The 57671-nt window shown below is 43.8% G+C and carries 47 protein-coding genes (1 of these 47 running past the window's edge); 40 read left to right on the forward strand and 7 right to left on the reverse strand.

Annotation, left to right across the window (positions count from 1 at the left end):
- Together ABHV44_RS10990 and ABHV44_RS10995 are read left to right on the forward strand one after the other, a co-directional pair.
- A partial coding sequence (locus ABHV44_RS10990) for a putative metal-binding motif-containing protein (RefSeq protein ID WP_459074740.1) occupies positions 1-1682 on the forward strand: 1682 nt, incomplete at its 5' end.
- 162 nt (positions 1683-1844) lie between these two features.
- Positions 1845-7412 carry an alpha-2-macroglobulin family protein gene (locus tag ABHV44_RS10995; RefSeq protein WP_459074741.1) on the forward strand — a complete coding sequence of 1856 codons (5568 nt, stop codon included), beginning with the start codon at positions 1845-1847 and terminating at the stop codon, positions 7410-7412.
- Positions 7413-7414: 2 nt separating this feature from the next.
- Here ABHV44_RS10995 and ABHV44_RS11000 read toward each other — a convergent pair whose 3' ends face one another.
- Positions 7415-8950, reverse strand: coding sequence for a SulP family inorganic anion transporter (locus ABHV44_RS11000; protein ID WP_459074742.1), 1536 nt, complete (start codon positions 8948-8950; stop codon positions 7415-7417).
- A gap of 152 nt (positions 8951-9102) precedes the next feature.
- Entirely contained in the window at positions 9103-9786 is a 684-nt protein-coding gene (locus ABHV44_RS11005) for a hypothetical protein (RefSeq protein WP_459074743.1), read from the reverse strand.
- Positions 9787-9962: 176 nt separating this feature from the next.
- Between ABHV44_RS11005 and ABHV44_RS11010 the strand changes: the two genes are divergently transcribed.
- Together ABHV44_RS11010 and ABHV44_RS11015 are read left to right on the forward strand one after the other, a co-directional pair.
- The gene (locus ABHV44_RS11010; RefSeq protein ID WP_459074744.1) at positions 9963-12179 is read left to right on the forward strand and encodes an HYR domain-containing protein; all 2217 of its coding nucleotides are present in this window, start codon (positions 9963-9965) and stop codon (positions 12177-12179) included.
- Positions 12180-12349: 170 nt separating this feature from the next.
- Complete coding sequence (locus tag ABHV44_RS11015; protein ID WP_459074745.1) at positions 12350-14911, forward strand: TonB-dependent receptor; 2562 nt, start codon at positions 12350-12352, stop codon at positions 14909-14911.
- Positions 14912-14915: 4 nt separating this feature from the next.
- Here the strand turns inward: ABHV44_RS11015 and ABHV44_RS11020 are convergent, their stop codons facing one another.
- Complete coding sequence (locus ABHV44_RS11020) at positions 14916-15965, reverse strand: AI-2E family transporter (RefSeq protein WP_459074746.1); 1050 nt, start codon at positions 15963-15965, stop codon at positions 14916-14918.
- 144 nt (positions 15966-16109) lie between these two features.
- On the reverse strand, positions 16110-17759 hold the full coding sequence (locus ABHV44_RS11025; protein ID WP_459074747.1) for a T9SS type A sorting domain-containing protein: 1650 nt from the start codon (positions 17757-17759) through the stop codon (positions 16110-16112).
- Positions 17760-17999: 240 nt separating this feature from the next.
- Here ABHV44_RS11025 and pbpC point away from each other — a divergent pair, with 240 nt between their 5' ends.
- From pbpC to ABHV44_RS11040, 3 genes are all read left to right on the forward strand, one after another.
- Positions 18000-20366: a penicillin-binding protein 1C gene (gene pbpC / locus ABHV44_RS11030; protein WP_459074748.1), complete on the forward strand. Its 2367-nt coding sequence runs from the start codon at positions 18000-18002 to the stop codon at positions 20364-20366.
- A gap of 189 nt (positions 20367-20555) precedes the next feature.
- Positions 20556-22181 (forward strand): S41 family peptidase, encoded by a 1626-nt coding sequence (locus ABHV44_RS11035; RefSeq protein WP_459074749.1) that lies wholly within the window; start codon positions 20556-20558, stop codon positions 22179-22181.
- A gap of 45 nt (positions 22182-22226) precedes the next feature.
- Positions 22227-22760: a DUF1573 domain-containing protein gene (locus ABHV44_RS11040; protein WP_459074750.1), complete on the forward strand. Its 534-nt coding sequence runs from the start codon at positions 22227-22229 to the stop codon at positions 22758-22760.
- 240 nt (positions 22761-23000) lie between these two features.
- Here ABHV44_RS11040 and ABHV44_RS11045 read toward each other — a convergent pair whose 3' ends face one another.
- A complete protein-coding gene (locus ABHV44_RS11045; protein ID WP_459074751.1) occupies positions 23001-24143 on the reverse strand; it encodes a hypothetical protein in 1143 nt (380 codons plus the stop codon).
- A 95-nt stretch (positions 24144-24238) separates the two neighbouring features.
- Between ABHV44_RS11045 and ABHV44_RS11050 the strand changes: the two genes are divergently transcribed.
- The 28 genes from ABHV44_RS11050 to ABHV44_RS11185 all read left to right on the forward strand — a co-directional run bounded on the left by ABHV44_RS11050 (position 24239) and on the right by ABHV44_RS11185 (position 48863).
- Positions 24239-25501, forward strand: coding sequence for a M20/M25/M40 family metallo-hydrolase (locus tag ABHV44_RS11050; protein ID WP_459074752.1), 1263 nt, complete (start codon positions 24239-24241; stop codon positions 25499-25501).
- Positions 25502-26446: 945 nt separating this feature from the next.
- Positions 26447-26614, forward strand: coding sequence for a cbb3-type cytochrome oxidase assembly protein CcoS (gene ccoS / locus ABHV44_RS11055; RefSeq protein WP_459074753.1), 168 nt, complete (start codon positions 26447-26449; stop codon positions 26612-26614).
- Positions 26601-28790 carry a cytochrome-c oxidase, cbb3-type subunit I gene (gene ccoN / locus ABHV44_RS11060; protein WP_459074754.1) on the forward strand — a complete coding sequence of 730 codons (2190 nt, stop codon included), beginning with the start codon at positions 26601-26603 and terminating at the stop codon, positions 28788-28790. The genes ccoS and ccoN overlap by 14 nt, the downstream gene beginning before the upstream one ends.
- 3 nt (positions 28791-28793) lie before the next feature.
- Positions 28794-28988, forward strand: a complete 195-nt coding sequence (locus ABHV44_RS11065; RefSeq protein ID WP_459074755.1) for a CcoQ/FixQ family Cbb3-type cytochrome c oxidase assembly chaperone — start codon at positions 28794-28796, stop codon at positions 28986-28988.
- 3 nt (positions 28989-28991) lie between these two features.
- Positions 28992-30191: a cbb3-type cytochrome c oxidase N-terminal domain-containing protein gene (locus ABHV44_RS11070; RefSeq protein ID WP_459074756.1), complete on the forward strand. Its 1200-nt coding sequence runs from the start codon at positions 28992-28994 to the stop codon at positions 30189-30191.
- Positions 30192-30241: 50 nt separating this feature from the next.
- A complete protein-coding gene (gene ccoG, locus ABHV44_RS11075) occupies positions 30242-31672 on the forward strand; it encodes a cytochrome c oxidase accessory protein CcoG (RefSeq protein WP_459074757.1) in 1431 nt (476 codons plus the stop codon).
- A 1-nt stretch (position 31673) separates the two neighbouring features.
- Positions 31674-32111, forward strand: coding sequence for a FixH family protein (locus tag ABHV44_RS11080; RefSeq protein WP_459074758.1), 438 nt, complete (start codon positions 31674-31676; stop codon positions 32109-32111).
- 4 nt (positions 32112-32115) lie between these two features.
- Positions 32116-32814 (forward strand): sulfite exporter TauE/SafE family protein, encoded by a 699-nt coding sequence (locus ABHV44_RS11085; RefSeq protein ID WP_459074759.1) that lies wholly within the window; start codon positions 32116-32118, stop codon positions 32812-32814.
- Positions 32815-32992: 178 nt separating this feature from the next.
- Positions 32993-34759 (forward strand): DUF6119 family protein, encoded by a 1767-nt coding sequence (locus ABHV44_RS11090; RefSeq protein WP_459074760.1) that lies wholly within the window; start codon positions 32993-32995, stop codon positions 34757-34759.
- A 69-nt stretch (positions 34760-34828) separates the two neighbouring features.
- Positions 34829-36229 (forward strand): KAP family P-loop NTPase fold protein, encoded by a 1401-nt coding sequence (locus ABHV44_RS11095; RefSeq protein WP_459074761.1) that lies wholly within the window; start codon positions 34829-34831, stop codon positions 36227-36229.
- 61 nt (positions 36230-36290) lie between these two features.
- Positions 36291-38120, forward strand: coding sequence for a UvrD-helicase domain-containing protein (locus ABHV44_RS11100; protein WP_459074762.1), 1830 nt, complete (start codon positions 36291-36293; stop codon positions 38118-38120).
- A gap of 329 nt (positions 38121-38449) precedes the next feature.
- Positions 38450-39286, forward strand: a complete 837-nt coding sequence (locus ABHV44_RS11105; protein ID WP_459074763.1) for a protein NO VEIN domain-containing protein — start codon at positions 38450-38452, stop codon at positions 39284-39286.
- A 105-nt stretch (positions 39287-39391) separates the two neighbouring features.
- The gene (gene bamE, locus ABHV44_RS11110) at positions 39392-39754 is read left to right on the forward strand and encodes an outer membrane protein assembly factor BamE domain-containing protein (protein WP_459074764.1); all 363 of its coding nucleotides are present in this window, start codon (positions 39392-39394) and stop codon (positions 39752-39754) included.
- Positions 39755-40152: 398 nt separating this feature from the next.
- A complete protein-coding gene (locus ABHV44_RS11115) occupies positions 40153-40401 on the forward strand; it encodes a helix-turn-helix transcriptional regulator (RefSeq protein WP_459074765.1) in 249 nt (82 codons plus the stop codon).
- Positions 40388-40732, forward strand: a complete 345-nt coding sequence (locus ABHV44_RS11120) for a HipA N-terminal domain-containing protein (protein WP_459074766.1) — start codon at positions 40388-40390, stop codon at positions 40730-40732. Before ABHV44_RS11115 ends, ABHV44_RS11120 begins: the two co-directional genes overlap by 14 nt.
- 42 nt (positions 40733-40774) lie before the next feature.
- Positions 40775-41695, forward strand: coding sequence for a HipA domain-containing protein (locus ABHV44_RS11125; protein ID WP_459074767.1), 921 nt, complete (start codon positions 40775-40777; stop codon positions 41693-41695).
- A 173-nt stretch (positions 41696-41868) separates the two neighbouring features.
- Entirely contained in the window at positions 41869-42336 is a 468-nt protein-coding gene (locus ABHV44_RS11130; RefSeq protein ID WP_459074768.1) for a hypothetical protein, read from the forward strand.
- A gap of 30 nt (positions 42337-42366) precedes the next feature.
- Positions 42367-42555, forward strand: a complete 189-nt coding sequence (locus ABHV44_RS11135; protein WP_459074769.1) for a putative signal transducing protein — start codon at positions 42367-42369, stop codon at positions 42553-42555.
- Positions 42556-42848: 293 nt separating this feature from the next.
- Complete coding sequence (locus ABHV44_RS11140) at positions 42849-43355, forward strand: PEGA domain-containing protein (protein ID WP_459074770.1); 507 nt, start codon at positions 42849-42851, stop codon at positions 43353-43355.
- Positions 43356-43422: 67 nt separating this feature from the next.
- Positions 43423-43800 carry a DUF1428 domain-containing protein gene (locus ABHV44_RS11145; protein ID WP_459074771.1) on the forward strand — a complete coding sequence of 126 codons (378 nt, stop codon included), beginning with the start codon at positions 43423-43425 and terminating at the stop codon, positions 43798-43800.
- Positions 43801-43930: 130 nt separating this feature from the next.
- Entirely contained in the window at positions 43931-44170 is a 240-nt protein-coding gene (locus tag ABHV44_RS11150) for a DUF433 domain-containing protein (protein ID WP_459074772.1), read from the forward strand.
- A gap of 43 nt (positions 44171-44213) precedes the next feature.
- Positions 44214-44528, forward strand: coding sequence for a DUF5615 family PIN-like protein (locus tag ABHV44_RS11155; RefSeq protein WP_459074880.1), 315 nt, complete (start codon positions 44214-44216; stop codon positions 44526-44528).
- Positions 44529-44735: 207 nt separating this feature from the next.
- Positions 44736-45119, forward strand: coding sequence for a hypothetical protein (locus ABHV44_RS11160; RefSeq protein WP_459074773.1), 384 nt, complete (start codon positions 44736-44738; stop codon positions 45117-45119).
- A 274-nt stretch (positions 45120-45393) separates the two neighbouring features.
- Positions 45394-46017 carry a hypothetical protein gene (locus ABHV44_RS11165; RefSeq protein ID WP_459074774.1) on the forward strand — a complete coding sequence of 208 codons (624 nt, stop codon included), beginning with the start codon at positions 45394-45396 and terminating at the stop codon, positions 46015-46017.
- 37 nt (positions 46018-46054) lie between these two features.
- Positions 46055-47185, forward strand: a complete 1131-nt coding sequence (locus ABHV44_RS11170; RefSeq protein ID WP_459074775.1) for a hypothetical protein — start codon at positions 46055-46057, stop codon at positions 47183-47185.
- A gap of 12 nt (positions 47186-47197) precedes the next feature.
- The gene (locus ABHV44_RS11175; RefSeq protein ID WP_459074776.1) at positions 47198-47542 is read left to right on the forward strand and encodes a hypothetical protein; all 345 of its coding nucleotides are present in this window, start codon (positions 47198-47200) and stop codon (positions 47540-47542) included.
- Positions 47543-47653: 111 nt separating this feature from the next.
- Positions 47654-48268: a hypothetical protein gene (locus ABHV44_RS11180; protein ID WP_459074777.1), complete on the forward strand. Its 615-nt coding sequence runs from the start codon at positions 47654-47656 to the stop codon at positions 48266-48268.
- A 169-nt stretch (positions 48269-48437) separates the two neighbouring features.
- Positions 48438-48863 carry a hypothetical protein gene (locus ABHV44_RS11185; protein ID WP_459074778.1) on the forward strand — a complete coding sequence of 142 codons (426 nt, stop codon included), beginning with the start codon at positions 48438-48440 and terminating at the stop codon, positions 48861-48863.
- 75 nt (positions 48864-48938) lie between these two features.
- On the opposite strand, the gene ABHV44_RS11190 is transcribed toward ABHV44_RS11185, so the two are convergent.
- Together ABHV44_RS11190 and ABHV44_RS11195 are read right to left on the reverse strand one after the other, a co-directional pair.
- The gene (locus tag ABHV44_RS11190) at positions 48939-50537 is read right to left on the reverse strand and encodes a GMC family oxidoreductase (protein WP_459074779.1); all 1599 of its coding nucleotides are present in this window, start codon (positions 50535-50537) and stop codon (positions 48939-48941) included.
- 25 nt (positions 50538-50562) lie between these two features.
- Complete coding sequence (locus tag ABHV44_RS11195; protein WP_459074780.1) at positions 50563-51993, reverse strand: aldehyde dehydrogenase family protein; 1431 nt, start codon at positions 51991-51993, stop codon at positions 50563-50565.
- A gap of 122 nt (positions 51994-52115) precedes the next feature.
- On the opposite strand from ABHV44_RS11195, the gene ABHV44_RS11200 reads away from it, so the two are divergent.
- The 5 genes from ABHV44_RS11200 to ABHV44_RS11220 form a co-directional block, all read left to right on the forward strand.
- Positions 52116-52793 carry an outer membrane beta-barrel protein gene (locus ABHV44_RS11200; RefSeq protein WP_459074781.1) on the forward strand — a complete coding sequence of 226 codons (678 nt, stop codon included), beginning with the start codon at positions 52116-52118 and terminating at the stop codon, positions 52791-52793.
- Between the two features lie 116 nt (positions 52794-52909).
- Positions 52910-53317 carry a VOC family protein gene (locus ABHV44_RS11205; protein WP_459074782.1) on the forward strand — a complete coding sequence of 136 codons (408 nt, stop codon included), beginning with the start codon at positions 52910-52912 and terminating at the stop codon, positions 53315-53317.
- 170 nt (positions 53318-53487) lie between these two features.
- The gene (locus tag ABHV44_RS11210) at positions 53488-54696 is read left to right on the forward strand and encodes a kelch repeat-containing protein (protein WP_459074783.1); all 1209 of its coding nucleotides are present in this window, start codon (positions 53488-53490) and stop codon (positions 54694-54696) included.
- Positions 54697-55178: 482 nt separating this feature from the next.
- A complete protein-coding gene (locus tag ABHV44_RS11215) occupies positions 55179-56645 on the forward strand; it encodes a T9SS type A sorting domain-containing protein (protein ID WP_459074784.1) in 1467 nt (488 codons plus the stop codon).
- A 71-nt stretch (positions 56646-56716) separates the two neighbouring features.
- Positions 56717-57671 carry the 5' portion of a helix-turn-helix domain-containing protein gene (locus tag ABHV44_RS11220; RefSeq protein WP_459074785.1) on the forward strand. Its footprint extends 827 nt past the window's final position, so only the first 955 of its 1782 coding nucleotides appear in the window; the start codon lies at positions 56717-56719; its stop codon lies off the right edge, out of view.

Genomic DNA, 57671 nt, shown 5'->3' on the forward strand with positions numbered 1-57671 from the left:
GTGATCCTACAACGGTTGGAGACGAAATCAACTCAAACTGCGAGTGCCAGGGAGAAACAATTCCTGGCTGTATGAATGAAGCTGCTTGCAACTACGACCCGAATGCCACTGTAGATGATGGATCTTGTATCCTTATTGGTGACTCCTGCGATGATGGTGATCCTACAACAGTTGGAGACGAAATCAACGCAAACTGCGAGTGCGAAGGCGAAACCATTCCTGGCTGTATGAATGAAGCTGCTTGCAACTACGATCCGAACGTAACAGTTGACGATGGATCGTGTACCCTGATTGGAGACTCGTGTGATGATGGTGATCCTACAACGGTTGGAGACGAAATCAACGCAAACTGCGAGTGCGAAGGCGAAACCATTCCAGGCTGTACGAATGAAGCTGCCTGCAACTACGATCCGAACGCAACAGTTGACGATGGATCTTGTATCCTTATTGGTGACTCCTGCGATGATGGTGATCCTACAACAGTTGGAGACGAAATCAACGCAAACTGCGAGTGCCAGGGAGAAACAATTCCAGGTTGTACGAATGAAGCTGCTTGCAACTACGATCCGAATGCCACTGTAGATGATGGATCGTGTATCCTCATTGGTGACTCCTGCGATGATGGTGACCCTACAACAGTCGGAGACGAAATCAACGCAAACTGCGAGTGTGAAGGTGAAACAGTTCCAGGCTGTATGAATGAAGCTGCTTGCAACTACGATCCGAACGCAACAGTTGACGATGGATCGTGTATCCTGATTGGAGACTCGTGTGATGACGGTGATCCAGCTACTGTCAATGACGAGTTCAATTCGTCCTGCGTATGTGAAGGACAAACTGTACCCGGCTGTACAGATGCCAACGCCTGCAACTACGACCCAGGAGCCACGGTGGATGATGGTACCTGCCTCTACCCTAACGATAGCTGCGATGATGGCGATCCCGAAACAGGTAATGACATGTTCGATGAAAACTGCAATTGCTCTGGCGAAGTAATTCTCGGATGTGTAATTCCTATCGCATGCAATTACAACCCTGAGGCTACGGTAGATGATGGCTCTTGCCTCTTCCCTGGTGACTCTTGCGATGATGGGGATCCCACAACTGCCAATGACACTCTTGAAGACAACTGCGATTGCAATGGTGAAGTAATCCCGGGTTGTATGGATAACACCGCTTGCAACTACAATGCGGAAGCTACAGTTGACGATGGTTCCTGCGACTACTCGTGCTACGGCTGTACTGATGAAACTGCCTGCAACTTCGATCCTTCAGCAACTCTAGACGATGGCGAATGTGTTTTTGGAACGACTCTCTACCTCGACTCTGATGGCGATGGATTTGGAAATCCTGATCAATCCATTACTTCGTGCGGTGAGGAAGGCTACGTGGAGGATAACACAGATTGTGACGATACGAATCCAGATGTTTATCCGGGAGCTCCGGGAACAAACGAAGGCATCGACAACAACTGCGATGGCGAAGTTGGACCGGGTGAAGTCCCGACTTGTCTGGCAGACTTCAACAACAGCGGATACATCAACACAGCCGACCTTCTAATTTTCTTATCGCATTACGATTGTCAGGAAAACTGCGAGTGCGACCTCAATGGAGACGACACTGTGGAAACATCAGACTTACTCATTATGCTGAGTTTGATGGGAACGAATTGCACAGATTAAAACGAAATAAGGCCGATCAAAACAAAAGCTGTCCGAATTGGACGGCTTTTGTTTTTTTGTGAAAACTGATTTCTACTTTTCCAGAATAAAGTTGACAAAGCAAAGTTGATTTTAACATATGGAGGTCAACTCCATTATATTTACCCCTGCCAAAATCGCATTATGAAAAAAGTTGTTTCCTACTCCGTGGCCCTGTGCCTTATTCTGTTTTCAGTTGTTTCTTGCTCCGATAAAGAAGACACTCCTCCACCACCAATCGACCCAAAGTACAGCGAATACATTGCCGCCTTCACCTCTGGGGTGATCTCAAGGACAGAGCCGATCCGAATTCAGCTCACAAGAGCCATCGAAGATTCTACTCAGCGAAACAGTGTTCTCAACTCCGATCTTGCAGATTTCGATCCTGAAATTGATGGCGTGTGGACATTCGAAAACAACTACACTCTCCTGTTCACTCCTTCGCAGATGCTGCCAACGAGCACGATATACGATGTCAATTTTCATCTTGGAAAAGTGATGGACGTGCCAGCTGATATGAGTGAGTTTGTTTACCGGATAGAAACTATGCAACAGCATCTGTCTCTTGCTCAAGGACAGCTCAAACCCTACCAAAACACCGATCTCGAATGGTATTATCTTACAGGAAACATCCACACACGCGATGCGGCAAATCATGAAGATGTTCAAAACACACTCACAGCGTCACAAGAAGGTCGCAACCTAAATGTTTCATGGACTGGAAGCAGCGATATGAAAACGCATGGCTTTCGTGTTGATAGCATTAGCAGAAAAGAAGTGACAAGTCGTGTAGTGCTGTCATACGATGGGCAACCTGTTGATAGCGAAGAAGCAGGAGAAGTAGAGCGTGTGATTCCGGCACTTGGTGATTTTTCTCTTATGGAAGCGAACACTGGAGCTGCTGGTTCTAATGAAGTTACCCTTCAATTTTCTGACCCACTCGACCCCGAGCAGGATCTCAGTGGTTTGGTCACCCTATCGGGCGTTGCAAACCCTCAGATCGTGGTCGAAGACAATATCGTGAAACTCATGTTTGATGATGTCGCCAGCGGTGAAAAAACTGTGTTCGTGAGCCAGGGAATAGAAAACATTATGGGCTACAAACTCGGGAAAGATGTGACGGCTGAAGTTGTTTTCTTCTCACATAATCCTGAAGTGAAACTGGTTGACCAGAACAGAACCATTCTTCCATCTACTGATGGGCTCAGCCTTCCTTTCGAAGCAGTTAGCCTGAGCGCAATTAACGTGACGGTAGTTCAAATTTATGAGAAAAACGTACCTCAGTTTTTGCAATCCAATGAACTCGATGGTAACTACCACATGACTCGTGTGGGAAGAGTCATTCGCAAAAAACGAATTGCACTGGATCCTGAAAAAGAGCTCAACCTGAGCAAATGGAACAGATTTAATCTCGATCTCGAAGATTTGATCAAAACCGAACCGGGAGCCATTTATCGCATTGAAATTGACTTTGACAAAAGTCAGGCAATCTGCGACTGTCCCGAAGATGAAAACAACCAACTGGCAGAAGAACCTACCAGCGATTGGGAAAACCAAAACGGTGAGTACACCTATTGGGATTACAACGATTATTCAAATTACCACTACTATGGCTACGACTATTCCAAAAGAAACGACCCTTGCCACGAAGCTTACTACCGCAGTCGAAGAGGAAAAGACCAAAACATTCTCGCTTCAGACATCGGCATGATCGCTAAGTTGGGCAACGACAAATCCATGATGATCGCCCTTTCTGATTTGAAATCTACCGAGCCACTTTCGGGAGTCAAAGTCGATCTCATTGACTTTCAGCAGCAGCTAATTTCTAAATACACAACCAACAGCGAAGGGCTTATCGAAATCGACCTTCTCGACAGAAAGCCATTTTTGGCTATCGCCTCACACAAAGGGCAAAAAGGTTATTTAAAGCTAAACTCAAATGCTCTTTCGGTTTCCACCTTTGATGTTTCTGGAGAAAGCGTAAACGATGGATTAAAAGGATTTCTATACGGTGAAAGAGGCGTTTGGCGCCCCGGTGATACTCTCTTCCTAAACTTCATGCTTCAGGATGAAAAAAACACGCTTCCAAAAAATCACCCGGTAACTTTTGAACTGATCAATCCCCGAGGTCAACTTACCGAAAGGATCGTCAGAAGAGAATCAGTAGGGAATATTTACAATTTCACCACTAAAACCGGTCAGGACGACCCAACGGGTAATTGGACCGCTCGAGTGAAAGTTGGAGGAAACACTTTTTCCAGATTTTTGAGAATAGAAACGGTGAAGCCTAACCGATTAAAAATTGATCTAAAAGTGCCTGGCGACAAAATATCTGCCGGAACCAAAGAGGTAAAGGCCGACCTAAAAGTAGAATGGCTCACGGGAGCAACTGCCCGAAATTTAAAAGCTAAAGTAGACATGACGCTGAAGCCGGCCAATACCTACTTTGAGGACTTCAAAAACTACAATTTTGACGATCCTGTGCGCGACTACGAGCCAGAACAAACAACAGTTTTTGAAGGAAAAACAGATCAAAATGGAAAAGCCACTTTCGCTATCGAAGTGCCAGCTGGCAGTCGCGCACCGGGGATGTTGAATGCCAACTTTTCTACTAAAGCTTTTGAAAATGGTGGCGATTTCAGCGTAAACAGAATGAATATTCCTTACGCTCCTTTCATTTCATTTGCCGGGATAAAAATGCCCGAAGGCGGACGTTATGGAAGATTGGAGACAAACAAAAAGCAAACAGTTCAGATTGCCACGGTTGACAGTGACGGTAAGCCGGTGAAAAGAAGTCTGCTCAACATAAAAATCTACAAGGTTGAATGGCGCTGGTGGTGGCAGGGCAGGGAAAACAATCTTTCCAGGTTTGTCAGTGACGAGAGCGTGACTCCTGTCATCGAAGGTCAAACCTCAACAGGCACTGATGGTAAGGGCACCTTTGACTTTGAAATCGAAAACGATGGCTGGGGCAGATACCTCATTCGTGTTGAAGACCCAGTGAGTGGACACAAAACAGGAGAGATTTTTTATACAGACTGGTCTGGCTGGCGTTACTCGAGTCGCGGTAACAACTCTGAAGGTGCCACGATGCTCATCTTTTCAACAAACAAAGACGATTACACAGTTGGTGAAAATTGCACAGTCACTTTTCCATCAAGCGGTGTTGGGCGCGCTTTGGTTACCATAGAATCTGGCGATCGAGTGATTGACGCCAATTGGGTGAAAGCGGAAGAAAATGAAACTAGTTATACTTTTGAAGTAACGGAAGAAATGGCGCCAAACGTTTATGTGAACGTTACACTCGTTCAGCCACACCGACAAACGGCAAATGACCTTCCGATCAGGCTTTACGGTGTGATGCCCATCATGGTGGAATATCCTGAAACACACCTTTATCCAAAAATTAAAGCACCAAAGAGTGTTCGTCCTGAGGAGACTTTCACCGTTGAAGTCTCAGAAAAAACAGGCCGTAAAATGAACTACACAGTAGCCATTGTCGATCAGGGATTACTCGATCTCACAAACTTTGAAACTCCAGATCCCTGGAGTCATTTCTATGCCAGAGAAGCACTAGGTGTAACTACATGGGATTTGTATGATCAGGTAATTGGCGCTTACGGGGCGCAAATGGACAAGTTACTCAGTCTCGGTGGTGGCGGTGGTCCTTTAGAGAAAGGCTCCAAACAAGCCAATCGATTTAAGCCTGTTGTTCTTTTTAGTGAGCCACAACAATTGGCTGCCGGTGAAACCGACAAAATCGAGTTCACAATGCCTAACTATGTGGGAGCGGTTCGCGTGATGGTGATTGCCAGCGAGGGCAAGGCTTACGGTCATGCGGATCAATCGCTGAAAGTGAAACAACCACTGATGGTGCTCTCAACTCTTCCTCGTGTAGCAGGACCGGGTGAAACCGTAATCATGCCCGTGACAGTTTTCGCAATGGAAGACAACATAAAAACAGCCAATGTGGATATTGCTCCTAACGAGTTTTTCGAGATTGTAGGACCTTCCTCAAAACAAGTTCAGTTCGAAACTACAGGCGACAAAACCGTCAACTTTGAACTCAAAGTGCGGGAACGACTCGGAGTGGGAAAAGTAAAAACCACTGTGAATGGCTCTGGAGAATCTGCGAGTTTCAACGTTGAAATGAACGTTCGCAACCCCAACCCGATGGTAACCGAAACCGCTGGAACCGTGCTAACAAAAGCACAAAACTGGAGTACTAATTTCGACCTACTGGGAATGACAGGTACCAACTCTGTGACGCTAGAGGTTTCATCTTTCCCGGCTATGGATCTTGAACGAAGAATCAATTATCTGATTCGCTATCCACACGGATGTATTGAACAAACAACCTCTGGTGCTTTCCCACAGCTTTATCTCAAGCACATCACAGAATTGAGCGAATCTGACAACAGTAGAATTGAGCGTAATGTGTCATCAGCCATTCGAAGAATTTCTCGTTTTCAGCTCTCCTCAGGAGGGTTCAGCTACTGGCCGGGATCTGATTATGTCAGCGACTGGGGAACAACCTATGCTGGTCACTTTTTGCTAGAAGCTGAAAAAGCCGGCTTTACACTTTCGTCAAGTCTCAAATCTCGATGGATCAGCTACCAATCAAACCAAGCAAGAAGTTGGCCTTCGGGAAGTCGATATGAGCGAAATGACGAACTCGCTCAGGCCTATCGACTTTTCACCCTGGCGCTGGCAGGAGCTCCAGAAATGGGAGCCATGAACAGGCTCAGGGAAAGAAGTAGCCTATCTGTAGCCGCCTCATGGAGACTAGCCGCTGCTTATCAGCTTGCGGGGCAATCGCAAGTTGCCTCAAGACTAGTTGATAATCTCACCAAAAATGTTGAGCCCTACAATGAACTCTCAGAAACTTTTGGAAGCAACTGGCGCGATCAGGCAATGATAGCAGAAACCCTCATTTTGATGGACAGAATGGACGATGCTTCCGAAATTGTGAAAGAGTTGGCAGAAAACCTAAGTGATGATCGCTGGTACTCAACCCAAACCACCGCGTACAGTCTTTTGGCAATTTCGAGGTTTGCCAAAGATGGAATCAAAGGACAGGTAAAGTACAGTTATTCAATCAACAGCGGAGGTGAAACCAACAAGGTTTCGCAAATGCCTCTCAGTCAGACTGAAATTTCTGTCAGTGATCTTTCCAAAAATGGCAACCAACTAAGCGTAACCAATAGTTCTGAAAACCTCCTCTTTGTTCGCTTGATCAGTGAAGGCCAACCGATAGCCGGACAGGAAAAAGCCAAAGAAGAAAATCTATTCATGGAAGTGAAATATTTCACACTTGATGGTGATGAAATCGATGTCTCAAACCTCACACAGGGAACCGACTTTATGGCGAAAGTGACCGTTCGCCATCCCAATCAGAGAAGGTACTACCGAGAGATGGCACTCACGCAGATTTTCCCAAGCGGATGGGAAATTATCAACACCAGGATGGACGAGGCTGCAGGTGACGTGTATGAGTCAGATCACTACGATTATCAGGATGTACGAGACGATCGGGTTTACACTTATTTCAACCTACGCAGAGGACGAAGTAAAACGTTTACCATTTTGCTCAACGCCACCTATTTGGGAAGATATTACTTGCCAGCTGTAGATTGTGCAGCGATGTACGACAACACTATCTACTCGCGCACGAGCGGAAAATGGGTGACTATCTCGAAACCCGGGAAATAGTTTTAACCTGAAAATTCATCCACCGCAACTTTGTAGTGTGGATCTTCGAAATAATTCACTTCAATGATTGCAGAAGCATCATTGAGTAGCTTTTGACAGTCTTCGCTGAGGTGGCGCAGGTGTACTTTCTTGCCCACTTTGGCGTAGCGCTCAGTTATTTTATTGAGAGCTTCTATGGCCGACATATCCACTACCCTGCTCTCATTAAAGTCGATCACCACGTGTTCCGGGTCGTTCATCACATCAAACTTGTCGTTGAACACTCCGACCGAACCAAAGAAAAGCGGGCCGTAAATTTCGTAGTGCTTGTAGCCATTCTCATCAATACTTTTTCTGGCACGAATACGCTTGGCGTTGTCCCATGCAAAGACCAACGCTGCGATGATCACTCCGATGAGCACAGCTAGAGCCAGGTTGTGAAGCACAGCAGTGACAACTGTTACCAGCACCATCACGATGATATCAGACTTCGGCATTTTGTTAAATGTTTTCAAGCTTGCCCACTCAAATGTACCAACGGCCACCATGATCATCACACCCGTCAGTGCAGCCATGGGAAGCTTTTCGATTAGCGGTGCTCCAAACATGATGAAGATTAAGAGCATTACCGCAGCAAAAATTCCCGAAAGTCGAGCCCTGGCGCCAGAAGAAATATTAATCAAACTTTGACCGAGCATAGCACAGCCGCCCATTCCGCTGAAAAGTCCAGAGAGAATATTTGCCGACCCCTGAGCCACACATTCTTTGTTTCCTCGTCCTCGTGTTTCAGTAATTTCATCGATGATGTTGAGCGTTAGCAAGCTCTCAATCAGTCCCACACCTGCAAAGATTACCGCATATGGAAAAATGATCATCAGCGTTTCTAGAGTTAATGGGACTGATGGAATGTGAAACGGTGGAAAGCCGCCTGCGATAGAAGCCTCATCACCTACTGTTTTGGTGTCGATTCCGAAAATTAGGACGATTGCAAAAACTGTAAGAATGGCAGCAAGAGAGGCTGGAAAAGCTCTGGTCAATTTCGGTAGCAACCAAATGATCAGCATGGTAATCAAAACAAGCCCCAGAAAAATATAAAGCGTGTTTCCTGTAAGCCATTCACCTTCGTCATTTTGAAACTGCCCAAGCTGCGACATAAAAATGATGATTGCCAAACCGTTTACAAATCCGAAGATCACAGGATGCGGGACAAGACGCATGAACTTTCCAAGCTTGAAAAAGCCTGCTGCCATTTGCAGCAAACCGGCCAAAACAGCGGTTGCAAAGACATACTCCGGCCCATGAGAAACTGCCAATGCTGCAATTACAACTGCAACAGCACCAGTAGCTCCAGAGATCATCCCTGGCCGTCCACCAAGGATGGAAGTCACAAGTCCCATCACAAATGCAGCGTAAAGTCCAGTGAGCGGAGAAAGTCCAGCAATCATGGCGAAGGCTACAGCCTCAGGAACAAGAGCAAGAGCTACAGTTAGTCCAGAAAGAACTTCAGTTTTATAATTAACTTTTTGTTGGAAGTCGAAAAGGTTTAGATACTTCTTCATGAGAATCTGAAAGGAAATAAAATGCTCTCCTTTGACGGAAAGCGAGGTTCAAATTTGAGCGTGCAAAACTACTTCTTTCTTTCGGATGAAAAAGTCTCTAACAATTATTTAATCATGTCCTAAGTTTCGCAAAGTGTTACTCTCCATTCAATTCAATCATTAAATAAAAATGCACCCAAACCACCGGGATCTTGAATGATGATATTGTCGACTTTCCCTTCTTCATTGAACACCGTGATTTCTTCTGCAATGTCAATTTTACGTTTTCGGATTTGATCAATCACCTGCAAATTTTGATTGCCATTAAAGTAAGTGAGCGAAGGATTAAAGAAGAGGTGAGGACATGCCAGAGGAGCCATCAGGCTGATTGTCAGTTCTCCGTTCGACAGACTAACCCAGCCTTTATCAGCATCTCCGGCAGTTGGTTCGAAACCCAAAATTTGCCATAGCTCCTGTGACCTTGCGATATCAATTGTTTCAATGCTCAGTCCGGCAAAACTTCCAGTGACGGCAAAAGACTTTTCTTTAAGCTCGACTTCTACACCCGAACCTCGTATTAGATAAACCCAAACACCACTCGGATCACCAACGAGAAACCCATTGTCCAAGGCATGAATTGGAAAGTCTCTTCGCAACTCAGCAAGTTCCCGTTGCCAGTCATAAGCAAAGAGCTTGACTCCCGCCCTTGCGGTGCGGTCTGGGTTTATCTCAATGACAGCTTTTCCATCTGAAACAATAGTTGGGTTTGACTCTGATAAGATTTGGAAATCCAACTGTCTGTAAAAGTCCAGACTATCTTTTAAACCAGGGGTTGGAGTTTGAATCAATGATTTCATTTCGTTCCGTTTTTCGCTAATCTAATCCTTTCACAGGAAACCGAATTATCAAAAAAACAAGTGCAATTCCGAAACTCTATAAGGGTCAATTCAGTATGAGTTTGTAAACCCTGGCCATCTCTCATGGTCAATTAAACCTTTCTAAAAACTTGATTAACAACAGAAAACCTAATTAAATGAATACAAGAATTACACTTTGGAAATGCGCATTTATTTGTGCTATCTTCACTACAGGATCGATTCTTTCAGCCGGTGCTACCGGACTGAAGAATTCTTACGAATCGAATGCGACACCGGTGGTTACTGACGAAGAGCCCCCAGAAATCACCCCACCTGCTGACATACAAATTGAGCTTGGCGAAGGTCAGTGCTCAATAGTGATTGACGATTTAGGTATACCAGTAACATCAGATAACGTTGGCGTAGTCAATGTATTTAATGATGCCCCAGCAGAATTTCCTGTCGGTGGCACAGAAGTAACGTGGACTGCCGTGGATGAAGCAGGTAACGAAACCACTGCAGTACAAGGCATTAAGGTGGTTGACAACATCCATCCCCAGGTAGAACAGCCTGAAGTGAAGATTTTCTCTTCTGACAATGATGCGTGTTCTGCATCTGACAAGGTTCTCGCACCGCCAAACGCAACTGACAATTGCACTATTGCGAGTATCACTAATGATGCTCCTTCAGTTTTTCCTTTGGGGGAAACGATTGTAACCTGGACTGTGGAGGACAACGAAGGCAACCAAACGAAAGCTGAGCAGCTCGTGATTGTAGAAGATCAGGTGGCACCTCAAATATTTGCACCGCAAAACATTGAACGCAGTACTTCGTCTGAAATGTGTGGAGCCGAAGTTCAAGAACTCGGTGAGCCGTCAGTTTCTGACAACTGCACAATTGAATCGGTTGAAAATGACGCACCACAGTTTTTCTCTCGCGGAGAAAACATCGTGACCTGGACTGTGACAGACGCAGCGGGCAACACTGCTACCGCTCAACAGCAAGTCATGATCATAGACACAAAAGCTCCTGTCCCGGCACAGGAAGAGCTTCCTGCAATTCAATCAGATTGCGGATTCACAATTGAAGAAATGCCAATCGCTTTGGACAATTGCGGAGGAGAAATTCAGGCTACTACCGAAAGTAACCTCACTTTTGAAGAGCAAGGTAATTATGAAGTAATTTGGAACTATGAAGATGCTGCCGGAAATCGTTCTCAGCAGGTTCAGGAAGTAATCGTGCAGGATATGGCTGCGCCAGAAGTAGTTTCTATGCCCGAAGACATTGAAGCTTGTGAAGGTACTATCGTAGCATTTGATATGCCAGTAGCAGTAGATTGTTCTGGCGTAACTGTAGAACAAAAAAGCGGACCGGCAACAGGTTCAGTGTTCCCACTAGGAGAAACTGAAGTGGTTTTCAAATTCACCGATGGATTTGAGAATATTCGTGAAGAAGGTTTCACGGTAACAGTTCACCCAAGACCACAGTTTGAAGTGAATACTTCTATGGCATCTTGCAATTTGTCTGACGGTGTGGCTGAGCTCGATATCGCCCTGGCTGCCGAGCCATTTGAGCTAGACTGGGAAGGAAACGATCCACAAGCGTTGCCAGCTGGAGACTACCAGGTTAGACTCGAAGATGCTAATGGATGCTATGTGATTCGTGATTTTTCAATTGAAAATCCGGAAAGTCCATCAGCGGAAATATCAACAAACCCAGCAACTTGCTTTGGAATGCCTGACGGATCAGCCGAACTGGAAATCACAGGCGGAACTCCAGAGTACACTGTTGATTGGGAAGGACATAACCCCGAAGCACTCGAAAATGGTGATTATTCTGTTTCTGTAGTTGATGCTGCTAACTGCCGCACTACTGTCGAATTCACAATTGAAGAGCCAGAAGAAGTGTTGATTGATGGAACAGTAACTGACGCTCAGGGCGGCATGTCCAACGGAGCCATTGACATTTCAGTAATTGGTGGAGTTCCGGGATATTCTTTCTCCTGGGACAATGGTGAACAAACTGAAGACCTCACAGGTCTGGCACCAGGACAGTACAATGTGACTGTAACTGATGAAAATGACTGCAGCAAGACAAAACTTTATGTTGTTGACAATACCGTTGGAATTGAAGAAAATGAAGAGACAAATTTCAGTCTTTATCCAAATCCTACCACTGGAGAAGTGAACATCAGCATGACCGGGGATAGCAAAAATGCGACTCTCAAGGTTGTTGACCTTACAGGTAAAGTCATTGAGTTTATCGACCTCACAGAGGTGGATCGCAGTAACTTTAAGTTCGACATCAGTGAGTATGCTGAGGGGATTTATCTCATCAAACTAAATGATGGTGAAAAAAGTACTGTAAAGAGAATTGTTAAGCGCAACAGATAATTGCACTTTCAAATAAATTTCAAAAAGCCGTTTCGAGAAAATCGAAGCGGCTTTTTTAGTGTCAAATTAGTATTCTTGCCGTGGCTTTGTGCGGGTGCATAGAGCAATAAATTTCGGGGTGAACTGTTTATTAGCTCGATCTCTCAATTAATTATACTTTTGACGGCTTTATGGCGCAGAAGCTTCTTTTAACTCTCACTTTGCTATTGGCTGCTCTCGGAGTTTTTTCTCAAGCGACCGGTACCCTCACCGGGGTGGTGACTGACGGCAATGACGATCCGATTGTTGGAGCTAGTGTCTACATCAAATCAAGGCCATCGACAGGAACCTACACAGATGAGGATGGCCGATATGAACTTACCCTGGCAGCCAATTACAATTACACCGTAGTTTATTCCTATACGGGAAGAAAAGTCACCCGCGAAGTCAATCTCAAAAGTGGTCAGGAGCTCGAAATCGATGTCTCTATAAACTATGCAATTGATGTAGGTGTGGCAGATGTGGTAGGGCGAAACGACCGTGAAAAACCGATGCAAACCATCGATCCAAAAATCTACAACAAGTTACCTACGCCTGGTGGTGGAATCGAAGCACTTCTGAGGACAACAATTGCCAACACGGCCAGCGAGCTTAGCTCTGCCTACAGCGTACGTGGAGGAAGTTTTGATGAAAACCTGGTTTATGTAAATGACATTCAGGTCTACCGTCCATTTTTGGTTAGAGCCGGACAACAAGAAGGTCTCAGCTTTCCAAACCCCGACATGGTAGAAAATATAGAGTTTTCCGCAGGTGGATTCGAAGCCAAGTATGGAGACCGAATGTCATCGGTGCTTGATATTCAGTATCGAAAACCAAAAGAGTTTGGTGGAACGGTGAGTGCCGGACTGCTCGGTGGATCGGCTCATGTGGAAGGGGTTAGCAAAAACAAACGATTTACACACAATACCGGTTTTCGTTATAAAAGTAACTCGTACCTGCTCAACAGCCTTGACACACAGGGTGATTACGACCCTAATTACACGGACCTACAAACCTATCTCACCTACGAGGTTTCGCCCATACTCGATATTAACTTTCTCGGGAATTACTCCAGAAATCAATACAACTTTGTGCCTAGCTCCAGAGAAACAAATCTTGGGACAATTAATGAAGCCCTCCGCTTTCAGGTCGATTTCGAAGGCCAGGAAGTCACAGAGTTTGAGACCTTCTTTGGAGCAATTTCGGCAAATTATCAGCCGAACGAATTTACAATGCTGCGATTTATCGGTTCGGCCTTTCAGACCTACGAATCTGAAACATTTGACATCATCGGATCTTACCGTCTTGATGAACTGGAGAGGGACCTCGGTTCAGACGAATTCGGAGAAGTGCTGCGCAACCGAGGCATTGGATCTTTCATAAACCACGCACGAAACTCGCTAGACGCACGTGTGCTGAATTTCACACACAAGGGATCGTGGGAGATTGAGCAGACCGACCACTTCGTCCAGTGGGGAGCTCGCTACCAGCATGAGTTGATCAACGACCGAATCAGTGAATGGGATCTTATTGATTCAGCAGGATTCGCTTCACCTCACCCGCCAGATTTCACCGGAAACTCGATGAGTCAGGAAATTCCTGTTCAGAATCTGGTGAAAGCCGAGAACACAACAAGCTCAAGTAGACTCACAGCCTACCTTCAGGATTCTTACTCCTGGGAAAATGACGAAGGTGCAGAGTTCACCGCCAACCTGGGTGTGCGAGGACACTACTGGGATTTTAATAATCAGTTCGTTGGCGGGCCACGAGCCAATTTTTCCTACAAGCCAAAATGGTCGAGGACCATCACAGACAGTTTGGGAAATGACTCAACGATCTCCAAGGACATTGTTTTTACAGCTGCAGGTGGTTATTACTGGCAGCCTCCCTTCTATCGCGAAATGAGAGGTCTTGACGGAAGTATTAACGAAGACATCAAAGCTCAGCAAGCCATTCACGCTGTGGTGGGAGCCGATTACATTTTTTCTGCCTGGAACCGTCCCTTTAAGTTGAAAGCCGAATTGTACTACAAGGACCTCAACTATCTCATTCCATACGAAGTGGAAAACGTTAGGCTGCGCTATTTCGCAACTAACAACAGCCGAGGTTATGCAACTGGACTTGACGTAATGCTCAACGGTGAATTTGTAAGAGGAGTTCAGTCATGGCTTCGAGCTTCTTTTTTGACAACTCAGGAAGACTTGTTAGACGACTCTTACACGGAGTATTACAACGAAGCTGGTGAGCAAATCATTCCTGGAGTTACTCAAGACCCAACCGCTGTGGACTCTACAACTTTTTACCCCGGTTTTGTGCCAAGGCCAACTGATCAGACTTTCAGTTTCAGTATGTTCTTTCAGGATGAAATGCCCAGGTGGCCAGAGTACAAGGTTCAACTCCTACTCTACTTCGCAACGGGACTTCCTTTTGGACCTCCTACTTTTGATCGTTACAACGACACCGAACGCACTCCACCTTACAGAAGGGTTGATGTTGGTTTCTCTCGCGACCTCATCACGGAGAAGAACAAAAACAACAATTGGTTCACTTCAACCTTTGAACAAGGATGGATTTCGTTAGAAGTTTTCAATTTGCTAGGCATCAACAACACCATCAACTACACGTGGATTGAAGACGTAAACGGACTTCAGTATTCTGTACCAAACTTTCTGACAGGTCGAAGGGTCAACCTGAAACTCGTACTTCAGTTCTGAGAATCTAGATCTTTCCTTTTCCCATGAGGTAGCCGTAAGGTTTTAGCGACTCAATGTTGTCAAAAACAATTTTGAGCATTCCTATGACTGGGACGGCCAGAACCATTCCCGGGATTCCCCACAAGGCAGCACCACTGAGAATTGAAATAATTGTAACGAGCGGGTTTATTTGCACCTGACCTCCGGTAATGTTTGGCGTCAGCAAGTTGTTCTCAATAAATTGAATGATGAAAGTGAGAATGATGACGTAAACTACCACAGAGGGGTCATCTCCAAAGAGAAGGGCGTAGAGCACTGGCACCGCTCCTCCGATGAAAGTTCCAAAATATGGGATGACATTGAACAGGCCTGCAATGATACCGAGCAGCATTGCATTTTCCATCCCAATGATCCAAAGTCCAAGAACGTTCAGTACAGATAAAATCGCCACCACGATGAAAAGTCCTGACACATATTTCACGGTGACTTTGGAAATCTGATTGACGATGTGGCGCACGTTTTTCTCAGACTCATTGTGAGTGATCATCAATAAAAAATTGCCGAGTCTGTCGCGGTAGTAGAGAAAAAGAAAAATGAAAAGCGGCATGATTAGAATCCTGCCTGTAGTGGTCGCAACAGATGTTACGGCATCTTTAAAGAAGTTTCCTCCTTGCATCAGCACAGACTTCAAAAATGAGTCATTCTCGCTGTTGCTCCCATTATTTAATTTTATACCTAGATCGACCTCAATAAAATCTCGAACCTTGTCGATATTGCCTTTCACTTTCTCTTCGATGTTGGTAGTTTCTTCTACAAAACCGCTGATTTGTGCAGACAATAAATAAACACAACCTGCAACGAAGGCCACTAGAATGAGGTCTGCAGTGAGAACTGCTGCAGCCCTCGGCAATCCTCTATTTTCGAGCCAGGCGGCTATGGGAAAAATCAGGTAAGCAAACAAAACCGAAAGCATGAGGATCGGTAGAATAAACTTGAGTTGCCAGAGTGAATAAAAAAACAGAACAAAAAACAGCAGTATCACTGTCGCTCTGATAAATACGGGGTAATTTTTCATGCTCACTGTTGGGTGATTCTTTAAAGATTTTTCAATCTAACGATACTAAGATAGATTTTTCTAAAATTTCAATTTCTACCGTCAATAGAAAAAGCGATGCCAAATGAATGACATCGCTTCTCCAAAATCATTTGTATAACGAGCTTACCTTTTTACAAACTTTTTAGTCAACTGACTTCCGTCCACAGCAAAGAAGGTAATGTAGTAAACACCCTGCTCGTACTGACTTACAGGGATTTCTTGCTGTGTTCCACTCACTCCCCAGGTATTTACTTTTTTACCCAAGGCGTCAAAGATTTCAACCTTCTCAATTTCTTCGGTGACCGAAATCGTAATCTGCTCATCGGCTGGGTTTGGATAAATATTTACTTCAGAAAATTGTATCTCATCTTCACTGACACTTGTTGCATTGTCGCAAGGTCTGTAGCTACCGTTCACTTGCAATTCTCCCGTATCTATTGGATCCAGGAACGGAGCCAGTTGCTCTTCATCAACTGTTCCATTGCTCGACCAATGGTAGCTCATTTTTCCGTAGTAATCGGGTTCATTTGGTTGGCTGCAATATGATGCTCCACCTGTCAATGTTCCAATAATTAGGTGTTCTTCATCGAAAATTGGAGAGCCAGATGACCCACCTTCAGTGACTCCGTGATTGGTTTCTGTTGAAGACCAGTAAACTCGCCAGTGAGATGCAAAAGCTCCCCAGCTGGCACTTTCCAATCCATTTGTGTAAGTAGAGATCTTCTTTGTATCGCCTGATGGGTGGTGAATGCTGACACCTGCCCCACTTCCTACTGCTGTTTTTCTCCAGCCGGCAAAGTACGGATTCCAGCCATCGGTGATTTCATCTTCAATTTCAAAAAGAGCGAAATCGGAACCGCTATCTCCTCCTCCATCGTTGCTATCGGCCAGTTTGATTACTCCAGTGCGATTTCTATTGGATGGAGCCAGGCCATCATTGCATCCAGAGACTTCAAAGTTGAACTTCACTTGCATCACGCCAAAATCTGTATCTGAAAGACCTTCAGTGCAGTGCATTGCCGTTAGCATAAGTTGACGGCAATCGTGAGACGTGTTGTTTACAAGAGCACCAGTACACAAGAAACTCTGATTTCCCTGTGTGATTAAAAGTCGAACAACTGCATTTTTTTCGTCCTGCCACTCGTCACCTTCAGGACAGTTTATATCCACCTGACAGGGATCTGACCCACCACGACTTTCTTCGAGGTAGTTGTAAACGCCTCTGTAGAAATAACCGATTCCGTCTATCTCAATTTTAGGTCGGCTGGTTACTCCTGCTGGTTCGTAGTACTCAAGAACAATTCTCTCACCGTAAACCATTTCACTGAGGAAAAGTCCGTGTTGATTGTTCTCTGCGCTCGTGTAGGCACCATCCCAGAATGTCTTGTCAGCATTGTAAACGAAAAGCTTAGCTCCTTCGGGGATGAAATAGTTTGAGAAATAAATATTGAGTGCTTCAGCTCCAGGAGCGTAAAACTCCGCTCTCCAAATACGCGATCCATCGTTGAGCATTTGCCACTGACCAACGTTTTGAAGGTTGGCCTGAGTCTCTAATTTACGAGCAATGTTGTAACGCCCACTTTCGGCTTCTACAGCCGCATCTTCTGCGGCAATGGCCTCCATATCCGGCTCCTGAAATTCCACAACATCTGTAATGGGCACTAAGTATTCTTCTAATTGAAAGCTTGTTGGTCGCTCTGCCTGATTTGGCATTTGCGCTAACATCGCCAGAGGTAAAACAATCGCAATGAGAGAAAAGTAGATCTTTTGCATGAATCTGGTTTGAGAGTTTCTATTTCGAAATTTTGATCTCAAAAGTAGAATTTAAAAGCGCACTTGCCAATTGGAAGTGTCGACAACTCTTGTACGAATCTTCTGACGTGTCATTCATTCGACAAAAAAATTCTACTCAACTTTGAGAATAGTTTTATTTGCGTGCGTTATACACTTATAAATGGGTTTACCCTATCGCTAATAGGGCCGACAGGCTGGAGATCAAGTATCAAAAAATTCATGAAAACCGATTTAAGAAAAGTAACAACTCAAATGTTCAAATGGCTCTTGCTGTCGGTTTTTCTGATAGCTTCGGTTTTCTTTTTCTTTTGCCTACCATCAAATCTTTTCGACAAACCCTACAGCACAACCATCGAAGACCGGGAAGGCAAGCTCCTCTCTGCCCATATTGCCACCGATGGTCAATGGCGATTTCCGCTTTCCGACAGCATTCCAGAAAAATTTGAAAAGTGTATCATCCAGTTTGAGGATCGCAACTTCAGAAGTCATCCGGGTTTTTACCTTCCTTCAATCGCACGGGCACTGAAACAAAACATCTCTGAAGGTAAGGTTGTGAGCGGGGGAAGCACTCTTACCATGCAGGTCGTACGTCTCAGCAGAAACAACCCCGAAAGGACAATTTTCGAAAAGCTGCTGGAAGTATTTAGAGCAGTCAGGCTAGAAAGCCGATTTACCAAAGATGAAATTTTAAACCTCTATGCCTCCCATGCACCGTTTGGAGGAAACGTGGTGGGACTGGAAACTGCCGCCTGGAGATACTACAACAGATCGGCCTATCAGCTTTCCTGGGCTGAGACCGCAACGCTTGCAGTTCTGCCAAACGCTCCTTCGCTTATTTTTCCAGGGAAAAACGATTCGGAGCTTTTGAGAAAAAGAAACCGACTTCTTGATGAGCTGAAAAGTGCCGGCCATATAGACAGTACGACTTGTGCGCTGGCAAAGATAGAGCCACTGCCCAGCAAACCGCACCCTCTACCCCAGCTTGCCCATCACCTGATGACAAGATGCGAAAAAGAGCAAGGCAGTGGGCAGGCTTTTAAGTCGACTCTTAAAAAAGAGCTCCAACAAAAGTCGAAGAGCATTCTTGAGAACCATGTCCGGAAACTGAGCAGTAACGGAATCCACAATGTAGCTTGTATTGTGGCAGATGTGAAAACCGGAGAAGTGCTCAGTTACGTTGGAAACGCAAGCAGCTCAGAAGATCACAGTCCGTTTGTCGACATTGCAAACAGTCCGCGAAGTAGCGGTAGCATTTTAAAACCATTTCTGTATGCTGCCATGCTGACCGATGGTGAGATGCTCCAGAAGAGTCTGGTTTTTGACACACCTGTCAATTTCGATGGTTATGCTCCCAAAAACTACGATGAGAAGTTTCGCGGTGCTGTTCCTGCCGATCGCGCTCTTAGCATGTCGCTCAATATTCCGAGTGTGCGAATGCTTCGAGAACACGGAATCCACAAATTTCACTACCGACTAAAGAAAATTGGATTACAAACTGTCGACAAATCTGCGAACCACTACGGCCTGTCACTGATTCTTGGAGGTGCCGAAGTCACACTTTGGGACCTGGCACAAAGTTACTGCGGCCTGGCTTCTACCCTCAACCACTACACTGACTACAATGGCCGCTATGATTCCGGAGATTATCAGCGCCTGGCATTTTTAAAACCTGAGGAAAAAAGCGATCAAAAACTTTCAGAGCAGGGAATCTTTAGTGCGGCTTCTATCTATCAGACATTTGAGGCTATGCAGGAACTCACGCGCCCAGAAAACCAGGTCAACTGGAAGTCGTTTGGTTCGAGTAGAAAAGTAGCCTGGAAGACAGGTACCAGCTTCGGTCACCGGGATGCGTGGGCAGTTGGAGTGACTCCAGATCATGTGGTTGCGGTGTGGGTGGGAAATGCAGATGGCGAGGGCAGACCGGGACTTTCTGGTGTCACAGTTGCGGCCCCTGTTCTTTTCGACTTGTTTGGACAGCTGCCAGCCTCCGACTGGTTTTCAAAGCCTTTTGATGAAATGACTCAAGTAGAAGTCTGTGCAAGCAGCGGATACAAGGTATCAGAAAGTTGTCCTCCAGGAGAAACACTTTGGATTCCTACAGCAGGAATGAAAACCACCGCCTGTCCGTTTCACAAAACCGTGCACCTCGACCGGCAGGAAAATTACAGAGTAACCAGCGAGTGCTACCCAGTTTCTGAAATGAATCACCAACCGTGGTTTTTGCTGCCCCCTGTTCCAGAATGGTACTACGCACGCAACCATCAGGACTACAAACTACTTCCTCCGTGGTTGGAAGGATGTGAAGATCAGGCGGGCAAAGAAATCATGGACATGGTCTACCCCAAAGGCGGTGAAACCGTCTACCTGCCCATCACGCTGCAATCTGAAAGAAGCAAGCTAGTGGCAAAAGCTACGCACCGACAGCAGAACTCTACCATCTACTGGCACCTCGACAATGAGTTTTTAGGGGAAACAAATGAGATCCACCACATGGAGATATTTGCGACTGCCGGTGAACATCAGCTCACTTTAATTGATGAATCTGGAAATTCGGTACAAAAAGTGTTTACGATTACAAGCGAGTGAACGACACCTCGGTGAGTTTCGATTCGCTCGAAACAAATCGTTGGTAAGTTTATTCTTACAAAAAGAATTCACCTGCGACTTCGGTCAGGCCAGTCGATTTGGCCATCTTTACCGCTTAACTCAAATTAACAGACCACAAACACCTTATTATTAACTTTAGAACGTATTTATATAAAAGCCATAAATAAGATGAAGGTAAATATTAGAACGATCCTCCTAACCCTGGTTCTTTCAGCGGGTTTAATCTTCCCGGTTAGCGCTCAGGAGCAGGAATTTGACCCCGACAAAACAACCAAGAAGTTTCAGACGCTTCTCTATTTCATCGAGCACATGTACGTTGATTCTGTGAACGGTGATGAATTGGTTGAAGAGGCAATCCGCTCCATGCTCGAGGATCTCGATCCGCACTCGACCTATTTTTCTAAAGAAGACTTAAAAGCAGCAAACGAACCACTCAATGGGAATTTCGAGGGAATCGGAGTTCAGTTCAACATTCTTAAGGACACCATATTTGTAGTTGCTCCGATTTCTGGCGGTCCTTCCGAGAAGGTGGGAATTATGGCCGGAGATAAAATTGTGGAGATCGAAGGAGAAAACGTTGCTGGTATCGGTATCACCAACCGCGATGTGATGGACAAGCTCAAAGGACCGAAAGACACAAAAGTGGAAGTCGGCATAAAAAGAGGTGGCGTAAAGAGAATTCTCGACTTCGAAATTATTCGCGATAAAATTCCAATCTACAGTGTGGATGCGGCCTACATGGCTACTCCGGAAATCGGATACGTAAAAGTGAACCGGTTCGCCAGAACTACCATGTCGGAGTTGCAAGAGGCCATAGTGGATCTCAAAGAGCAAGGCATGCAAGAGTTGATACTCGACCTTCAGGGAAATGGCGGTGGATTGTTGAATACTGCAATTGAAATGGCCGATGAATTTTTGCCTGAAGATCAAATGATCGTCTACACTCAGGGAAGAGCTTTTCCTAAGAACGAAGTGTTTTCGACACGCGAAGGGCTTTGGGAAAAAGGGAAACTCGTTGTTTTGATTGACGAAGGATCAGCTTCGGCAAGCGAAATTGTTTCCGGAGCCATTCAGGACTGGGATCGCGGACTGGTTATGGGACGCAGAAGCTTTGGAAAAGGACTTGTACAACGTCCGGTAAACCTTCCAGATGGATCTGCAGTTCGTCTCACCGTTCAAAAATATTACACGCCAAGCGGTCGCTGCATTCAGAAACCTTACGATGAAGGCATTGAAGCCTACAGAAGAGAAAAGCTTGAACGCATCGAACACGGAGAGCTGTGGCATCCAGACAGTATTGACTTTCCAGACTCACTGCGCTATCAAACCAATATCAAGAAGAGAGTGGTTTACGGTGGAGGTGGAATCTTTCCAGACATTTTTGTTCCCCTCGACACTTCCGGAACTTCAGAGTATTTCTCTCAACTCGTGCGAAGAGGCCTAACAAATTCTTTCGTGCTCAACTACATGGACAAAAACAGAAATGAGCTCGCTGATCAGTTCAAATCGGCCGAAGATTTCGTGAAAAACTACAAGGTTGATGAGGAGCTGAAAAAAGAATTAATCGCTTACGCAGAAAGCAAAGAAGTGGAATTTGACGAAGCCGGATTCGAGAATTCCGAAGAGGTTATTGAAATAAGGCTAAAAGCCCTTATCGCTCGCAATCTCTACGACTACTCCACTTTTTATCAGGTGATAAACGAGCTAAACGCCACTTACAACAGAGCAATCGAAGCGCTTCAGGATGGAACTTTCGAAAAGCTCGACCTGGCGTATTCGAAATTGGAAAATTGATTTTATTAACTTTGACCATCAGAAATTCAAAACAACTTTAAAACAATGAAAAACGGAATCAAAATCATACTGCTAGCTGCAGTAGCCGTAGGACTCGGAGTTTTTGCTTACCAGTTGTCAGCTAATGACAAAGGAAACGACACCAAGAAAAGTCGCGAGATGCAAACCGAACAAAAAGCTGCTAAAGATGGCAAGCAACAAATGGACTTGTTGGAAAACCAGAAGAAAGAACAGGCACAAAACCAGCCAGTTACTTCTATCAAGTTTGACGAGTACAATCACGATTTTGGAACGATCAACGAAGGAGATAGCCCAGAGCACGTTTTCACTTTCACCAACACTGGAGACAATCCATTGATTTTGGAGAAGTGTAAAGGGTCTTGTGGATGTACCGTTCCTAATTGCCCTAAAAACCCAATTGCTCCAGGAGAAAAAGGAGAGATCAAAGTGGTTTTTAACTCTAAAGGAAAGAAGAACAGCCAAACGAAAAAGGTAACCGTAACCGGAAACACCGACCCGGTTCAAACTATCCTGACCATCAAGGCTCAGGTGACGCCAGAAGGACAGTCTAACAGCTAGTTGCCTTTCATAAAAGCATTCAAACAAAAAAGGTCGTGAGCAACTCACGACCTTTTTTTATTTCGAATTTTTCCTAACAACTCACTAGCTCAAATAGTCCAAAGAAAACTAGCAGCCAAATAATTCCTTTAATCAGGAAGAAAAGAAAACCAGCTACTCCAATTTTCTTTAACCAGGCTTTCAGCTTAGAGTCTCCCTCCTTCCGTCCATCTTGACTCTCGTCCTTTTCGTTTTTTTTCTTTACTTCCCTTCTTTCCATTCAGCAATAAACAAGTTCGTTGAGCGGTTTCCTCCGTTGTTTCTGTTCGAAGAAAACACAAGGTGCTTTCCATCATTCGAAAATACAGGAAAAGCATCAAATGTTTTGCTGTGTGAAATTTTCTCCAGACCAGTTCCATCTACATTAATCATGTAAAGATTAAACGGAAAGCCTCGCTTCGACTCGTGGTTCGAAGAGAAGACAATCTTTTCGCCCGAAGGATGAAAGAATGGAGCCCAGTTCGCCTGGCCAAGATCGGTCACCTGCTGCATATCGCTTCCATCCACGTTGCATACATAAATTTCCATGTTCGTTGGCTCCACAAGTCCTTCATCGAGGAGGTCTTTGTACTTCTTAATTTCTGCATCAGTCTTAGGACGAGAAGTTCTAAAAACCAGTTTTGTACCATCGGGAGAGAAAAAAGCTCCTCCGTCATAACCCAGCTCATCGGTTACCTGCTGAACGTTAGACCCATCAATGTTCATGGTGTAAAGTTCGAGGTCGCCCGAACGCATTGACGTGAAAACGATTTTATCACCTTGAGGAGAAACGGTAGCCTCTGCATCGTAACCCGGTGTGTCTGTCAATTGATTGACAATATTTCCATCGAGGTCAGCTGTGAAAATGTCGAACTCCTCGTAGATGGGCCACACGTAAGCTCCGCCTTCTTTTCTCTCGGGCACCGGTGGACATTTGTCGTGCTCAAGATGTGTAGAAGCGTAAATCACAGTGGTGTCACCAGGCAAAAAGTAAGAGCAGGTTGTTCTTCCCTTACCGGTGCTTACCATTTTTGGTTCTTGGTCGATCGCCCCTTCGCTGATGTCCATCACAAAAATCTGATCGCACTCCGCACCCCACTCTGGGTTTGTCGCCTGAAAGACAAATTTGGAGTCATCGAAACTGTAGTAAGCCTCAGCATTGTCGCCACCAGCGGTGAGCTTTCTCAAGCTTTTGAAATATTTCTGTTCCTCTGGGAAAATGTATGGGATGGAATCTTGTTCTTCCTCTTTTACTTCATTTGCTTCAGTCTCTTGAGAAGCTGTGTTATCATCAGAAGATTGGGAACCATTGCATCCCGCCCAAAGAGCAGCACCGGCTACGAGTAGATAAATCGCTTTTTTCATTTCTTATTTTGATTTTTGACTTTGCGAAAATAAAAAGCTCTAGATATTGCTTTGTCATTAGTTTGTAGTTTTGTCGCAATCAAATAAATTTTGAAATGAAATACTTCGCTCTACTTCTCTCTCTGGCCCTTGTAGCCTGTGGTACAAACAGATCTTCGGAACAAAATTCTAAAGATCCGAAAGCGCAACTTCAGCAAGACATCGAGCTTTTAGCATCTGACTCACTGGAAGGTCGCCAAACTGGAACAGAAGGCGAGAAAATGGCAGCTGATTACATCGGTGGCAGAATGGCAAACCTGGGGTTGCAAGCAAAGGGTGACAGTAGCTACTTTCAGGATTTCACCAAAAACCCCAAAGCCGTTCCTCACAAAATGGATCGCGGTGACAGCACCACTTTGGGAATGGGCACAGTGAAGCCCGTTACCGGAAGAAACGTGATTGGCTACCTCGACAAGAATGCCGAAAAAACGATTGTGATCGGAGCACATTACGACCACCTCGGTTATGGCGGTGCTGGTTCACTTTTCACTGGTGACTCTGCCATCCACAACGGAGCAGACGACAATGCCAGTGGCGTGGCTGCATTGCTTCTACTCGCAGAGCGACTCAAACAAAAAGAACTCAACAACAACGTACTTTTCATCGCTTTTAGCGGAGAGGAAAACGGTCTCTGGGGATCGAACTACTTCACCAAGAACCCGACTATTCCACTCGAAGAGATCAACTACATGCTCAACATGGACATGGTAGGGCGACTAAAAGAAGACCGCACCGTGGCGATCAACGGAGTTGGCACTTCACCGGCCTGGATGCCGATGCTCGACTCCATTTCTGTGGACAGCATTAAAATTGTAACAACCGAATCTGGAGTTGGCCCTTCCGACCACACTTCTTTCTACAACGAAGGACTTCCTGTGCTCCACTTTTTCACTGGACAGCACGAAGACTACCACAAGCCGACTGACGATTTCGATAAGATCAACTACGAAGGAATTCTCAGTGTAGTCGAATTCATGGAGACTGTTATCGAAAACTTAGAAGACGATGGCAAACTAGAGTTTACTAAAACAAAAGATCAAAGCGCCAGCGACACCCCTGCTTTCAAAGTAACACTAGGTGTGGTTCCCGATTATTTATTTGACGGTGAAGGAATGCGCATTGACGGCACCAGCGATGGCAGACCAGCGGCAAATGCCGGAATTCAAAAAGGCGATGTGGTTGTTCAGATGGGCGATCTCGAAATCACCGACATGATGACCTACATGGAAGCACTCGGCAAGTTCGAACCCGGCCAAACAGTTGAAGTCAAAGTGAAACGCGATGGAGAGATCAAAAGCTTTGACGTGACTTTTGATTAAAGAGACTTGCAACTACGATTTTTAACATACTAAAACGAGTTCAGCACAGGTTTAAGGCGATAAGGTTTTCTTTAGAGGGTTAAGCAATACTTAATGACTCTTCAATTCTTCATATTCCAATTTCCGCTGTTGTACCGGACCATGACGTTTCTCACAGAGCTCACAGAGGTAAAGCACAGAGAACGCGGAGCTCTTTGGTTCATTAAGGATACATCGGTCACTGAGTGGCATCAATCAAAGGAGGTGTTGTAACGAAGTCGGTCACTGAGTGATCCAGGTTTGTCCACTGAGTGATCCGACTAAAGGGAGGATCGTACCGAAGTGGCCTGGATTGTATCGAAGTGAAGTGTTTAAAAATATCCAACTCTCGAACCCGGCCTGTCGATACAATTCTTCCTCCGTCAGAATCACTCAAGGACCTCCGTTTTAAGCCTCAATACTTTTGTTACTCAATCTATCTTTTTCACAAAAAATGTCCTCCCCCGGCCTGCGGCCACACCCTCCAGCGGGGGACAGCAATCGATCAAACTTTTGCTTTTAAATGGGAAATAATTGACTTGAAGCATTTTGATTAGAAGGCTGATTGGAGTTGAGCAACGCAATATCCCCCTTCGGAGGGGGTGCCGAGGCACGAGGCGGGGGAGGACTTGACAGTCTGAGTCTTGAGAGAGGTAGGATCGAGTACTTCCTAAATTACCTCATTTACCCTAATTCACCCAATTACCTAGTCAGCCGCGCCCCCATCCCCCTAAAGGGGCGAGCCGCAGCAGTTTGAGTCTTGAGACCACAATTGTGATCAAGCACTTCCTCAATTACCTCAATCCACTTAGTCTACTCAATTACCTTTCTTCAGAAACCCTCCCTAACCAATCGCATAGCAAAACCTGACATTCGTCATTTTCTCTGCGCTATGCTCGCGGCATCTTTGTTCCAAATTAAAGAACAATGGGTGTACTCATTTTACTAATCATCGCAAGTCTCACAGTGGCCTCAGGCTTTCTCATAGCCTTCATCTGGTCCGTGCGCTCTGGTCAGTACGATGACAACTACACGCCATCTATCCGCATGTTATTTGACGACAAAAAGAAATCAAACAAAGATGAATCAGAGTGAACAGCTGGCCGGAGCAACCACGGCCGCCAAGGTTGACAAGTTTAGCTACGACAACCAAATTGTAAAGATGTTTGCCAATGCCACCATTTTTTGGGGCGCTATTGGTATGTTGGTAGGACTGCTGATAGCTTTTCAGTTAGTTTTTCCAGCATTAAATTTCGGCATTGAGTACACCTCTTTTGGCCGCATTCGACCACTGCATACCAACGCGGTGATTTTTGCATTTGTGGGTAACGGGATTTTTGCGGGAGTTTACTACTCGCTGCAGCGACTCCTCAAAGCGAGAATGTACAGCGATCTGCTGAGTAAAATCAACTTTTGGGGATGGCAACTGATCATCGTCTCGGCCGTGATCACTCTCCCGATGGGCTACACCACTTCCAAAGAATACGCGGAGCTGGAGTGGCCCATTGACATTGCCATTACGCTGATTTGGGTGGTATTTGGATGGAACATGTTCGCTACAATCCTCAAAAGAAGAGAGCGCCACCTCTACGTAGCCATCTGGTTCTACATCGCAACGTTTGTGACCGTAGCGGTTCTCCACATCGTCAACTCATTTGAGCTTCCGGTGAGCTTCCTTAAAAGCTACTCGTGGTATGCCGGAGTGCAGGATGCACTTGTGCAGTGGTGGTACGGCCACAACGCAGTGGCTTTCTTCCTCACCACTCCATACCTGGGGTTGATGTACTACTTCGTACCCAAGGCCGTTAACCGACCCATCTTTTCCTATCGACTTTCGATTATTCACTTTTGGGCTCTGATCTTCCTCTACATCTGGGCCGGCCCTCACCACTTGCTCTACACTGCCCTTCCAGACTGGGCTCAGTCACTGGGAGTTGTGTTCTCGGTAATGCTCATCGCTCCGTCATGGGGTGGTATGATCAACGGACTGTTAACACTTCGCGGAGCCTGGGATAAAGTGCGCGACAGTGCAGTGCTCAAGTTCTTTGTGGTGGCTATTACGGCCTACGGTATGGCCACGTTTGAAGGACCAATGCTGTCACTCAAAAACGTAAACGCTATCGCCCACTTTACCGATTGGATCGTGGCTCACGTACACGTAGGTGCCCTCGGCTGGAACGGATTCCTGACTTTTGGTATGCTCTATTTCCTCTGGCCGGTACTTTTCAATACGAAATTGTACTCTATGAAACTGGCCAACTTCCACTTCTGGATTGGCACGTTGGGAATACTCTTTTACGCCATCCCACTCTACTGGGCTGGATTTGCACAAAGCCAAATGTGGAACGACTTCACTGAAGATGGATTCCTGGTTTACCCGAACTTCCTCGAAACAGTGACCAACATCATCCCGATGTACGCTTACCGCGGAATTGGTGGATTGCTCTACTACATCGGTGTGGTAGCAATGGTTTACAACCTTTGGAAAACTGCCCGCTCAGGGTCTTTCATTAAAAACGAAGAAGCTGAAGCGGCTCCACTTACCAAGTTGACTAAAGAGCACAAAGACGATCACTGGCACAGATGGTTCGAAAGAAAACCAACGATGCTCCTCATCGGATCTTTGATTGTGATCCTCATCGGTGGAATCATCGAGATGGTGCCTACTTTCCTCGTGAAATCTAACGTACCAACGATCTCCAGCGTGCAGCCCTACACTCCACTCGAGTTGCACGGTCGGGACGTCTACATCCAGGAAGGCTGTGTGAGTTGCCACACCCAAATGGTTCGTCCATTCCGCTCCGAAACTGAGCGCTACGGTGAGTACTCCAAAGCCGGAGAGTTTGTCTACGACCACCCATTCCTTTGGGGATCTAAGCGAACCGGACCCGACCTCGCTCGTGAGGGAACAGCCAAGCTGAAAAAGCCAAACTCATGGCAGTTTAAGCATCTCTACGATCCGCGAAGTGTATCTGCAGGATCTATCATGCCGGAGTATCCGTGGCTGCTAGAGAACAAAATCGACACATCAACCACAGCGGCTAAAATTAATGCGATGATCACGCTCGGAGTACCTTATGCAGACGACTATGCTCAGCGAGCTAATGTTGACCTAATGAACCAGGCCAACGAGATTGTTGCCGACATGGAAGACTTCCTCAAGCAGGATGGATTTGTAGCTGAGCCGGATGACGAAATCATCGCACTCATCGCCTACCTGCAAAGGCTGGGAACAGACATCGAGAAAAGTAAAACCGCAGAAAACGAATAAACCATGCTGAAATTTATCAAACATACCATGGACACGATCGGTGGGATCGAAATTTTCCCGGTGATCAGCTTCCTCATATTCTTCATCTTCTTCATTGCTCTTTTTGTGTGGGTTTTCCGCATGAGAAAAGCAGATGTGAAGACGATGGCAGCTCTTCCACTTGAAGACGATGAAAACGAAAACCCTTTGAAACGCTGAGTCATGAAGAAGTTACTTTTTATACTATCGATTATTTTGACGCTGCCGCTAACAACTTTGGCTCAGGCAGACACAACGACCGCGGCAGACACTACCGGCACAGCCGAAATGACCGAAGCGCAACAAGCAATGGCTGAAGCTGCGGAGCAATCGGGGGTTCCAGACATCTGGATTCTCGTGATCCTGCTTACCGTTATCGGCATCATGCTCCTACTCGTTCGCGGAATTGCCTACAGTATTGCCGATCTGAACAAACGAATCGAAGAAACAAAAGCTACAGCCGGTGGCGGTGCTGCAAAAGCGATTCTCACGATTCTCACTTTTGGAGCTGCACTTACTGCTAGCGCCCAACCGCAAACGCCAAACATGGGCGGAGAGTTTGAGCTAACTAAAACAATGCTCGGACTGCTCATTTTTGTGATCATCTTCCTCTTCATCACCATTTTGCTGATGAGGCGAGCTTACAAAAACCTGGCTGAATTGATGCATTCGGAGGGACACACAGAAGTGCCTTTGAAATTGAACATCATCAACTCTCTCCACCTGACAGACCGCGTGGATGTTGACAAGGAAGAAACGGTGATGCTCGATCACAACTACGATGGTATTCGTGAACTCGACAACAACCTGCCACCATGGTGGAAGTACATGTTCTACGCGACTATCGTTTTCGCTGTGGTTTACCTCGTTCGCTTCCACGTTACTGGCACTGCGCAACTATCGCACGAAGAATACGAGGCTGAGATGGCGATGGCTATGGCCAACCAGGAAGCTGCAGGTGCTGCGGAAGATGCTATCACAGAAGACAACGTGACAAAAGTCACCGACCCCGTGCTTTGGGAAAAAGGAGAGAAAATATATGTGGCCAACTGTGCTACCTGTCACGGTGTGAACGGGGGTGGCGGAACCGGCCCAAACCTCACCGACCAGTACTGGAAGCACGGAGGAGGAATCAAAAACATCTTCTCTACCATCAAGAACGGAGTGCCCGAAAAAGGGATGATCCCGTGGGAAAGCCAGCTCAGCCCGGAGAACATTCAAATTGTGGCGAGCTACATCATGAGCATTGAGGGAACCAACCCACCGGATGCCAAAGAGCCTGAAGGAGAGATTTGGGTTCCTGAAGAAGAAGGTGAAACAGAAGAAACACCTGCGGAAGGCGACTCTGAAGAAACAGCTCAGGAAGAAACTATGCAGTCTTAGGCAGTAGCAGTTTTAGATCTGAAGGTGAAGAAGAAAGACAACAATTTGTGATGGACGATAAAAAGAACAAAGAAGAATACATGGACCAGAGTTTCCGCGACACCATCGGCACTGTCGATGAGGAGGGGAAACGAAAATGGGTCTATCCGAAGAAGCCCAGCGGCAAGTTTCACAATGCGAGGGTTTGGGTTAGCGTGCTTCTTCTGGCATTTCTCTTTGCCGGTCCTTTCATCCGCATTGGCGGTCAGCCTCTGTTGATGATCAATGTGATCGAACGAAAGTTCATCATCTTCGGTCAGGTTTTCTGGCCACAGGATTTCTACATCTTCGTTCTGATCATGCTGGCGGGGATCATTTTCATCGTGCTCTTCACCGTTGTGTTTGGCCGACTCTTTTGTGGCTGGGTTTGTCCCCAAACCATTTTCATGGAAATGGTTTTCCGGAAAATCGAGTACTGGATAGAAGGCGACTACAAGCACCAGCGCAGGCTCAACAAGCAGCCGTGGAATGCGGAGAAGATTCGCAAGAAAGTGATGAAACACGGGATCTTCTTTCTGATCTCATTTTTGATCGCCAACACCTTTTTGGCTTACATCATCGGTTCCGAAGAGTTGATTGGGATTATCACAGACCCACCATCCGAACACCTTGCCGGACTCGGTTCGATCTTGATTTTCACCGGAGTGTTTTACTGGGTGTTTAGCTGGTTTAGAGAACAAGTCTGCATCGTAGCCTGCCCTTACGGAAGGCTGCAAAGTGTGATGCTCGACAGGAGCTCGATCGTGGTGGCTTACGATTTCATCAGAGGTGAAAAGCGCGGCAAATTCAGAAAGAACGAAGACCGCAACGAAGTGGGCAAAGGCGACTGTATCGACTGCCACCAGTGTGTGGACGTGTGCCCAACAGGAATCGACATCCGCAACGGAACGCAGCTGGAGTGCGTGAACTGCACCGCCTGCATCGATGCCTGCGATAGCATCATGGAAAGCGTGAACCTTCCGAAGGGATTGATCCGCTACGACTCCGAAGAAGGCATCGTCAACAAGAAACACAAGAAGTTTACCGCCCGAAGCATCGGCTACAGCATTGTGCTCATTCTCATTTTGGGATTGGTCAGTTTCCTCCTTTTTAACAGATCTGACGTGCAGGCCACGGTTTTGAAAACTCCGGGCCAACAGTACCAGATCCGCGAAAACAACGAGATCAGCAACCTCTACAACTACAAGGTGATCAACAAGACTTTCGAAGATATTCCTGCAGAGTTTAGGTTGATAGACATGGACGGAAAGGTGGAAGTTCTCGGCAACAGCACAACAGAAATCACAGCCGAGTCGATGGCAGAAGGTTCGTTCTTCATTATTCTCAACAAAGCTGATTTGACTGAAAGAAAGTCGACAATAGAATTGGGTGTTTACGACAAAGACGGCAACCTGCTCGATAAGACGGAAACCACTTTTTTGGCACCTGTAAAAACACAGTAAAATGAAATTCAACTGGGGAACTAAAATCGCGATACTCTACATCGGCTTCATCGGGCTCATCATTTTTATGGTGGTAAAAAGCTTCGGTGAAAAGTACGACCTCGTAACCGAAGACTACTACGCCAAAGAGATCGCTTACCAATCGCAGATCGACAGCCGACAGCGAGCTGAGAACCTCGACAGGGACTTACGAGTGGAGCAATCAAACGAATTGCTGTCAATCGTTTTCCCTCATGAGAATGGTACGCGAATCACAGGAACGGTGAACTGCTTTAGGCCATCTAATGAGTCATTGGACTTTGAGGAAACTGTTGACGGAACGGAAAACGTTTACTCCATCGATAAGGCAAGGTTTAAAGCCGGCAAGTACAGAATTAAAGTGAACTGGAAAGCTGATGGAAAAGACTTTTTCACTGAAGAAATTGTAGTGATTCGATAGTTACATGGAACTTTGGACCGCCATAACAATTGGGCTCATCGGGAGCTTTCACTGCATCGGGATGTGCGGTCCCATCGCCTTTGCACTTCCGCTAAATCGCACCAGCGAGCGAACCAAAATTTTTGGCAGTCTACTCTACAACGGAGGCCGTCTTCTCACCTATTTCTCGCTCGGTGTGATTTTCGGATTGCTCGGCTACGGCTTTGCCATGGCCGGCTTTCAGCAGTGGATTTCAATCATCGTTGGCGCCATCATGGTTTTCAGTGTGGTGTGGCCCAAGATCAACCACCGCACGCCATCGCTCACTCCGCGCTTTAGCCTGTGGCTGGGCCAGGTGAAAGGCCAGCTCGGCAAGCGACTCAGCAGGCAGAGCAACACCAACCTTTTTGCTATCGGCTTGCTCAACGGACTACTCCCCTGCGGCCTGGTTTACATGGCCATTGCCGGAGCCACAGCCATGGCCACGCCCGTTGAAGGCGGATTCTTTATGGTAGCCTTCGGACTCGGCACCGTGCCGCTGATGCTCGCCATGAGTGTTTTCGGCAACCAGGTAAAAGCCACACTCACCCAAAAGGTGCGTCACTTCATCCCCATTTTCATTGTGTTAATTGGTGTGCTTTTCATCCTCCGCGGCATGAACCTCGGAGTCCCCTTCGTCAGCCCGAAGATCGACAAGCAACGGACTGAGATGATTTGTCATTGATCGGCTGGCCAACTCCCCTTCTCTCCAACTACCTTCCTCCTACGCTTTTCTGAAATTCTAAAATATCCTACATTGTGCGGGGAACAAGAGGCTTATCCGATGAAGTTAGCTCTGGAAATTTACACTGCCACTGACAATTCTAAAATTTATAAAGGGATTGTGACTAATACTAAACACCATGTTCAATCAATCATACAACGATGTAAAAGTATATCAGATCAATTTGGACTTCCACGAGTTCAAGGATTTTAGGGGAAATTACTCAAGGGTTATCGATCATATTCTTGATCATCATAAGGAAAATTTCAAGTCTGATTATGAAGTTTCTCACTTTGAGAATTCCGTAGAAATAGAACAGTGTACTTATAGGTTATATACCTTTTATGAAAAAGACAAGGAATCTGTGTGGAAAGACTTTCTTCCTGAAGAACTTATCAAGCGAAGCGACTTCACCGTGAAAAGCACCTCTTTTGCTCTGTTTATACAAATTGAAAAGAGAATATTCGCAATTATAGGAGGAGTTGGTATTTCAGTCATCAAAAGATTTTCCAATGAATCATTTGGATTAGACCTCTATGAAAAAATTGCAGACCCTGCTATCGATATTGTGCATACTGAAATTTCTCGTGGAGTCTCAGGCAACTTAACTTCTGAACAGAAAACATTTAGGAACGAACAAAGACTTCAAGATGTACTTAGCATTGGTCGAGTACCGAAAAAATTTTACTTGCGACTTCGCCAAGATTTAAGAGACTCTCTCTTTGACTTTATTGACTTTGATGATTCTGAGAACATATACTTAGAAATAGGTTCCGCTTTCTGTCTTAAATGGAAGATTTCATTTAATCAATTACATGAGCTTATTATACGGATAAATGAGGCATTGGACACTGAAAGTTCGACTTCATTGAGTCGGTTTGAGAAAGTGACAGATAATGATATAATTCAAAGTAATCTTTTACCGGCACTTTTAAATCATCTGAGGGATGACATCGTAAGGCTATCAAATCAAAAAACGAATTTGTCTCAGCTACTAGACTACGACTTCATTCATCCTAGTAAATGGCAGCAATTTTATGAGTGCGATTCATATAAAGCTTATCTCAAAGGAGCACAAAAAGCTTTTTTCGAAACACATGACAGAACCCAAATTTATCAATCTGTTCTCAAGCATGTTCATAACCTCATTGAAAACACAGATGAGTATAATTTCAGAAGTATTCTCCTTGGGGTTAGAATAAAAGGATACGTTGGTAAGATCAAAAAAACAGAGGCTATGTTTATAAATCATCTTACGTGTGAAGTCCCAATTGGAAAACATCCCTACTTTATTATAGACAATAATTGGTACAAAGTAAAAGGAGGATTTATTGAAGACATCAATGAACAGTGCCTGCAAATAATAAAAAGAAACAAGCTGAATCCAAGTCCCTTGGACATGACATGGGATAAAGACAATGAAAGCGAATCAGATTACAATCTCAAATACGTAGGACGCGAGAACTATTGGGTCTTGGATAAAATGTTAGGTCAGAATATTGAGCTTTGTGATATAGCATTTTTAAAGGAAGACAATTTATACTTGATACACGTTAAAGATGGTTTCGATGCTAAAATTCGTGACCTTACAAATCAAGTTTCTATCTCTGCCCAACGTCTTTGGAACGATATGAGATCGGATAGGGTTTTTATAAAAGAAGTTTTTGACAAATATTCTAAAGGAGCAAATAATGTAGATGGTATTTCTAGAGAAGCCTTTTATAAGCTCTTCACAGAGAATTCAATCACATACGTGCTAGCAGTTACTACGAACTTAAAAGGTAAAACCATCACAAACCATCTGAGTGAGCATAAATCTAACATCGCAAAGTTTTCTGTTATTCAGAGTTTTCAAGAGCGAATTGACAACTACCCATTGCAAATAATCGAAGTAGAGACTGTATAGAAATGCGAAAAGACAACTGGTGAAATTATTAAAAAGATACTTCTCTGAAAGTAACAAAATGATGCACTTATGAAAATCAAGAACCAAGAACTAGAAATACCAGTAGAGCAACCTTTTCAATATTGCAAACTTTCAAGAGAACCTTTTGCCAAAGTTCTAACTGACATCGTTAACACCTATGCAGACGGATTTGTGTTGGCAATAAACAATGAGTGGGGTACTGGAAAAACGACTTTCGTTAAGATGTGGCAGCAACACCTTAAAAATGAAGGATTCCAAACTGTCTATTTCAATGCATGGGAAAATGACTTCGACAACAATCCTTTAGTTGCCGTAATGTCAGAGCTAGAATCCTTAGCTCAAAAGGAGAACAAACGAAATTTCAAGTCCGTCATTGAAAAGGGTTCTGTTTTAGTCAAGAATGTTGCTCCTGCTCTTTTTAAGGCAATAGCCAATAAATATATTGACGCAGAAGAAATAACCACAGCTATTGAAAATGCCACCAAAGCATCAACCGAAATTTTAGAAGAAGAGATTAAAGAATACTCATCAAAAAAGAAGACCATAGTTGATTTCAGAAAAGAATTAGAAAAATTTGTAAAGAACCCGGAGAATGAAAAACCATTAATTTTTATTGTTGACGAATTAGATCGATGTCGTCCAAGCTACTCAGTTGAGGTACTTGAACAGATTAAGCATTTCTTCTCAGTGCCCGGGATTGTTTTTGTTCTTTCGATTGATAAGAATCATCTGTCTAGTGCTGTCAAAGGGTTCTATGGAAGTGAACAAATAAATAGTAACGAATATTTGAGGAGATTTATCGACTTGGAGTATTCAATTCCTAAGCCTTCAGCTACTCAATTCATCGAATATTTGTTTGAATATTACGAATTCAATGAATTCTTTAAATCAAAAGATCGTAGTAGATTTTCGGAAGTACGTGATGACCCAAGACATTTCATTTCGATGGCTCAATATCTTATAGAGAAATCAGTTGTACCACTTAGAAAACAAGAAAGAATTTTCGCACTAACAAGATTAGTTTTGTCATCATTTAAAGCTAATGAATACACATTATCTCACGTTCTATTCCTTTTGGTTTTTCTTAAAATTTCACGAAATGATCTCTATCAAGCAATTGACAAAAAAGAAATAACAGTGCAGAGATTGAGTGATTCTATTAGTGAGGTTCTATTATCTGACACACGAGTTAGTCCCATACTTAACTTGGGTTACATTGAAGCCTTATTATTGTGGTTGTATAACAATAATCTGGAGCATCAAGTAAGGTCAGCCCTGGTCATTCATAATCAAGATAGGACACTGAGCACTCCTATCAATTCAAGACTAAACGATACTAATGGATCTTTGGCTAAGCACTTCGTTCATTTTGAAAGTGAACGTTTTGGACATCTTAAACTTGATTTTCTATTGAATAAAATTAATCTGACCGAACCGATCAGCACTTGACAAACCGCTCTCCTCCACTTTTCGTAAACCAAACACTGTGTGAAATTTCAAAGCAAGCAAAATGGCAATTTTAGAACCGAAAGTAGAAATTCTCAAAAGACAGAAAGTGCAGCCTACAGAGGGTGAATGGAAACTTTTGAACTTCTTACTTGAAAAGCTTGATGACACTTATGAAATTTACTATCAACCATTTCTAAATGGGGACAACCCTGATTTGGCTGTTATGCGAAAAGGAAGTGGTGTCTTATTAATTGAAGTCAAAGACTGGAACTTAGACCATTACTATATTGATGACAGGACAAAATGGCATTTGATGAAAGATGACACATTAATTAAGTCACCATTGAATCAAGTAGAAACCTACAAAACCAATCTATTTCAATTGCATAGCGAGGAGTTGTTTTTAAGAAGTGTCAAGAGCAAAAATAACTGGGCAACTGTAAACTGTGCAGTATACTTTCACAATGCAAACCAAGCCCAATTAAATGACTTTTTACTTAAAGACTTCCAATCGGAGGAATATCATGGTTACCAAAGATTTGTGAGTTTCTTTGGGCTTTTAGGAAGAGATTCTCTAAACGAAAGCGAACTAAATAAATTATTGTCGAAATTCTGGCTCAACCGCAAGTCGTTCTACTTTGACGAAACCATGTATAAAAGTATTCGCAGGTATTTAAAACCCCCTCTTCACGAGATTGAGGAGGGTGTTAAGATTAACTACTCAAAAGAACAAAGAGAATTAATAAGAAGTGAAATCAGACCAAGGAGAAAAATAAAAGGGGTTGCTGGAAGCGGAAAAACTTTGGTATTAGCAAAACGAGCAGTAAACGCACATATTAGAACAGGACAAACAGTTTTAATACTTACATACAACCTATCATTAAAGAACTATATTCACGACAGGATTTCTGATGTACGTGAAGAATTTTATTGGTCAAACTTTTACATAACTAACTACCATCAATTTTTCAAAACTCAAGCGAATAACTATAATCTACCATTAAACAGTCTTGAAAATTGGCAGGATGTCAACTTTTTTGAAAAGGTTAAGCACAGGATACAAAAGTTTGATGTTGTTTTAATTGATGAAGTACAGGACTACCTTCAATCTTGGATAGATATTGTTACTAAATATTTCACCCATAATGAAACTGAATTTGTAGTATTTGGGGACGAAAAGCAGAACATCTACAATCGACAAATGGATGAAAACAATGAGCCAATTGTGAGAACAATTCCTGGAGTTTGGAACAAAACCTTGAACACTTCTCACAGATTTTCGAGTAACATTGGCAACATGGCCATAAAATTCCAAAAGACTATTTTCAATCAGAAATACAACCTTGATGAAATAAATTTTCTATCTCAATTTGATTTTGAAAAAAGGATTCTCGAGTACCATACATTTCATAATTTCGCTGCAAAAGACTTACTTCAAGTGGTCTTTGACGTTCTAAATCGAAACGAAATACATTCTTCTGATGCCGGGGTATTATGTTCGAAAGTTGAGATCCTTAGGGAATTAGATTTTTTAATAAGAACAAAAAAGAACGAGAAAACTGCTACAACCTTTGAAAGTCAAGAGGAATTCGACAAGGTCGAAGGAAATGAAAAGGCAATTGAAAAATTAAGAAGGACTAAGAAGAGCCATTTTTGGATGAAAACCGGAACCTTAAAGCTTTCTACAACACACAGTTTTAAAGGCTGGGAAATTAATACCTTATTTTTATTTATAGAAAAAGAAGAAGCTGATCAGGAATTTACAAATGCAGAATTAGTTTATACAGCTTTAACCAGAGCGAAAAGGAATCTCATTGTATTCAACTTAGGTAATGATAAATACGATGAATTCTTCAAATCAGAAATCCAAAACTGCTTTGATCATGGATAAAGCATCCCTGTTGGCGCGCGTTTACAACGCTCACCTCCAATTACCAAGAACTTAGCTCCTATTCCCCACCCTCCCAAAAACTTCCTATTTTCACAGCCAATAAAAGAGAAACTACTAGTGCATGGCCAAGACCAAAGAAACCTCAATAGAAGAACAACTCTGGAACACTGCAAACAAGCTGCGCGGGAAGGTCTTGGAGCACTATTTTTCACTGAATGTTGGACTTGATTAACATTGACAAACTCCACTTTTCTTGATAATTGTCGTTTTAATATATTTAGCGAATCTGGTTGTGCCTTGCTTCACAACAGCACAACCTGAATTTTGATATGAATGCTTGGTCAGACATAGAAGTTGAACTTATAGTCGCAGATTATTTTGAGATGCTCTCAATAGAGCTGTCTGGCAAAAATTACTCTAAGGCAGAACATAGAAGAAATCTGTTGCCACTTCTAACGAATCGGTCTGAAGGATCGATTGAATTCAAGCATCAAAATATTAGTGCGGTACTCATCAATTTAGGTCATCCCTACATCAAGGGATACCTACCTCGTTTTAACTATCAAAAGGTACTGGAGGATAAGGTTGTAGATTACTTAACTGGGCATCTTAATATTGAGGATCAATTCAAAAAGTTCGCAGAAACCACAATCGATAAACCAACAGTTTCAAAAGAGTTTGACAAACTGATTGTGCAACCGCCAGTCAGCACCGGAGTTGTTAAAGAGCCCGTTGCTGCCTACACAAGAAGTCCAATCAAGACTAATTATCTTGAGCAAGAACAGCGCAACAGAAGTCTTGGCTTGCTTGGTGAAGAGTTCATTCTTGAGTACGAAAAATGGCAATTGCGACATGCAGGAAAGGAGAGCTTAGCCGATCAAGTGCATTGGATCTCTAAAGAAGAAGGAGATGGAGCAGGCTTCGACATCCTTTCAAGAAATGAAAATGGTACCGATAAATACATAGAAGTGAAAACAACTAAGTTAGGAAAAGAAACACCTTTTTACTTTTCCCGAAATGAGCTGCTATTTTCACAAAATAAGTCCTCAAGTTATCATCTGTACCGCTTGTTTAATTTTAATCAAAAGGCAAAAATGTTTGTCAAGATGGGCGGACTAGATTCGATCTGTACTTCTATTCCAGTATCTTATCAAGGCCGCTTTTAAGCATAGTAGGGCGGGGAATTGAACTCTTAAATTTGACAAGAAATTTAATAAGGAATAGACATTTATCACTGTAATAAATAAAAATGTGTATTTAAAGTAAGTAGGATGAAAAAATATTTAATACCGATTTGCCTCGGTCTTCTGATTACCTCTTGCGGCCTTCAACAAAACTTATCCGCTTCTCATCTACTGAGCCCAGGAATGACAAAAGCCGAAGTTCAACAAATTATGGGGCCTCCAGCAAAAAGTGATTTCTCTCAAAATATTGAAGAATGGCACTATTGTAAAACAGGAATGAATTCAGATGAGTTTCTTGCTCTTTTCTTTTTCGAAGGCGAGTTAATTGAAAAAATGAACTATGCAGTTACCATATCGGACACAAGAGGAGCAACAGGTTCGTGTGAAAAGTTTATTAAAATGGGAAACTATCGTGAACCAGATCAAGTACTCGAAATAAGAATGAGGTAGAACCCTCTTTACCCCAGCTGGCGTGTGTTTGTAACGAGTGCCTCCAATTAACCCTACTAACTCTCATCCCCCACCCTCCCAAAAACTTCCTATTTTCACAGCCTACAAAAGAAACTACTCTCGAATGGCCACGACCAAAGAAACCTCAATAGAAGAACAGCTCTGGAACACTGCGAACAAGCTGCGCGGGAAGGTGGAGTCTTTTGAATAAAGACATTAAATCAATACCAGGCGGGATATGAGATAATCTGTCTGACCAGACGCATTTCTGCAAAACGCCAACAATATCACACCCGAACGGGTACATTCTCACTCTAGAACTAATTATTTGTACCCGATAGGGTATGTTTCCTGTAAATAATCGTACATTTATACCCGAACGGGTAAATTCATGGCTAATGACAACTGTAAATCAAGACCCTCAATTGCCGTTGAGCAGTTTTGTGAAAGAGAAAAGAAAGGAACTGGGACTTACTCAAGAAGGTCTGGCAGATAAGGCCGGTGTGGGGCTGCGTTTCGTGAGAGAGCTGGAGCGCGACAAGCCATCATTGCAGATGGATAAAGTCAATCAGGTATTGATGCTTTTCGGATATGAACTTGGGCCAGTCATCTTAAATCGAAATAAACTGATCAATGAGAAAGGCTAAAGTATTTATGCACAAGCATTGGGCGGGAATCCTCACAGAAGATGAAGAGGGTTATCATTTCAAATACAGAGATGAATACCTAAACCATGAAAATGCAGAACCGGTAAGTTTAACTCTTCCCCTACAGGAAGCGACTTTTCACAACCAGGTACTCTTTCCTTTTTTTGACGGCCTGATACCGGAAGGCTGGTTGCTCGATATTGCCGAAAGAAACTGGAAACTGAATGCGCGAGACAGAATGGGTATACTGCTCAAAACCTGTCATGATTGCATCGGAGCAGTAAGTATAGAGTCATTGGAAGCATCCGAAGATCCGGACAATAATATTTAATGAAAAAAAGGAATGAGTATGAATCGGTGCTTATACTGCTATTTGGAACTTACAGACGGGGAATCTGATTTCCACCCGAAATGCAGCAAGAAGATATTCGGTAAATCGGTTCCTCCTTTATTGGAATACACCAATGATCAAATGCTGGAATTGGCGGACCAGGTAATAAAGAGCCAATCCACAGTAACAGGTGTTCAGGCAAAGTTGTCGTTAGGCTTACAGAAATTGTCAGAAAAAGACGCCCTTCAGAAGCTGACTATCATGGGAGTTTGGGGAGAATATATACTGAAGCCGCCTTCCGATCACTACCCGTTTTTACCGGAGTTGGAAGACCTCACTATGCACCTGGCAGCTATAGCCGGGATTGATACGGTGCCCCATACATTGATAAGACTAAAATCTGGTGAACTGTCCTATCTCACAAAACGAATAGACCGAGATGGCAAACGAAAATTCCACATGGAGGATATGTGCCAACTGACAGAAAGGTTAACGGAGGCCAAGTACCGCGGGTCCTATGAACAGATAGGAAAAGCATTGGTGGAGCATTCGGCCAATCCTGTGCTCGATATTATTAACTTTTTCGAACAGGTCGTTTTCTGTTTTCTTACCGGAAATAATGATATGCACATGAAAAATTTCTCCCTGCTCAAGGATCCCGGACGAGGATATTCCCTTAGTCCTGCGTATGATATGGTAGCCTCTGAATTGGTAGTGGAAGGAGATGATGAAGAGCTGGCACTCACATTAAATGGCAAGAGAAAGAAAATAGGACGAGCGGATTTTGAAAAGGCTATGGGGCATTTTGAGATCGATCAAAAAGCATTCGATAATATTTTCGCACGCTTTCAAAAGGCAATGCCGAAGTGGCGTGAGTTTATCGATATCAGTTTTCTTCCAAAGGATATGAAAGAACAATACCATGAGATGCTGAGTAAAAAAGCCAAAAAGATAGAGCTGTGATTTAGATGATTCAGTGATAACCCGGTTTTGAAACCCCTCTCTAAAACTTCCTATTTTCACAGCCAACAAAAAGAAACTACTAGTGCATGGCCAGGACCAAAGAAACCTCTATCGAAGAACAACTGTGGAACACTGCGAACAAGCTGCGTGGGAAGCAGTTCATCTAAAAATTAATGAAAGAAAATAAACCAAAATCTATTAAGACCATCGGTCTCCTGGTTTCGCTCTTAGCAGGGTTTATCATCTTTAGCAACAGCATGGGATTATTTGCCTGGAATTTTAATGACTTTGCTCCTGAGTTAAAAGATTCTAATCAGGTGGCAAAAGACCCTTTTTCATTTCTAATCTTTCACTACTCGGAAATGTGCTTGACAATGATCGCCTTGGGAGTCTGCTTTTTGATAGGAGGAATTTTCATTAGAAAGTATCAGTTGTGGGCAAGTAGACTTGTCTCGATTGTTTCAGTATTGTTAATTCTAATAATTGTCTTTGTCACAGTTGCTCTTTCCGTGATGCTGGCAGCACAAGGTCAATTGCCCCTTATTGCTTTTGCCGTATTCGGTGCTTTGGTTTGGGCAACACCTATCTTTCTGTTGATTCGGTTTTTGAATAGAGCGAAAATTAAGAAGCATTTTGTTTAGCAGCCAAATTCAAAAGATTGAATTATACTTATGCCCCTAATCACCATCAAAACCTTCGAAACGCCAATTGAAGCTCACTTGCTAAAAGTGAAGTTTGAGAGTGAAGGTGTGCCTTGCTATTTGTTTGACGAAGAGATTGTGCAGCTCAACCCGATCTACAACGTAGCCACTGGAGGTGTGAAATTGAAAGTGCATGAAGGAGATCTTCAGAAGGCATAAGAAATTGTGAGGGAATACGAGCAAGCAAAACTAACGGATGAAAGCGGCCAGCTTGTCTCCTGCCCCGCTGTCGCGCGTTTCAAACGCGTGTCTCTAATTACTTAGAACTTGACTCCTATTCCCCACCCTCCCTCCCAAATTCATCTATTTTACGGAGCAATTATTAGGAATTGAAGCTTCCTTGCATAAAGAGTGCGACTTACAGTATTCCTGATATGTTTTCGCTGATTTAGGAAAATCGATTAGGACTAAGTAGATTTATGCGAAGACTTCAAAACATTTCACATTAAATTATGATCACAAATAGCAAAATTCTTAAACCAGTTGCGATTCTACTCATCGGTTCCATTTTTTTGGCAAGCTGTGCGAGCACCACAATGATTCACTCTGAACCGAGCGGGGCTCAGGTATTTATCGATGACGAGCATGTAGGAGAAACGCCTTACGAATACAAAGACAAAAAGATCGTTGGAACTTGTCTGACCGTGAGGTTGGAGAAAGAAGGTTATAACCCATTTTATTCGAGCTTTTGCCGAGACGAAGAGGCCAATGTTGGAGCGATCATCGGTGGATTCTTAGTACTCGTGCCCTACTTGTGGGCCATGAATTACAAACCAATCCACAGATACGAACTGACACCTAAAGTTGAAGAAGGTCAGGGTATTGATAAAGAAAAGGAGCAGAAAAAAACGAAAGCCGAAAGATTGCGCGAATTGAAAAGACTGCTCGATGAGAATATCCTCACACAAGAAGAATTCGAAAAGGAAAAGAAAAAGATTTTGGAGGAGGATGAACGCTAGAAGGATTCGCTCACAAGGCGAAGAAGATAACACAGACTATTCAGGCTGAAGAATAATTGATTTCACCATGGCAAATTACATTGACGGATTCGTACTTCCAATTCCACGCGCTCATCTCAACGAATACAAGAACGTAGCTGAGCAGGTCGGTAAAATCTGGAAAGAGTATGGCGCTTTGGATTACTTCGAATATGTTGGTGAAGATTTAAAACATCCCGGCATTGGTTCTTTTATCGATTTACTGAATTTGAAAGAGGATGAAGTTGTCGTTTTCGGGTGGGCTGTTTTTCCTTCTAAGGAGATTCGCGACAAAGCAAACAAGCAAGTCCCAACTGATCCGAGAATGGCGAAATTAGTTGGGCCCCTCACCGATCCTGAGAAATTAATTTTTGATGCCAAAAGAATGGTTTATGGCGGATTCCGACCACTTGTTCAGACGGAGTAGAAATTTCTCGAAGTCGGAAATGGTAAGGTCCACACTCTCTCATGGATATTTTCAGCTTGCTTATTCCTGATAAACAATCATGCCTAAAGTTTTATAAGACTTGAGCTTCACAAATTATTACCTTTAGACTATGAATTGGAAAGAACATATCGTCTCAGATAAGGATGTTCTTCTTGGTAAGCCAGTTATCAAGGGCACGAGGATATCTGTGGAGTTTATTCTTGAACGCCTTGCTGATGGTTGGACTGAGAGCAAAATTCTCGAAAATTATCCCCATTTAAAACGTCAAGATCTTCAGGCTGTATTTTCATATCTCAATGATTGCGCAAAGGACGGGCTGATGGTCGAAGTTCGAAACAGAGCCTCATGATGAAACTACTGGCAAATGAGAACTTTCCTGGCCCGAGCATTTCATTTCTCTTTTATCTACTGAAGGATTCGATATAAAGCCAATAGCCTCACTATCTCCAGGGATGACAGATGAAGAAGTGATGAAACTCGCAATTGAAGAGCAAAGAACTATTATCACTCACGACAGCGATTATGGCGAGCTCATTTTTAAACATGGATTAAAACCAGAAGCAGGTGTAATTTACTTTCGTCTCTTTTCCTTCGACCCACTTGATCCTGGAAAAATAATACTTGAATTGCAAAGTGAAGGCTTCGATTTTTTAAATCGTCTTACCGTCATTGATCATCAATCCATTCGACAAAGAGTTTACAATTAGTAACTACTCTGTTCAATCGTCCATTTCACCGCTTAGGATGGTTAAAGAACTAAACTGACGACTTTTGATTATCCGGCTAACTTTCTCATTACAACCTTCATTAACCAGATTACGTCTGACTTTCATATATTTAGGCTATTGTGACTACAGCTTAATTAGCCAAAAAGCTTTGATCGATCCTCCACTCTCAAGAAAACAAAATTACAAATGGAACCTTTGGTTATCCTTCTAATCATCGTCATAATCATCGGTGCAATTCTGGGTGGGAAAAGCTTTGGTGGAACCATCAGAAAGGGTTGTGGCTGCCTTGGTTATGTTGTGATTGCACTTGTTGTAATTATCCTCTTGGCCCTTATTATTAGCAGTATGCTAACCTCAGAAAGCGATCAGGAAATTGAAATCGATAATAATTCTGTTCATTATATCTCAAAAGATGGATGCCCAATCTACACGAAGCCAAACATTGAGCCCGACACTGTTGAATTTCTGGAAGTTGGCCAGGAGTTTTTCGTTAAAGAAGAAGACCGATTTAAGTACTTCTACTCAATCACTCACGACAGTGAAAACGTGTGGAAGAAATGCTTCAAATGAAAATTGTCTGAGAGGCTACTTCCTTCTCTGAACAGTTCACCCAACCAGCTTCGACTTTCAACATTTCTGAATATCACTATATTGGTCATTAATTGAAATGCCTTAATTAATATTTACCGGTATTTGGCAATTCGCATCGCTAAAAGCAACTTCAAACATTCTAAATAATTCTTGGAACCAATGAGCCAGGTTTTGGGCAAATGATGAATTAGCCGTGCAGAAGACACCCTGAGTATCATGGATTACAATAACCGGAAAATAAAGCCATAAATAGATGATCAAGGAAAGAAAGCTCTCAACTGTTTTAATCGTCACACTATTTTCGTTACTCCCTACTTGTATTTTTGGACAGTCCGACTCGACAAGATATTTCATTCTCGACCTAACTGCTGAATCAGGAGTGTTCTTCCCTCGTAGCGAGGATTTTCAGAACACCTATAATTCAAAATCAAATTTTAATTGGAGCATCGGAACTAAATTTGGCACTTCCAATTGGACCTTTTTGCCCTGGATTAAATATTCTCAGTATCAATCAAAAACTGATAGTGTAATTGCCAATGATACGGACAATGATAGCTTGATCATTGCATCAAGAAGGCAGATTTCATTTGGCCTCATGAATCCAATTCGGCTTAAAAATGATAATTACATTCAGGTCAAATGCGGGTTGACATATAATTTTTTGTCTGAAGAATCGACTGACCTCTACTCTGAATCATTTGGCTTCATCATGTCTGCTGGTTATATGAGAAGAATCTCAAAATACTTGTCTTACTACATGGATTTAAATTATGAGTATACAAAGAGCAGTGCGGGTTATACCTTCAAGGACTGGAGTGGGTTTCTATTGAATATGGGAATAAATCTCAACTTTGGTGCTGATGAGACACTTAAGTGATTTCAATTCATGAATCAAACGGAATGACACCAAACCCATGAGACGAATCCTCTTCTTCACCTGGACTTTGCTCGCTTCCTCGTTACTCCTGGCCCAGAACGACTCAAATTCTTTAAAAGTCCTTGTCAGCTCCAGAGTGGATACCAGCAACAGCGATGTAAGAGCCGTCATCGATCTCTATGAGAATTACTACAACTCAAAACCCGACTCGATCTACGACAATCCCTACTGGAACAAGAAAGAGAAAGAGCTCTACAGGGATTTTGACTTCTCAAGAGCGAGCATCTTTCAGGGCGACATGAATGCCGAAAAGCTGTTCCGATACTTCTCCCCTTTTGTGATGTCTGTAGAGCCGATCGGTGAGAAATACCAGATCAGGGTACTTTTCTCGTCTCCCACTACCGATCCCGAGTATGCCGGCTCCAAAGTATGGTGTATTCAAAAACTAAACGCTATCCGCGAAGGTGAAAAGTGGGTGCTGGAAAACCTCATCGTTGAACTGGCCAAAAACTGGAGCACCGAAAAAGTAGGCTTTATCGAATACGTTTTTCCTACTGGCCATCAATTCGATCGAAAGGAAGCTAACCGGGCCGATCAGTTTTGCCGTGAAATGATCGAGCGCTTCAATCCTGACTACAATGAGGCCTTCAAATTTTTTGTGACCAACAGCACAGATGACATGGGTCTGCTCGAAAACTTCGATTACTACTTCGTTGGCATTACGACCGGAAAAGCTCGCGAAGGCATGATTTTGACCGCAAAGGGAAATGAGTTTTACCCGCACGAGTTGATTCACAAGCTCCTGCCTCCGAACCCAAACAGAGCTCATGTGATTGAAGAGGGACTGGCCACTTTTTTGGGAACCAGACAAGATCCAATGGAATATGAGCAGCTGATGAAAAAGCTCGCCACCGACCTCAGAGAAGCGCCTGACAAGGTCAATTTCAAGTCTGTTTTGTCGCAATCAGTTTCGTCCAATGGCTACCAAACGGCCTACCCCGCAGGTGCGGCAATCTGCGAACTGGTTTACGAGAAAAGTGGTGACGAAGGCCTAATCCAACTGATGAAGGCAGACACCACAACCTACAAAGACATTATCAAAGCTGTATCTTCCATAACAGAACTCAGCGAGGAGGAGATTGAGGAAGAGTGGAAAATGATCTTTTAAAGTATTAGCATAATGAACCAAAAGCCGAACATCCTGGTAGTTTGCGGACGCAACAAAAGAAGAAGCCGTACCGCTGAATTCATTTTCAAAAATGATAGCCGATTCAACATCCGTTCAGTGGGTCTGAGCCCAAGGAGTGAAAGACAAATTAAAGAAAATGACATCAATTGGTCGGACGAAATATTCGTGATGGAAGATGACCAAAAAGCCAGAATTTCAGAGTCATTTCGACAATTGGATCTTCCTCAAATTCACGTGCTTCACATCGATGACGAATACGATTATCTCGATGAGGACTTAATTGAGATGTTGGAAGGGAGAATCAATTCCATACTCAAAGTTGAATTGGGAATTTAAGAATTGACCAATCTAGCAAAGGTATCTTTTAAAAATCTCAATTAGCTTTACAAAAGAGTTTCTACAATAGTTGACTAGACTCAAGCTCATAATGCAACAAATTGCATCCTCATGAAAAACTTCAAATCGATTCAGGCCCATTTCCAATTGACATTTTTGCTTGTTGTTCTTTTGGGTTTGGCACTTTCGGGATGTAAGAACTCCAAACAAGTGAGTGAGATCACACTGGATGGTGAAAGAGATATTTATTTCTCTCAGTACAAGATTCACTTCTTTGGAGATTACGAGTTGACCGATGATGTAGGTCGTCTCTATCCTCCTTATGATCGGTCCGCTTTAGGAAAAATCACAAAAGGCACGAAGGTTTTGGGTATGGCCTCCACATTTATAGAGCCTTATTTTTCGACTTTCATCTTACGCAGCCGAAGTGAGAACTGGCAAACAGAAGAAGAAATCCGCGAGGCACTGACAGAGAGAGGTGCAAACAACATTGAGATTGGTCGGATGAAAAATTTAGATGAACTAAATAATTCCACCTTCACCGCAGCTTATGAGCTCAAGAGTACGAAATTCGATATCATTCTTCATGTTCGCGAATTGATCATTACTGCCGATCCCAGTATTCGCATACTGATCTGGACCTACAATAATCAACTCAACCTGGACAGTGAATCTCAGCAAATTTTCAGCACCCTTGAGAGGGTTTATGAAGTGCAGGCAAAATAACTGAATAAGAATGCACTACCAGCTGAGGGAGTTCTGATGGTGACACTCGCCTTACTTGTGCCAAATGAACTCAACGAGCAGGAGATCAAAGAAAGGTGTAACTAAAGATTAACGTAAAGTATTCAGTCTTTTAATGAGTGCTAAGTATTTTCATATCAAAATTCTTACAATGCACCGAATTTATCTCCTGGTACTTTTCTTTATCTCGTTCACAGTGATCACAGGTTGTGAAAAAGTAGATGATGAAAAAATGGAAACAGAAAAAACTGACAACCTCAATGAAACAGGCTTAATCGGCCAGTGGAAGCTAGAAGCACGCTCCTTGAATAACATTTCAGACTTGTCGGTAGAATGTTGTGATTACATCGAATTCAAGACAGATGACGATTCATCAGATCTAAAAGGAGCATTCATTGCGACTGGTGTTGGCTACGAAACCAAAGGAGACTTTGAATTGAAACCATCGGACAACATCATTCAGTTCAACTATGAAGACTCTGAAAAAGTTTACGAATATCAAATGATAAATGATTTAATCATCTTTACCTATGTGGAAGAAGGTAATGAGGTAGTTGAAGACTGGCGTAAGTTATAATCATACTTGCAGATTAGCTGCTTGAAAGTCAATTTCAAAGACAAAAAAGAATAGCTTTTCCCTAGTGCTAATTTACTACCTCACATCTGACAAAATCAAATCCGCTGCTTTCTCTGCAATCATGATGGTTGGGGCATGCGTGTTGCCGCTTACAATCCTGGGCATAACTGAAGCATCTACCACTCTAAGGTTGGCGATGCCGTGCACTCTCAGCTTGTCGCTCACAACGGAGTTGGCATCATTTCCCATCCTGCAGGTGGAAGTCGGATGGTAAAGGGTTTCTCCGTTTTCGCGGATAAATTGCTCAATCTCGTCATTGCTTCTCAACTCCTTTTTCGGAATGTGAAATCCCTGGAAATACGGCTCAAAAGCCTTGCTTTTTCCCAGAGCCTCAGCCAGTTTGTATCCCCAGATCGACCGCTTCACATCTCCTTCGGTACTCATGTAGTTGTGGTCGATAAGTGGCGCCTCGCGAAAATTTGCTGAAGCCAGTTTCACCGTGCCCATACTTTCCGGATTCAAAAGCTTCCCTCCAATCGAATAGCCGTTACCTTTCTTTGGTGGGTTCATACCGTGTTCCATAAAGTAGGCCGGTCCAAAGTGATACTGGATATCGGGTTGTGACAACTGGCTGGAAGATTTCACGAAAGCTCCGGCCTCTCCGATGTTACTCGCAAAAGGACCTTTTCTAAAAGCGATGTAATTCGCCAGATTTTTCACCAGGTGAGGAAACCGCTCTGCTGAATCGAGCGTTTGCTTATAGTTGGTGTCGAACACAGCGAAAAAAACCATATGATCCTGCAGGTTTTTCCCGACAGCCGGAGCATGTCTAACGACCTCGATGCCGTGGCTCGCCAATTCCGACTGGTCTCCAATACCGGAGAGCATCAGCACCTTGGGACTGTTGTAGGCCCCGCCACACAGAAGAACTTCATTTGCTGCCAGAGCTCTGTGCTCCCGACCGTTTTTGTGGTAGACTACTCCTTTGGCAGTCTTGTCTTCGATGATGATTTTCTCAACTTCGGCATGCGTCTCGATGATCAGATTGGACCGCGAAGCAACCGGATGCAAAAAAGCCCTGGCTGCACTGCACCGTTCTCCCTTAATTTGATTCACCTGATAAAGTCCAAACCCCTCCTGCTTTTCGCCATTGAAATCTTCATTTAGTTGATAGCCCAACTCCTGCCCTGCTTCCACAAATTTCTCCGAGAGGTGGTTGGTGTAGTTTCGACTGGTGATGTTGAGCGGGCCTCCTGTTCCATGGTAGTCGCTCTCGATCACTTCCTGGTTTTCAGATTTTTTGAAATAAGGCAACACATCCTCGTAGGACCAGCCGCGATTTCCCAACTCGGACCAGTGGTCGTAATCATTTCGGTGCCCTCGGATGTAGATCATGGCGTTGTTGCTGCTGCATCCACCCAGCATTTTTCCCCTCGGCAAATAAACCGACCGGTTATTCATGCTTTTCATCTTCACAGAGTAATATCGATAGTCAAGATCGGTCAAAAAAGTCTTTGGAAATGCAGCCGGGATTTTCACGTCACTGCTTCTGTCGCTGCCTCCAGCTTCTAAAATCAGAACCTTGTGTTTACCACTAGCTGTCAGCCTGCTGGCCAGGACACAGCCCGCAGCACCTGCTCCAATAATGATGTAGTCAAATGATCTGTTTTCCATAGATTTTGTGAATGAAGCTCATCGTCTAAAACCACTTAATGGTGAAGTCGATCAGCTTTTGAGAAAACTTTGTGTAAGGCGGAGACAAAAACTCGAGTGCATTAGGGAATCGCTGCCGCAAAATGCCTCTGGCGTTGGAGAACGCTCTAAAACCCTCTTCACCGTGTCCCTTGCCGATTCCGCTGTTGTTGGATCCTCCAAACGGCAAATTAGGATTGTAAAAATGAACGGAACTGTGGTTTATACATCCACCTCCTGCCCTCGTGTTATTGAGGATGTAGTCGATATTTCTATTGCTTTTACTGTAGATGTAAAGCGCCAGAGGTTTCTCTCTGCTGTTGATTTCAGCAATTGCTTCGTCTAGCTCTCTGAAGGTGAGTACCGGCATCAGCGGACCGAAAATTTCGTTGGTCATCAACTCTGATTGGTTTGGCACATCGCTCACCAATGTCGGGGAAATGTAGTTCTGACTGTCGTCAAACTCTCCCCCGAGTTCGATTTTCGCACCTTTGCTGATAGCATCATCGAGGTAGCTTTTCACTCTTTCGAAATGACTCTTATTCACCATCCTGGCGTAAGACGCTGACTCGGATGGATGCTCGGAATAGAACTCTGCAACGTAGTTCTTCACTTGATTGATAAATTTCGACTTCAAACTCTCGTGCACCAACACATAGTCTGGAGCGATGCAGATTTGACCGTTATTCAAAAACTTGCTCCACGCCACTCTGCGGGCGGCCATTTTGAGGTTTGCCGACCGGTCGATGATTGTGGGCGACTTCCCTCCCAGTTCGAGCGTGACGGAAGTCAGGTTCTGAGCCGCTGCCTCCATCACAACTTTGCCAATAGCCGGAGAACCGGTGAAAAAGATGTGATTAAACTTCAGTGAAAGCAATTCTGTCGCAGTGTCTTTCCCTCCTTCGATCACGGCAACTTCGTTTTCGTGAAACGTGTCTTCCACCATTTTTTTCATCAGTGCAGATGAATGCGGAGTCATTTCCGAAGGCTTGATAATCACTGGATTTCCCGCAGCAATTGCAGAAACCAACGGGCCAAAGGTTAAGTTGAAAGGAAAATTCCACGGAGATATAATCAGCGAAACTCCTTTGGGCTCGTAGCGAACGTAGGAGCTGGAACCGAAAAGTGCGATTGGAGTCGACACTCTGTGTTTTCCCATCCAGTTGTGCAAGTTGCTACGTGCGTGCTTGATCTCACTGGTAATTGGGTAGACTTCAGTCAAGTCAACCTCTGTCGGATGCTTCCGGTAATCCCGAAACATAGCCTCTTTGATTTGAGGCCTGAACTTTTGGATGGCCCGAAGTAATTTTTTGAGTTTGGCCCTTCGCTCTTTGGCCGTTGTTTTCCCGATCTTCAGTTGATTGGCTTTCTGACTTTCAAAAACTCTTTGAATCTCAGAAGCGCTAGTGTCCGCTGGCTTTTCTGTGGTTGTGTCCATCGCAATACTTTTGACGACATTAACTTAATTCTTTTTGGGGAAAGTCGACAAGAACTCCAGCGTCTAGCAATTTCCAAAGTTGTTTATCGTTGAAAGAATTAACCAACTAAGACCAGAGCTTCATGAAAAAACTGTCATTACTACTTTTCATTGGAATCATGTCTTCTTTCACTTACGGACAAAGCTTCGAGACCAATATCACAGTCTCGCCTCTCGCAACTTTAAATTTCAACGAGAAAACCACAAACGAGCAAAAATTGGGATTCGCGGCCTCCGCCCAGGAGTTCTATAATTTTTCTGAGAATTTCGCTTTAGGTGTAGAGATCACTTACTCGTACGAAAAGTATGGATGGACACTTCCCTTCAATACCTTTACAGTTGGCCTTAACTCGGTTTATTACAGGAGTTCGTTGACTCTTCACTCGTTGAATGTCCCATTGGCCTTGAGATTTAGGACCAACTCCAACTGGTCAATTAATCTGCGCTATGGCTTTACACATTACCTGAGTCAAGATTATTCGGTCCATTGTGAGCTGGCAAATCAAAACGGCAATGTTCGAAACAGAACTGAAGTAGATAATAAATCAGTTGAATTAGAAAACGATGTGAGCACCTATGCAGCAGTCGGTTTTGGAAAAGAATTTAGACTAAATGACCTTAGAATTCTAACCGAGGTCTTTTACAACTACTCATTTTCTAACTTCAATATTCAACACGAAGGTGCTCACGAAGAAGAAAGGTTATATGGGTATAATATTACTCCACAACACATAGGTTTGAGATTGGGAATTGGTTTCTGAATCACCTATTCATTTAAGCGAGTATGAATTCCTTCAGTCTCCTTAATCATTTGTATCGAGCATTCTAAACGGTCCTGAATTCTCAGTTTCCATAATTTAGCTTGCAAACACATCCTATGACCGACTTTTCAATCGACTTCCTGGACCACGTTGCCATTCGGGTTGCCGACCTGAACGTCTCTGTAGAATGGTATCATAGAGTGCTGGGCTTGAAAAAGTATCAATTACCAGAGTGGGGCGAGTTCCCAATTTTTATGCTCGCTGGAAAAACGGGCGTGGCTTTGTTTCCGGCCAATCTAAGTGACTCAAAAATGGAAGCCGCATCGAAAAACGTTAAGATCGACCACTTTGCATTTCGGGTGTCGAATGAAAACTTTGTAAAAGCCCGGAAACGATATGAAGAATTGAATTTGAAATTCGAAGTCCAGGACCACCACTACTTCGATTCCATTTATACAAAAGATCCAGACGACCACACAGTTGAACTCACCACACTAAAAGTTGATGAGGAGGAGTTTTATTAGTGAAATAAAAAGGGGAATGACAGTCCAACTAGTCAGTTATGAAACCATACCTCTAACTTCCTTAGGAATTCAATAAGACAGATTTATATCGCAAAGTAAACCTTCGTAAATCCGCCATTAATCCTCATCTTTCAGCATCCTGTAAAACTTTCAAATTCAAACCAGAACAGATGAAGTTAAGATATACTCTTTTAATAGCGGTGATGATCTTCACCTTTAAAGCAGAAGCCCAAAACTGGGAACAGAAAGCCGATCATCCCGGAGATGCCAGACACCACCCCATAACATTTGCGATTGATAGCATGGGATACCTGTTGACTGGATCAACAAATTTTCAGGGAGTTACAGACGACTTTTATCAATATGACCCTGAGTCTGATTCATGGACAACACTGCCGGATTTCCCGGGACCAGCAAGGAGTTTTGCCTACGGTGCTGCTTCAGAAAGCAAAGGATATATCGGGTTTGGACAAACTTTCAATGCTTATCTGAATGACCTGTGGGAATACGACCCTGAGACTGGAGAATGGACTGAATTGGCGTCCTGCCCTTGTTCTGGGAGATTGCATCCTGCCTTTGTCATTCAGGATCAAAGAATTTTTGTGGGACTGGGCAACGCTCCCAACAACTTCAAAGATTGGTGGGAATACAACATTGAAACTGACTCGTGGAGACAATTGGCCGATCTTCCAGGAGCCACGAGGCATCATCCGTTCTATTTTGCTGCAGGAGGATATGTCTACGCTGGGTTAGGACATGGCGCAGGTGTTTATGATGATTGGTATCGTTGGGACTTAGATACAGAAACCTGGGAACAAATGGACGACCTGCCGGCCGAAGGCCGAGTTGCAGGAACACAGCTCAACGTCAACGACCGTGGATTTATATTAAGTGGAGATGGTGATGATCACAACACCATGCCAACAGGCGAGTTTTGGGAATATGATTATCTCACTGACACCTGGACAGAGCTTCCTCCCCATCCCGGTGTGAGTAGATGGGCACCCGGATCATTTGCCATAGGAAATACGATCTATTTCACCTCGGGCGAAGTGCGCGTAGGAAATCCAAATGCAGGATTAAAAAACGACCTGTGGAGTTTTGACCTGGATACATTTATTTCAGTTGAAAACGCAGAAGAACTGAGTACTCAAATTTCGGTTTATCCCAATCCTGTAGAAAATGTATTCACTATTGATGGAGTGAATGCGTCAACCACAATCTCTGTAGAGGTTTTTGATAGTTCAGGAAAAGTTGTGAAAAGTGGAAAGCAAAATGGAGGTCAATGCGATGTTTCTGAATTGAGTCCAGGGCTTTACTTCATTACTGTTTTTCAAAATGACGGAGTTGTGGGCAGAGCGAAGTTTATGAAGAAGTAAGAGTGACTAAGCATTTTATATTGACAATTTTCTGTCTTTCGATAAAACTGTCTCTCGTCAATAGTTTCAGAAAGTACATTAATGCGAAATAGTCAGGTGTTTCCGCGCAGTTGGAATTCTGATTAATGTCTGAAACAGTTGACTAAACTCCTTTTCCCTAAATTAGCTCTCTCAAACCTTACCCAATGAAGAGCAACACCATCGCTGTGCTTCCTTTTGTGAACATGAGTGCAGATGAGGAAAGTGAGATGAGTGTTCCTAACAGACCATAAAGCCCCTCTATCCATTATAATGTAGTACTTTGCCGGATGAAGTACTTGCGTTGTCGGACGAAAAGCCTTCAAAACAATTGCAGACAATGCCTGTCTGGGGTCCATATCGGCCAATAAGAAAAGTCAGAACTACTGACGATCGATAACGAAACATTAACCCATTCCGAAACTATTCGGGAAGAACAATCCGACCTAAACACCTTGTAACCAATGAAATACCTTTTACCTATTCTTCTATGCTTTTTGCCTTTTTTCAGCATTTCACAAACACAAATTGGAAACGATATAGACGGAGAGAACTCACTTGATGAGAGTGGTTTCAGTGTGGCTTTGTCTGATGACGGATTGACCGTAGTTATTGGGTCGACAAGAAATGATGACACAGGATTCGATGCAGGTCACGTCAGGGTGTTTCAATACTCCTCAAATTCCTGGACACAAGTTGGTGAAAGTATTGGTGGTGAAGCTTCTGAAGATTACAGTGGTAATAGTGTTGACCTTTCATCAGACGGTTCAGTCTTAGCTATTGGAGCCGCCAATAATGATGGAGGCGGCACTAATGCTGGACATGTGAGAGTGTACGAAAACATTGACGGAAACTGGACACAGATAGGTGAAGACATCGATGGAGAAAGCTCCGGTGACAGATGTGGTTTCAGAGTATCACTATCCGATGATGGCAATATTTTGGCAGTTTCAGCTATTGATAACGATGATGGTGGAAGCGATGCGGGTCAGGTGAGAGTGTTTGAAAATAATTCTGGTACATGGGAACAATTAGGTGCAGACATTGATGGCGAGAGTTCAGGCGATGAAAGCGGCTATGGCCTTTCTCTATCTTCAGATGGATCAATGGTTGCTATAGGCGCTCGCCTAAACGATGACAATGGCACGAACTCCGGCAAAGTGAAAGTTTATGAGTTCAGCATGAATTCCTGGACTCAGGTAGGTCAGGATATCCTAGGGTTTATTGACCAACTAGGCTCTTCAGTTTCTCTATCTTCAGACGGTTCTATTGTGGCAGTTGGTGCTCCGGCAAATGATGACAATGGTAACGCCTCAGGATTGGTTAGGGTGTATGAAAACAATGAAGATACCTGGACGCAAATCGGTGATGATATAAACGGCATGAACGAATTGGATCAAAGCGGCAGAAGTGTCTCTTTGTCATCTGATGGTTCTATCCTGGCTATTGGAGCACCATCAAATAACTCTGATAATAATAACGAAGGTTACGTAACTGTATACCTATACAACTCTGGTAGCTGGATGCAAATTGGTGAAGTAATCTATGGCGAAGAAATGCTTGATTACAGTGGTGGCAATGTCTCCCTTTCTTCAGACGGTAGTGTTTTAGCCATCGGTGCTCGCGCAAACAATGGGAATGGTGCTGATTCCGGTCATACAAGAATTTATGATCTATCCGCTATTTTGTCGGCCGATGAATTTGTACAAGTCAACTTTAAAGTTTATCCAAATCCGACTACCAATTTCGTCAACGTTCAGTTAAGCGCAGGACTGCAATTGGAAAAAGTTAATGTTTATTCAATCTCAGGGCGATTAATTAAAACAGATCGGAAAACATCAATTTCTACAGAAGATTTGTCAAAAGGAAGTTATTTTATCGAAGTAATTACGAACCAGGGCAAGGCAACAAAAACAATTGTTGTGGAGTAACAAATTCCGGGATTTGTAATCCGAATTTCCTATCTACATTTCCCTAAATTAGCTCTCTCAAACCTTACCCAATGAAGAGCAACACCATCGCTGTGCTTCCTTTTGTGAACATGAGTGCAGATGAGGAAAACGAATATTTCAGCGATGGAATCACTGAAGAAATCATTAACGCTCTGGCGCGGATAGAAAACCTGAAAGTGATCTCGCGGACTTCTTCATTTTACTTTAAGGGAAAGGACATTCCTCTCAAAGAAATTGCCCGCCAACTGGATGTTTCTACTGTTTTGGAAGGCAGCGTGCGCAAAGGCGGTAATCAGGTTCGCATCACCGCCCAGCTCATTGAGGCCCAAGAGGATTTTCATTACTGGTCGGAAACGTGGGACCGCAAACTCGAAAATATTTTTGAAATCCAGGACGAGATCAGCCTCGAAATTGCCGACAAACTGCGTGAGCACATGGGCCACTTCGAAATCGGTGAGCACCTGGTAAAGCCGCAAACCGATAACCTCGATGCTTACCAGTATTCCCTCAAAGCCCGCTACCACTTCAACAAATGGAATCCGGACGATGTGAAAACCGCCATAGACCTGTGGGAAAAGGCCGTTGAGCTGGACCCCAATCACGCGGAGTCTCATGTAGGACTGGCAGACGCTTACGGTTTCCTTGCAACTACAGAGTTTTTGCCGAGAGAAAAAGCCTGGAAAAAAGCAGCTGAACTCACTCACAAAGCCATCGAGCTGGATCCAAAAAATGCCGGAGCTCACTACCAACTGGCCAACCTTTCGTTTTTTACTCAGTGCGATTTTGACGACTCAGCTAAACACGCTTTTAGGGCGATCGAGCTTCAACCTAACCATCCTGAGGCTCAACAGTTCGTGGCGTTTTTGTACATCCTCTGCGGAGAAATGGACAAAGCCCGAAAACACCTAGAGCTTGCGCTCGACATTGATCCACTGAGCAAAGAAACACTCTTTTACAAAGCATACTTTTTATACCGTACGCTGGATTTCGAAAAGGCTCTTTCGA

The organism is Halocola ammonii, assembly GCF_049334165.1.
In the GTDB taxonomy this organism is placed as follows: domain Bacteria; phylum Bacteroidota; class Bacteroidia; order Flavobacteriales_D; family Sanyastnellaceae; genus JBEGHD01.

What these genes read in the sequence shown, in the direction of transcription:
- ABHV44_RS11150 (WP_459074772.1), top strand. Translation starts at nt 43,931, where the DNA reads ATGAATTGGAAAGAACATATCGTCTCAGATAAGGATGTTCTTCTTGGT.
- ABHV44_RS11175 (WP_459074776.1), top strand. Translation starts at nt 47,198, where the DNA reads ATGAACCAAAAGCCGAACATCCTGGTAGTTTGCGGACGCAACAAAAGA.
- ABHV44_RS11080 (WP_459074758.1), top strand. Translation starts at nt 31,674, where the DNA reads ATGAAATTCAACTGGGGAACTAAAATCGCGATACTCTACATCGGCTTC.
- ABHV44_RS11000 (WP_459074742.1), bottom strand. Translation starts at nt 8,950, where the DNA reads ATGAAGAAGTATCTAAACCTTTTCGACTTCCAACAAAAAGTTAATTAT.
- ccoS (WP_459074753.1), top strand. Translation starts at nt 26,447, where the DNA reads ATGGGTGTACTCATTTTACTAATCATCGCAAGTCTCACAGTGGCCTCA.
- ABHV44_RS11210 (WP_459074783.1), top strand. Translation starts at nt 53,488, where the DNA reads ATGAAGTTAAGATATACTCTTTTAATAGCGGTGATGATCTTCACCTTT.
- ABHV44_RS11130 (WP_459074768.1), top strand. Translation starts at nt 41,869, where the DNA reads ATGAAAGAAAATAAACCAAAATCTATTAAGACCATCGGTCTCCTGGTT.
- ABHV44_RS11205 (WP_459074782.1), top strand. Translation starts at nt 52,910, where the DNA reads ATGACCGACTTTTCAATCGACTTCCTGGACCACGTTGCCATTCGGGTT.
- ABHV44_RS11170 (WP_459074775.1), top strand. Translation starts at nt 46,055, where the DNA reads ATGAGACGAATCCTCTTCTTCACCTGGACTTTGCTCGCTTCCTCGTTA.
- ABHV44_RS11050 (WP_459074752.1), top strand. Translation starts at nt 24,239, where the DNA reads ATGAAATACTTCGCTCTACTTCTCTCTCTGGCCCTTGTAGCCTGTGGT.
- ABHV44_RS11190 (WP_459074779.1), bottom strand. Translation starts at nt 50,537, where the DNA reads ATGGAAAACAGATCATTTGACTACATCATTATTGGAGCAGGTGCTGCG.
- ABHV44_RS11145 (WP_459074771.1), top strand. Translation starts at nt 43,423, where the DNA reads ATGGCAAATTACATTGACGGATTCGTACTTCCAATTCCACGCGCTCAT.
- ABHV44_RS11090 (WP_459074760.1), top strand. Translation starts at nt 32,993, where the DNA reads ATGTTCAATCAATCATACAACGATGTAAAAGTATATCAGATCAATTTG.
- ABHV44_RS11120 (WP_459074766.1), top strand. Translation starts at nt 40,388, where the DNA reads ATGAGAAAGGCTAAAGTATTTATGCACAAGCATTGGGCGGGAATCCTC.
- ABHV44_RS11020 (WP_459074746.1), bottom strand. Translation starts at nt 15,965, where the DNA reads ATGAAAAATTACCCCGTATTTATCAGAGCGACAGTGATACTGCTGTTT.
- ABHV44_RS10995 (WP_459074741.1), top strand. Translation starts at nt 1,845, where the DNA reads ATGAAAAAAGTTGTTTCCTACTCCGTGGCCCTGTGCCTTATTCTGTTT.
- ABHV44_RS11035 (WP_459074749.1), top strand. Translation starts at nt 20,556, where the DNA reads ATGAAGGTAAATATTAGAACGATCCTCCTAACCCTGGTTCTTTCAGCG.
- ABHV44_RS11065 (WP_459074755.1), top strand. Translation starts at nt 28,794, where the DNA reads ATGCTGAAATTTATCAAACATACCATGGACACGATCGGTGGGATCGAA.
- ABHV44_RS11215 (WP_459074784.1), top strand. Translation starts at nt 55,179, where the DNA reads ATGAAATACCTTTTACCTATTCTTCTATGCTTTTTGCCTTTTTTCAGC.
- ccoN (WP_459074754.1), top strand. Translation starts at nt 26,601, where the DNA reads ATGAATCAGAGTGAACAGCTGGCCGGAGCAACCACGGCCGCCAAGGTT.
- ABHV44_RS11115 (WP_459074765.1), top strand. Translation starts at nt 40,153, where the DNA reads ATGACAACTGTAAATCAAGACCCTCAATTGCCGTTGAGCAGTTTTGTG.
- ABHV44_RS11160 (WP_459074773.1), top strand. Translation starts at nt 44,736, where the DNA reads ATGGAACCTTTGGTTATCCTTCTAATCATCGTCATAATCATCGGTGCA.
- ABHV44_RS11195 (WP_459074780.1), bottom strand. Translation starts at nt 51,993, where the DNA reads ATGGACACAACCACAGAAAAGCCAGCGGACACTAGCGCTTCTGAGATT.
- ABHV44_RS11140 (WP_459074770.1), top strand. Translation starts at nt 42,849, where the DNA reads ATGATCACAAATAGCAAAATTCTTAAACCAGTTGCGATTCTACTCATC.
- ABHV44_RS11005 (WP_459074743.1), bottom strand. Translation starts at nt 9,786, where the DNA reads ATGAAATCATTGATTCAAACTCCAACCCCTGGTTTAAAAGATAGTCTG.
- ABHV44_RS11165 (WP_459074774.1), top strand. Translation starts at nt 45,394, where the DNA reads ATGATCAAGGAAAGAAAGCTCTCAACTGTTTTAATCGTCACACTATTT.
- ABHV44_RS11040 (WP_459074750.1), top strand. Translation starts at nt 22,227, where the DNA reads ATGAAAAACGGAATCAAAATCATACTGCTAGCTGCAGTAGCCGTAGGA.
- ABHV44_RS11010 (WP_459074744.1), top strand. Translation starts at nt 9,963, where the DNA reads ATGAATACAAGAATTACACTTTGGAAATGCGCATTTATTTGTGCTATC.
- ABHV44_RS11105 (WP_459074763.1), top strand. Translation starts at nt 38,450, where the DNA reads ATGAATGCTTGGTCAGACATAGAAGTTGAACTTATAGTCGCAGATTAT.
- ABHV44_RS11180 (WP_459074777.1), top strand. Translation starts at nt 47,654, where the DNA reads ATGAAAAACTTCAAATCGATTCAGGCCCATTTCCAATTGACATTTTTG.
- ABHV44_RS11095 (WP_459074761.1), top strand. Translation starts at nt 34,829, where the DNA reads ATGAAAATCAAGAACCAAGAACTAGAAATACCAGTAGAGCAACCTTTT.
- pbpC (WP_459074748.1), top strand. Translation starts at nt 18,000, where the DNA reads ATGAAAACCGATTTAAGAAAAGTAACAACTCAAATGTTCAAATGGCTC.
- ABHV44_RS11100 (WP_459074762.1), top strand. Translation starts at nt 36,291, where the DNA reads ATGGCAATTTTAGAACCGAAAGTAGAAATTCTCAAAAGACAGAAAGTG.
- ABHV44_RS11045 (WP_459074751.1), bottom strand. Translation starts at nt 24,143, where the DNA reads ATGAAAAAAGCGATTTATCTACTCGTAGCCGGTGCTGCTCTTTGGGCG.
- ABHV44_RS11200 (WP_459074781.1), top strand. Translation starts at nt 52,116, where the DNA reads ATGAAAAAACTGTCATTACTACTTTTCATTGGAATCATGTCTTCTTTC.
- ABHV44_RS11185 (WP_459074778.1), top strand. Translation starts at nt 48,438, where the DNA reads ATGCACCGAATTTATCTCCTGGTACTTTTCTTTATCTCGTTCACAGTG.
- ABHV44_RS11070 (WP_459074756.1), top strand. Translation starts at nt 28,992, where the DNA reads ATGAAGAAGTTACTTTTTATACTATCGATTATTTTGACGCTGCCGCTA.
- bamE (WP_459074764.1), top strand. Translation starts at nt 39,392, where the DNA reads ATGAAAAAATATTTAATACCGATTTGCCTCGGTCTTCTGATTACCTCT.
- ABHV44_RS11135 (WP_459074769.1), top strand. Translation starts at nt 42,367, where the DNA reads ATGCCCCTAATCACCATCAAAACCTTCGAAACGCCAATTGAAGCTCAC.
- ccoG (WP_459074757.1), top strand. Translation starts at nt 30,242, where the DNA reads ATGGACGATAAAAAGAACAAAGAAGAATACATGGACCAGAGTTTCCGC.
- ABHV44_RS11085 (WP_459074759.1), top strand. Translation starts at nt 32,116, where the DNA reads ATGGAACTTTGGACCGCCATAACAATTGGGCTCATCGGGAGCTTTCAC.
- ABHV44_RS11015 (WP_459074745.1), top strand. Translation starts at nt 12,350, where the DNA reads ATGGCGCAGAAGCTTCTTTTAACTCTCACTTTGCTATTGGCTGCTCTC.
- ABHV44_RS11025 (WP_459074747.1), bottom strand. Translation starts at nt 17,759, where the DNA reads ATGCAAAAGATCTACTTTTCTCTCATTGCGATTGTTTTACCTCTGGCG.